Source organism: Pradoshia sp. Z5_111 (assembly GCF_058267535.1).
In genome coordinates this window covers 519,045-576,715 of the sequence record NZ_JBZCPQ010000001.1, presented here as the reverse complement: position 1 = coordinate 576,715, position 57,671 = coordinate 519,045, and the positions used below count along the sequence as shown (strand labels likewise).

Below are 57,671 nucleotides of genomic sequence, written 5' to 3'. Positions count from 1 at the left end.
CCTCTAATATACTGATAGGTTCATCAGGTACAGGCCTTTCTCTCCAGTCTTCATGTTGCTTGGATAGCTTCTTCTCCAATTTAGACTTCTGAGACATTTCAGCTTCTTTCTGTGCTTTTAATGTAAGTAATTCCTGTGCCTGTTCTTCCTTGGAGCGCTGCAAGAGTTTTAATTCATTCAATTGCCCCATGATTTTATCTAATATATGCAGGGACAAGCTTGGTACTTCATCGTTACCCTCCATTTTTTCTGCAGGTGGAAATGAAGCTGTATTTACAAATTGCGCGATTTCCTTAATACTCTGGTCGATAGCCAATTTCCATTCCAAATAAGTTTGATTCCATTGAGCACTTCTATCATTCAGCTCATCTAAATCCTTGGCAATCTCAGCCTGCTGTGCAATAAGAGTAGATTTATGCGTTTCTTTAGCTTCAAGTAATTGTTTATGTTCGTCATATTTTTCTTTTTCCAGAATAAATGCTTCCAATACATCTACGTGTTTTCCGCATTCCTCGATTCTCACTAGCTTTTGATTGATTTGTTCACGTAATTGAGCATGTAATTCTTTTTCTTTATCGAGGATTTGAACAGTTCGTTTTAATTCCGTATCAACCTTGGATATTTCCTTTTCTTCCTGTTCAATGAATTTGGCAATATCTACACAAAGATCTGTATCCGTCATTCTGTTTAATTCGTTATATAAACGGCGAAGAGATCGTTCTGATTTTCCAAGCTCATCTAAAACATCTTTTTTCTCTTCAATTTTCTTTGAAATTGATACCTTCCATTTCATAAATTCATTACGGTTTGTGATAAGTTCATGTTCTTCACCGTGCAAAACAACAAAAGAAGATACCGGATTACCATTCATCTCTTCTCTCAAATAAACAGGTACCGGGCTTTTGAATAGCCTTCCCTGTAATAGATGATGATTGATCTTTTCCCATTGAGTCTGGCTGACGACTAACCCGAACGGTAAAAGAGGATAGGCCTCCAGGTGATGAAGACGTTCATCTTCATCCAATGATTGCAGGTACTGTGTCCCATAGAACACATCTATGCCTGTTTTTTCATCAATCCACTCTTTAAACTCTTTTAGATCCTGATTAGCAATCCAAAAATTCTCATCGTTCAAATAATGGTCTAGCTGACTCTCCCATAGTTCTTTTTTAACCTGTTCACTCTCTTCCTGATTCTGCGTTAATTGACCTTCAATTCCGGCAGCGTATTTGGATAATAGAGCATGGGTCAAGGATGGTGAGACATCATCCAAAACTAATTTCATCCGTTCTAAAATAGAGGATTCTTTTAAATCCTGCTTTTGGTAAGCCTCTTTCCAATTATCTCGTTTGGTGTTCAGATGTTTCAGTGATTCACGCAATGTTCCTAAGGAACCGGACAGTTCATTTTGAAACTCCTGTGTTTGTTGATCCTTCTCCTGCAGTTGTTTTAACTCTTCCTGAAGCTGGATTAGATTTTGTTTAAAATGACTGATTAACCCAGATAAATCATATGTGACACGGTCACCAAATTGGGTGGACATTTCCTTTGATTTCACTTCAAAAGTTTGAAGCTCATCCTGAATAGAAAGAATTTCTGCACTTAATTTAGCGATCTCAATCGTCTTTTGTTTATCATGACCACTTGATTCTTTAATCCGTTTAGTCAGGTATTTTTTGTAAGCATGGTACTGGTTATTTGATTTGGCAATATCTAGATTCGCCTTTTCCCATTCCTCTGTAACCTCTGCTTTAATTTCTTCCATTCGTTGATTCACTTGTTCTAATCCACTATTTTGTTCAAGTTTACTCATTTGGTCAGTCAGATTAAGAATCGTATTTTCAAATTCACTCCATTCCTTTAATAACAAGGAGAAGGTGAATTCGTCCCTTATTGCTTGTTTTTCAGCGACAACTTCCTTCAGCTGTTCATGTTTCTCTTTGTTTTTCTGAAGCTGCTCTTCCCACTTACGTACATCCTGATGGGCCTTGGCATACTCCAAATTATCCTTTTCAAAGCGTAGGACAGACAGTTGCTTCGTTAATTGTTCAATCTCTGTTTCTAGTGAGATTAACTCTTCTTTTTCTTGCTTAATGACATGGTCCAAAGCACCGAGGAGCTGCTGGCCTTCCTTCGTACTTGCTTGTACAATTTCTTCATGCTCTACACCGATTCTGACATGATCTTCAAAAGGAACAATATCCTCTAAAAATTCCTTGTGGGCTTGTTCTCTTTTAAGTAAAACCGGCAAATCCTTTGCGATACTGGCCTGGCTTTTAAAGATTTCGATTAGGTCATTCTTTTGCGCTTCAGCTTTATTTAATACCTGGCTGACTGTTGGGATAATTCTCTTTTGAAAAAGGGAATGATCATCCTCTGCCCCTTCGAAATATTTACCAACTCCGCCTTCATCCCTGTTAATCTCTTTCATAATGTCCCAATCTTTTCGATTAATGCCATATGTATCAAGAATGCGGTAATGTTTTTTTATGTCTCGATATACATCGAATCCATTCCATTTAAAATAATCTTTCAGTTCTTCCGGATCAGCAACCTGTCCATTCTCGTATAGAGGAATATGCTCTAATGCTACATCCTCTTTACGATCAAATTCTCTGGCATAAAAAGTGATATTCGGAACAATCTTAGCTTCACGCTCATCTGAACCTGTTTCTTCATTGAGATCCTCATCCAACAATTTCTTTTGCTCAGCAGAGAACATACCACCGGTCACTAAATGCCGCCCATCGGAACCATCCAGTTCCCACTCGATTAATATATGGAAAGTATACGGTGCAAATTGTTCCTTTTTATTAAAGAAAAATTGCTGATAAAAACGATTATTTTGTTTGCCCCATGCTGTACCCGGTTTGAGCACCTGAAAGATGGATTGCAGAAAAACCCCTTTTCCGCCACCATTCATCATCGCGATTAATCCGTTTGTTGATGTTTGTTCATTGTGAAAATCAAAGGTTGTGTCCTTATATTGCTTTTGCATCCCGTCATACTTCAGTCCGACGATTCTAATGCGATGGATTTTCGGCATGCTCCTGTTCCTCCGTTCTCATAAGTTCCTTCATTTGTTCATAACGGTCATAATCATGGTAAAGGAATTCAATCCGTTCAAATAACTCCATTTTCGGAACAGCTTTTGGTATATCATCCTTGTCCAAAATCACAATCAGCCCTTCAGTTTCGAGCAGTCTCATAGCACTCGTAATCAGTCCGATACGAGTGCGCCTGTTCCCTTTCTTTGTGCCGAAATCATCCGTTTCTATGACCATATGGACCCATGTAGTCACGATATCCGGCATATCAATGGCTTGTTCCTCGCCAAAGGAAGGGTCCTCCTTTAACATTCGATTCCAGTTTGTAATCAATTCATTAACCTGGCGTTCCAATGCATAATAGGTTATCCCTTCACGCTTTGTCCGAATTCTGGCTGCCTGATTCTTATCCACCATAGCCAAAAAAGCCATTAGGATGACACTCATTAAATTAAAATACTTCTTATTTTCTATTTGTTTGTGCTTATCCTTCATATGGGTAAAATTAGTTGCAAAGACCGACCCTGCCGGCTGTACTACTAAATGGATACGCTTAGGCGATTCTATAATATAGGTTCCGGATTCATCTGCCAGTAATAGGACAGTTTGTCTGACTTCCGGCTCATAGTAGGTTTGAAAATGCTCGCTCGTTTCATCAATTACTTTTTCTTTTAGTAAAGTAAAGTACACTTGCGAAGCTTTTTTTATAATCTCATTATTCATTTATTCGAGTTCCTCCCGGACACAAATTTTAAATGGTGTCATTTTGGTCCTATACCAATAAATCGGATCTGATCGATGATCAAACTCCGTATAAATATGACGACCTTCCAATGATAAAAATTGTGGATATTCATTCATTAATCGATGAAGGAGGATTTCACGTTCATCCGTCAATGTTTCCAATTTCCTTGTCGGAGACATGATTTGGAGAGGTTTCTTATCAAACAACATCCATAAATCAATCGTTTCGCTTTCCTCAAACCATTGATCCTGTATTTCCATAGGCATATCTGCTAAATCCGCTAATGAAAATTCTCCATATTGCTGTATATACTCAAATACATATTTCCATGCTTTAATAACAGAGGACCAATCTGTTACTCGCTTGATTAATTCTTCTTCTTCATCCTCATCTTGATTCGTATCTTCTATTTGGAGTGTATGTGCCGATTCCTGCTCCATCCAAATCCAGTCCAGTGGGAGAATAAATTCATTTTTGGGTGAAAATAGCGGTCCAATAATTTGATCAATCAAACCGAAGTCTTTAATTCCCTCTTTCATTAACCAATTTTCATAAATATGCTCTCGGAATGAAACAAGGCTGTTTTCCCAAAATAGAGAAGGATTTTCTGCTTTTAATTTCATCTCATATGAAATATTTTGAATAACCAGCTTTGCAAACCGGTCATGAAGCTGTCTGGTATGTTCAATTTTTTCATGGAGAAGAATTAATTCCTTTTGAACCAACCCATTTTCTTCAGTACGTTTCGCTTTTTCAATCATAGACGAGATGGTACGAAAATGATTTTTCTCCTCCTCGAATTGCTCTTCAATCTCCCACCGGTTTTCCTCTCTTTGGTGTTCTTGCTCCAGGAGAAGAATTTTCGGGTTGTTCATCATCTCTTTCTGAAAGGAATATTCCTTTGTCATTAAACGATTCACTCTCGAAATGAGGTGATCTAAATTCCGTGTCGCTTTTTTGAAGTTGCCATTTTTAATCAGCTGCATACTATATAGCTGTTCAATCGTAATGGAGAACTCTTCCGCCATTTCCCGACTCATAAAAATCATTTCTTGTGCAACATCGGTTAATTTATAAACGATGGATCCACCCATCTCCAGGTTTGTATACAGTTCATCCATCATCACATAACGATAGGTTTGAGTATCCCATACCTGTTTCGTTTCATCAAAATATAAGGATTCAAATGGCTTGCTGTATTCTTCCTTCCCCTGAAATAAGAGACCATTCGTAATTCTTTCTATTTGCTTTTCATCAGCCGTCAGCTTCATTTGTTTAATGCTGTCCTCAACCATATGTAAAATGTCGGTTTTTCTACGGCCATCATCATCATTTAATTCACGATAAAACATGGTCAGTAGAACTTGCATTAATATAGTCTGTATATAAGGCTTGAGTTCACCGATTTCCATTCCTTTTCCCAATTCGAACAAAGGATTCAATCGTTTCATCCTTTGAGAAAAGCCTTCCCACGATTCGTTCACATCCATCTCCTCCACGTTTCAATCGTTAAAACCTCCTGCGGAATTCGGGTTTTGGCAGCCCATAATTCATTCAAGCTGTTTTGCTCCTCTTCCGTGAACCAGGAAAAGAATCGTTCCCTGTGTATTTCATTACGTACCTGTCCTGTCTCCGAATTTGCCTGAACCATGCAGTCAAGCATTTTGCGGTAGATTTTTAAAGCAGGCTGAATGGTGCATTCTTGATATTTATCTATCAATCTCATACAAATGCTGTAGCCCTCTGCATCTAAGTCACCTACATAATAAAATAAATAGGAGGAATCCTTCGGGAAAAGTTTAAAGAAGAAGGAGAAGCTCCTTTCAATCTTTTTACCTTCACCATAAATAATCAGTTCCGGTTCGTAATCTAATATTTCTTCTTCCAGCAATTGAACGCAAGTATGGAAGAATGATAGATTTTCTACTATTAAAACACGTTTAATGTCGGCTATCTGAGCACCTGGCTTCAACCAAAAAACAAATGGTTCTCCAAATTTCATACTTTTTAATTCTTCCATCGATACGCCGATTCTTTGTAGAAATCCCTTTCCCTCAGGGAATAAATCAGAGTCAGTTAGAAATTTTTCATGACCGAAAAGCTCAAGACTCCGCTCTTCCAGCGAAACAATTTGTCTATCCTGACTTGATTTTAGAAACGAATAAAGGTTTTTCACCCTGAACCATTCATCTTCCGTTTGCCATTCCGGATGGTTTTCATAATAAGAAAAATCAAATCGATCATTCAGCTTAAGCATCTCAAGACGATCCCATTTAGTGATTTCTTTTTTGATATTAACCCAATAAAATAATGGCAAGGCTGGATGCCGGCCATTTGTTTGTTTATTTAGTATCGGTATAAGAATATTCTCTTCAACGAGTCTTTCGATAACATCGTGAAACAATGTATACCCATCCATATCAAAATAGTCTTCTATATGTATTCTTAATTGGCTCTCCAATACATTTACATTTAATTTTTTCTTTTGCTGAGGATGCTGTATATCCTCTATAAACTGTCTAACTCTCACTTCAACCTTATTAATAACTGCCACCTTCTTCTTGCTTCAACTTACTTATAGGATTATATCAAAAAATAACCTATTTTCTCTTGGAGAATTTTGTCGATACGTATTATTATACACAAGATTTTCTGCTTTTCGGCTTATAAATAGGAAAAAAAACACTAAAAAAAGCATCTGTTTACTGACTTTAACAGTTAACAGATGCGTTTTCAGTTATAGTTAAACCATTACTTTACAAATTTTATTTGTAAACTCAACTGGGTCATTGATTGGCAGTCCTTCTATTAATAAGGCCTGGTTATACAATAGCTCAGTATATAAATCCAGTTTGGCTTTATCCTGTTCATAAGCTGCTTTTAAAGATTGGAAGACTTCATGATTTGTGTTGATTTCCAATACTTTATCTGCCTTCACATTTTGATTGTCAGGCATAGCATTCAAGATTTTTTCCATTTCAATCGTGATTTCTCCATCAGCGGATAAACAAACAGGGTGTGTTTTTAAACGTTTGGAAGCCCGGACATCCTTCACTTTGTTTGCAAGCAATTCCTTCATATAATTGAATATTTCAGTATTTTCATCTTCTTGTTCATCTGTTTGCTTGTCTGAGGAATCGCTATTAATACCAAGATCTCCACTGGAGACAGATTTAAATTCCTTCTCTTTATAGTTCATAATCATTTTAACGGCGAACTCATCAATATCTTCAGTGAAGTATAGGATTTCATACCCTTCATCAAGAACAAGCTCTGTTTGAGGAAGCTTTTCTATTCTTTCATATGAATCACCGGTTGCATAATAAATGTATTTTTGATCCTCTGGCATTCTTGATACATACTCATCAAGTGTGACCATTTTTTTCTCTTTAGATGAGTAGAACATAAGCAGATCCTGTAAGGCTTCTTTGTTTGCTCCAAAATCACTATACACACCAAATTTAATTTGACGGCCGAAGGATTTGTAGAATGAATCGTATTTCTCACGGTTATTTTTTAATAATGATTGAAGCTCACTCTTAATTTTTTTCGAAATATTTTTTGCAATAAGCTTTAATTGTCGGTCATGCTGCAGCATTTCCCTTGAAATATTCAATGAAAGATCCTCTGAATCGACCATCCCTTTCACAAAACTGAAATGGTCAGGAAGTAAATCAGCACATTTCTCCATGATCAGAACACCGTTTGAATACAGCTCCAGCCCTTTTTCAAACTCCTTGGAATAATAATCGAACGGAATATTTTCAGGGATATAAAGAATCGCATTATAGCGGATTGTTCCATCAACATTGATGTGCAAGTGTTTAAGCGGCTTATCAAAGCCATAATGCTTCTCATGATAGAAGCTTTCATAATCTTCATCTGTTAATTCACTTTTATTCTTTTTCCAAATTGGAACCATGCTATTGATGGTTTGTTCCTCAATAATATTTTCATATTCATCTTCGCTGCCTTCAATTAGCTGCTTCTCCACGGTATCCATTTTGATTGGATAGCGAATGAAATCTGAATATTTCTTGATAATGGATTTTAGTTTATATTCGTCTAAATACTGATCAAAATCTTCTTCCTCTGAATTTTCTTTAATCGTAAGAATGATTTCAGTACCGATTGTCTCCTTTTCAGTTGGGACAATCGTGTATCCTTCCGTACCTTCTGATTCCCATTTATACGCAGTATCAGAATCAAGCGCTTTACTGATTACGGTCACTTTATCAGCTACCATAAACGCTGCATAAAAACCGACGCCGAATTGTCCGATAATATCATGGCCATCTTTGGATTCATTTTCGCTTTTAAAAGCTAAAGATCCACTTTTAGCTATCGTTCCAAGATTATTTTCAAGCTCTTCCTTAGTCATCCCAATACCGGTATCCAAGATGGATAAGGTTCTCTTTTCTTTGTCTGCACTTACTTTTATGTAATAACTTTCTTTATTAAATGTTAAGGACTCATCTGTTAATGCCTTGTAGTAAAGTTTATCAATCGCATCACTGGCATTTGAAATGAGCTCACGCAAAAATACCTCGCGCTGAGAATAAATTGAGTTAATCATCATTTCCAATAATCTTTTGGATTCCGCTTTAAATTGTTGTTTTTCCATTTTCGTCTTTACCCCTCCATCGTGTTCTGTAAAGAAAAATTATTCGGCAATTAGCACTCATTGATAACGAGTGCTAATTGCTATCTATTTTTAATTATTCACAATTTTAATATGGTGTCAATATTTGTAGGATAACTTGTTCGTGTAAAAGTAAAGTGAAGTGATTCACTGATAAGATCAACAACCTTTTAGAAATGCATATTTTATGTGGTTTTAGCAGATAGTAGGAGTGTATTTTTATTTGAGGAGTGATAATATGCCAAACTTAAATGAATTAGAACTTCAGAACCTTCGTCATATGATCGGGTCGCATGGCACCCTGGCCACAAAGCTTGATTATTATGCACAGCAATGTACAGACCCAGAAATCATACAACAGCTAAAAAAAGATGCTCAAGACGCAAGAAATCATAAAGAAGACCTAATGAAATTTTTATAAAAGGAGGATTTGTCATGCAGGAAAAAGAAATGATTAATGATTATTTATCAGGATTAAACAGTAGTCTCACAGGTTATGCGTCTATTATTGCACAGACAGAAAATCAGGAATTAAGACAAAAGGTTCAAGATATGAGAAATCAAGATGAACAAAGACAATATGAAGTCTATTTATTAGCTAAGCAAAGAGGCTATTATAAACCAGCACAGCCTGCAACTGAAGATGAAATCATGACCGTTAAGAATGAATTATCGCAGGGATAATAGACAGGTCTTTATTTAGCCCTCTTCTTGACAGGGTGGGGGTCGCTGGTTCGAACCCAGTCGGGATCATACTTCTTATGAAGGCTTAAACCTAATGATATTAAGGGTTTGAGCCTTTTTCTATTTTTAGTAAAAGTAATGTTTCCTAAAGCGATTCGCCTCCTGATAAGAATCTTTGCATGAGTATGCCTAAGATTATGAAGTGGCATGGAACCTTCGCTCTTTTAATTAAGCGCTTCACGTTTTGTTTTAAAACCACTTCGATAAATCTGTTTCCTCTTGCCAGTAAGTGTATCTGCACCGGCATCTATCCTAAACGACCATCCTTTTCGAACATTTTAACTGTCAATAAAAAAACCTCCATCTTTGTTGATGGAGGTAGGGTTGATATTAGTATGGATTTATGAAATAGAAGCATAGTTTGTACTGTAAAAGTTATCTTTCTCTATAACTTCATATGCAGGATTGAGGATCCAACTTCACTACCACCACTGTTTAACCCGCTTGATTTCATTTTTCTCTTCTACCTATTAGTCCAATTTTAGTTAATTTATGTTGATTTTTTATTTAGGACTCTTGCATTCAAAAACGCACTCGATTATTTAAGTTTAATCATTCACTAAATTGGTTGGTTTTATTAAAGTTCAACAATCGTGTACTCATACCCGATTGTAGTTATAAATTTATACATATCTCCTGTAGACATAAATAGAGTTTTAGTATTGTCATTAGGGTGAAACGTTATTAATCTTTCTGAAAGCATCTCTTTATCTAAATAGACTTTTATGTCGTGTTCATCATTGTTTAGCAATCCAAAAATAGAAACAAAACCAGGAGATAACCCCATTTTTTCCATTAACCGTTCGGAAGAACCAAAGCTTATCCGTTTTTCATTGAGAATAGTAGCAAGATGATCCATATCAAGACGCTTTGCTCCATCCATTATAACTAAATAAAACGCATTCTTTTTTTTATTGGTGAGAAAGAGTGTTTTAGTGCGTACCCCTTCTTTCCCATCAATGTATTTATCTGCTTCAGCTGTTGTCCAAACGGGAGGGTGTTCAACTACTTCAAATGGAATATTCATTTTAGTTAAGGTATTATATACAATTTGATATTGTTCCATAAAGAATAGGCCTCCATCATTACAGTTCTGAATATTGTTATTATATTAAAATATTTTATCATAAAAATCCCGAAGTATTTGCCTTCGATAAATCAATCTTGAAAAATCTTATTAATCATTTTAAATAATGATCACTAAGCTAACCAATAGACCATAACAAAAGAAACTGCGATCTGATGTGAACCCAAGAAGTTAGATTGGACTCTAACTGGGGTTTCAGTACAGATCGCAGTTCCTTTAATTTTATCAAAGCTACGCTACTAGTAAATAATTAGAATCTATAACCATTAAGTTTGCTTCGCTTATTTTAGCTACCGATTAATCAGAAATAGAAAAGCTAGTACTACAATTAATAATGCAATAAAAACTGACATCCACCCGATCTTCACCCTTATTAATAAACGGTCAACAATAAAGAATGAGATGGCAGAAATAAGACCAAAAACTTGTAACATTGATCCGAAAACAACATGAAATAAAAAGGAAGCAATTTCACGAATTACCCCTTTTTTTGAAAGCTTCCTGCTAAACCAGTCACTAAATATGGATGTCATAACCCCGTAGGTAATAACAATCATAAAATTCATATAATATAAATTATAAAATAAATCCCCTTCAAAACCCGCTGGTATAGAAAAGATAAGGGAAAATATTAAACTACTAACAACGGCCGTTACTATTTTCCTCTTTAAAATAATCGATATTTCCCCTATTTTATCTTGTTTGCTCAAACATAGCACCCCTAAGAAAGATTAGTATTTAATATAAATATTCGATAATCCATCATCTATACCCTTTTTCATTAACGTGCCCCTTTATCTCCATAAGAGGTTTAACAAAAAAACATAAATCCTTCCTGGATCAACGGACTGATAGTAGTACAATAAAAAACTGGCTACAGGATTTTAAATCCTGTAGCGCCTCAGTAGAATATTATTTTATTCGCTTAATTTCTTAATTTGGCTTAACAGATCATTATAAACAGCGATTTCCTCCAATAAACCAATTTCCGAAAGTAATTCTGAACTTAATGTGCCTGCCTCTATATTTTCTAAATACAACTCAATACCACTTGCTAGTTCCATATTATGCTCTACCACTTGATTATGGATATCCTCTAACATAGCCGGTGCTTCAAGTATATTGAATTCTTCTAATTCAGTTTGCATTTCTGTTAATAACTCTTCTAATTGAATTTTTGAATTTAAATCGTTTATTGCTGCTTCTGCTACAGTTGGTAATTCATTTGCAAATTGATTTATATCATCAATATAGTCAGTAGCTTCCGTAACATAATTTAAAGAATTTGACACTTCCTCTATTGTCGAACAACTCGTCAGAAAAATAGTCATTGGTATAATAAGCAATGATAATAATTTTTTCATTTTTTTCCTCCATCCCTCAATATAAACAAATTATATTCCTAAAAGACTCACATAATGGACAACTATATTTCATCTCATTATCAGTCTTCCGAATTATTAATATAAAATGTGATCAATGTAAGAATAGCATTTATCTTTAACAGAAGCTCTCCCACAAACCTACTGATATCTTCTAGTTTAACACATTAACCAATTACTCCATTTATTCTCGAGCCAATCAAAAGCAAACATTCAACTATAACAAAACAATCTATTCCATGATTGTATATTTAATGTTAAAAAGAATTATTGCCCACACCCTTAATCAAACCAAATAATATACTGTCGTTAGCCTATAAAAAATTGAATTAGGAGTGTATATTAATGGAATATTATAATCGACAAATTCCCGGGCTTCCCAATCTTCCGTTTCCTGTTCCAGGATGGCCTGGAACATCAACAGGGTGGCCGAATACCAATACTGGAATGCCCGGTACACCGACAGGGATGCCAGGCACAGGTGGTTCACCAACTGGGGGCACACCCCCACCTTCACAGAATACGATTAATATGTATCAATATCTTCTACAAAACCCGTCAAAAGGCCAAGAGGTTCTAACATCAGGTACATGGGTTGGTTCAGGAACTGGAACAACTTTTGGGGTGGGCTGTGATAGACGCTGGACAATTATGCTTTTAAATAATGGTCGTTATGTATTAATGTGGGTCCTATCAGCAAGTCCATTTGGTAATACTACAGGCATCATTTTTCCCGCTTTTACTTTTGCCTCTTTCCCTACATCCAGTATATTAGCTTATAGTTGCTAATTATTAATGATCTAGACATATGCAAATACCACGAATCTCTTAATATGACGGCTAAAAGTCAACCATCTGTCCACCGATACGATAAGTAGATCACTAGCGGTGGATAGATATTTTCTCTCAAAGTAAATATCTATTATTCATAAACAGTGCCAATTAATTATAGACTTTCCTGATAGTTATTGGGACCTAAATTAAATTGTCACTGATGTTGAATAAAAAGCTAATTCATAGTATTTACATAGAAATTGTTATATATTTAACAGAATAACTTATATAGGAGGAAATATACATGCAAAAAATCCCTATTATTGTTTCTACCGAATGGTTATCAAGCCGACTTGATGACCCTAAATTAAGATTAATAGACGTAACTACCCTTATGAAACCCTTAGAAAATGGCAGTATCACACTCTCATCAGGTAAGGAATCATATGAACATGAACATATACCTGGGGCGGTGTATGCAGATTTAATATATGAACTATCTGATTCCACTTCTGATTTACCATTCACTGTTCCTGACAGAGATTATTTCATAGAAAAGATTTCAGAATTAGGAATCGGCGATCAGGATACTTATACGGTAATCTATGACCGAGGAGCGGTTGTTGGGGCTCCATTTTTTGCTCCATATTGGGCATCTCGGTTAAGATGGCAGCTTAAATATGAGGGCTTAGACAATATTTCCATTTTGGATGGTGGATTGCCAAAATGGATCGAAGAAGGTCGTCCTATCACTACTGATCGAACATCCTATCCAAAAGCTTCGTTTACAAGCTATAGAAAAGATCATTTATTAGTTACAATGGATGAGGTTTTAAAATCTTTAGATGATGATTCAGTTATTCTTATTAACAGTCTGTCTCCTGAGGATTTTCGCGGTGAAACTTACAATTATCCGAGAAAAGGCCATATACCAGGCAGTGCCAATGTATTCTTCGGATGCCACACTGATTCAACAACAAAAAATATTCTTTCCGATGAAGAATTGAAGGAAAACTTTGCAGATACCGGTGTATTTGATTCCAATAAAAAAGTAATTACCTATTGCGGCGGCGGAATCGCAGCTACCTGGAATGCTTTAATCCTAGAAAAATTAGGTGTGCAAAATGTCGCTGTTTATGATGGATCCATGAATGAATGGGCCTCCAAGCCTGACCTACCATTAGTAACTGGAAGTAAATGATAGATTAATTGATAAATAGAGAAGACCCTCAATTTTTTTTCAGTTTGGGGGTCTTTTATTCTAGGTTGCAAGGTTGTGTTGAGCATCGGCTGGATTTTGTATGGGTTTGGCTGGATTATTGGTCAGGGCGGCTGGATTATCGGTTAGATTAAACTGTTAGGAAGGATTCTTACTCAAAGATAAAGAAATATGTATGCAGAAAGATATTCCGAGAATGGAGTTGGGGATTTGAATAAAGATAAAACTTTAATGAATAATGGTTCTGCAACTTCAAAAGCTACTTCTGCATATTTAGATAGGCATGGAGTTATAAAAAGAGACCTTTATCATTTTTCAGTCTCTCCAATCGCCATTGGCACACATTTAGGCAATATGGATGAAACAGACTCAAGACTTTATCAAACTTCGATTGAATATGGATTGGAAAATGGAATCAATTTTGTAGATACAGCAATTAATTATAGAGGAATGCGATCAGAACGTGATATCGGCTTAGTTTTATCTCGTTTAATTGATAATGGAACAATAAATCGCGAGGAAATAGTGATTTCTACAAAAGCTGGAATTATCCCAGGAGATATTGATATAGGGCTTGTACCTATAGATTATTTACAGAAAATACTCCTAGATTCAGCAATAGTTGAAGAAGCCGATCTACATATCGTCGGAAATCAGCGACACGTTTTGGCTCCTTCCTATTACCAGTTCGCAATCGAACAAAGTAAGAAGCATCTCAGGATAAATACCATTGACATTCATTATATACATAACCCTGAACTCTCAATGATGGTACTAGGAGAGGAAGCTTTTTATAAACAACTCGAAGTACTATTTTTATTTTATGAGGAACAAGTATCCAAGGGGAATATTCGTTATTACGGGTTTGCAACCTGGAATGGATTATTATGTAATCCTAAAGAGAAAGGGTATATATCATTGGAGAAAGTTATGAAAACTCTAATAAAAGTTGTTGGAGTAAATCACCATTTCAAATTTCTACAATTCCCCTACAACAAAATCATTCACTATGCCAAAACAAGACGAAATCAACAAGTAAATCAAAAATATCATACTGTTTTAGAAGCCGCGAAGGAATTTGGCTTAACTACAGTGACCAGCGCTCCATTTAACTTGGGTAAATTAATTGATAGAGAAGCTACGCCAGACGATCATTTACTATCCATTTTGAGAGAGCAAAACATTAGCTCAGTAATGGTGGGGATGAAACATCTCAACCATGTGATTAACAATCTCAGATTAATACAGATAAAACATTAAAAATTGAAAAGGCATAAACCTGGTTTATGCCCCTTTTGCTCTTCTTATTTAAAGTAGTTTATTCTTCAATTCTTTCAATAATTGTAGCGTTCGCCATTCCTGCTCCCTCACAAATGGCCTGTAAACCATACCGTCCCTCTATCCGTTCTAATTCATGCATTAACGTAATCATGACGCGGGCGCCACTAGCTCCTAATGGATGGCCTAGTGCAATAGCTCCTCCGTTAACATTTAATTTTTCCAGGTCAGCTCCTAGCTCCTCCATCCAGCATAAAGGAACAGGTGCGAAAGCTTCATTTACCTCATATAAATCCATATCATTAATGGTCAAACCGCTCTTTTTTAATACCATTTTAGTAGCCTCAATCGGACCCGTAAGCATTAAAGTCGGATCAGAACCTATTACTGTTCTGGATATTATTTTAAAACGTGGTTTTAATTCCAATTCAATTGCTTTCTCTTTTGACATAATAAGGAGTGCAGCAGCCCCATCACTCATTTGACTCGCGTTACCCGCATGAATAACTCCGTTTTCTTTAAATACGGTTGGCAGTGTGGCCAGCTTCTCCATTGAAGACTCACGACGCGGTCCCTCATCCTGAGTAACCACAGTTTTAGTCCCGTCATCATTAACTACTTCTACTGGCATGATTTCTCGTTCAAAACGTCCTTCATCCTGTGCCCGGATAGCCTTTTGATGACTTTTAATTGAAAATTCATCTAGCTGATTTCGGCTGAATCCCCATTTTTCTGCTATTCTCTCTGCCGACAATCCCTGGTTAATTAATTCATAACGCGAGGAGAGTTCTTCACTCGGTTTTGCATGTAACCTATTTGAACCCATTGGTACGCGCGTCATACTTTCTACTCCGCCTGCAATTACAATATCCATATCACCGCTTAAAATAGCCTGTGCAGCAAAATGAACCGCCTGTTGACTCGAGCCGCATTGACGATCAATCGTTGTGGCAGGTACATGAATAGGGAAATCGGCCATCAGTACGGCTGATCTTGCAATGTTTATGGCTTGTTCTTCAACCTGAGAAACACAGCCAATAATAACATCTTCAACCAGACCACTTGAAATACCAGCTTTCTCGGTAAGCTTACGTAAAACTCCTGCAAGTAGATCGTCCGGACGAACTGAACTGAATACACCCTTTCTTTTCCCGACTGGAGTCCTGACTGCTTCCACTATAACCGCTTCTCTCATTAAAAGTCCCCCTTTGAATTCCTCTATGAAAATAAAAGTCAATTATTGATTACTAATGATTTCATGCTATACCTTTGATACATGTCCAGAGGATAATGTGTAGATCGCTTCCTCATATTCTTGTTGTAAATTTTTAATGATCAATTCTATTGGTTCACTATCTTTAATTGACCCCACTCCTTGGCCTGCAGACCAAATATCCTTCCAAGCTTTTGCATCATTTTCTTTACGAACCACATTCATTTCGCTTTTTCCAGGTAGATTGGCAGGATCCAATCCAGCTCTTTTAATGCTTGGGATAAGATAATTGGCATTCACACCACTAAAGGTATCTGTATAGATAATATCGCTGGCATTCGATTCAATTAACATTTCTTTATACCCTTCTTTAGTAACCGCTTCCAAAGAAGCGATAAACCGAGTACCCATATAAACAAAATCAGCTCCAAGCGCTTTTGCTGCTACGATTTCTTGTCCGTTTGATATACAGCCTGCCAAAATAATGATTCCATCCCAAAATTGCTTTACTTCAGCTATAAAAGCAAAAGGATTCAATGTACCTCCATGACCACCCGCGCCATTGCAAACAAGAATTAATCCATCCACTCCAGCCTCGGCTGCTTTTTTTGCATGCTTAATGCTTATAACATCAGAAAATACCAGCCCTCCGTATTCATGGACAATCTTAACCTCATTTACTGGTTTTCCAAGCGACGTAATTACGATAGGTGGTTGGTATTTCTTTATTAACGCTAAATCACTTTCATAACGATGATTAGTCGAATGAACAATTAAGTTTACTCCCCAAGGTGCTACTTTTTTGTTTGTATGTTCCTTTTGCAATTTCGCATGCCCTTCCTTTATTTCTTGAAACCATTCCTCCAATTGTTCCTCAGTTCGTGCATTTAAGGTTGGAAAAGTACCAATTACTCCAGATTTACAGCTTGCCAGTACCATTTCAGGAGTAGAAATAATAAACATTGGTGAAACAATAATCGGCAAAAAGGCTTGCTCCGTTAATTCTTTGACACTTTCTTTTCTCATTTGTTCTCCACCTCCAAGTATTTATCATTTTTTAAATTTACAAATAACATCTCAGTTTTGCAGTGAAATAAAATCATAATTTGAGAAAAGATTATGTAACACTTCAATAAAATACTGATAATAACAATCCTGCATCGGTATCAAAATTGGTCATTGAAGCAGACGCTATAACGTCATATAATACTTTTTCAACAACAGTTAGATATTTCCTTTAATTTAACCGTAAAATGCTTGCGCTTTCTGTTTAAATATCCATATACATAGTCCTGCCTTGATATTTGTCAAATACGTTATTCATAGGGGATAAAAAAAGAAGACTTCACCAGGAAGAAATATTCCTGATGAAGTCCTCTGAATAGGGTAACAGATAGCACTGGCTATAAATGATTAAAACCCAGGCCTAATGTTTCTTGTTCAATCCCTTTTTCCTCTGAATCTGATCGTCCATATATACAAACACCAATCCAATCATTGCCCGTGCTTATTTTTTTATTTTTGCCTCTTACTATGCCATAGGTCAAGTCAACTTTTTTAAGTAAGTCACCTACTTGAATGGTTCCTCTGCCGACCCCTTGTACTGCCTCTAGAATGGTATGATATAACGTATTTCGTTCATTGTATGATTCCGAATTTATAATTCCCTGTGTTTTTGCACTTGCTTCGATGACAGAGATAATTTTATTTAAGTCGATAGATCCTATACTTCCTACAGTATACTGGCAATTCTCCATGGTTAACTGCTTCTTTATCATTTCTCCCGCTTCATTGTTATGTAAGAGTACCAATAAAGAAGTTAACTTACCCATCGTGAAATCGTGATCCTGTATGATCATTCTTAGCACCCCCTCAGTTAATAAAGCAATTGCAATTGCCAAGTGAGAATAAAATGCTCTTACACCAGTTTAATAATCACAACTTAATATTTCGTTCATCAGTGCATTTTATACATGTAAACAAAGACATTCTTGAGAGCTAACTGTATTGAACACCTTTATCTCATTACTATATATGTATTTTAATTCGAATTGATTTATTTATTTTTTTCAATAAGGAAGGATCTTATTTAAAATGTTTTATTGAATCCCCTTTAAATTATAAATATGGAAACTTAAGGTGTTATTCATTCTGTATATGCAAAACAGACCAATTTGCTATGCAAATCAGTCTGCCTTTTCAAAATTTATTTTTTTACTGTTATTTTGAGTCCTGACCATTATATTTTCTTAATCGGGCCAAAATGATCTTCTAAAGCAACCTGCAGTATGCCGATTGAGCGTTCTAGCTCTTTTTTCATTAACTTCCGGTAAATTTCTAATTCTTCTTTCCCTTTGTCCGTTAAATAATAAATAAAAACTTCCTGAACATTCTCCTGCGGATCGCCGAGTATTTCGGTTCTCTTTTTTACGAATCCGGCTTTATACAATTCTTTATAGGTTTTATAAATTTCCGTATGGGTTGGCGAATAGCCAAATGGTTTAAATTTTTCTCTTAAATCATTTAACACCATGGAACCATAGTCCCTTGGATGAGAAGCAATCTCCAGTAGATAAAGCTTTAAAAATGCTTTTTGTTTTAATAAGAACCCTCTGTTCATTCCCCTCACCTCTTACATTAAACATCCCTTTTAATCTTATAGTATCAAATTTTTGCTTTCTTGGTTGGTTTTATGATTTTTTCTTGGTGGCTGGGTTTTTAGAGAAAACCATGAAGATTTGGAACATAGTTTATTTATTTCGTATCAATGAAAATATATGTTATTTTCTCTCATAAATAGTAATTATAAATGTTACCGGAGTTATTATACTTTTAGTGTTAATTCATTGAAGTTTATTATTTTAAAGTTAAATGAACCAATAAAAAAGCGGACCCGCATGCTTAAAGCATGTAGATCCGCGCGTTTCTTGTGGTTTGAATACAATTTTAATATAGCAATGACCGTTTATTACAGTCTTGTATCCCACTTATTGCACCAAACGTTTTCATTTGGTGTACCATGGAATTCAGATTCGCCCATGATTTTGTCAATCACGGCTTTGATTGTGATTTCAGTATCTTTGTATGCGTTAATATAGCATTTTACCATTGGTACATCAGTTAAATGCGTTGTGAAGTTCAATGAAACGAATACAGTTGGAACCTCATGTACATACCAAGGAATCTCGTTTGCCATTGCCGTTTTCCATCTGATGCGGTAGTTGTTTTCTGCACCATAACCAATGACATTGGCAAATACAAGTGCTGCATCTACTTCTTCACGGTATTTTAATGTAGGGCCTTTAACACGAGTGTCACCTTCGTTAACAGTTACTTCAAAGCCTCTGCTTTCAAGCTCTTTCACAATATAGTTAAGAGTTTTATCATCGCCTTCATAAATGCCGCCTTTTTCACCTTCTAAGAAATATAGGCGAATGCGTTTATGTGTTTCTGGGCGAATTGGCAGTTGATCCAATGTGTTTTTAACAAGCGTAATCCCTTTATCTGCAGCTTGTTTAGCACGCTCGATATGATCTTCACAGCCAATTACTTTTAAATCTTCTTCATTACGGAAAATAGAACCATCTTCTTTTGCTTTGTGCAAGCCAAGTGTCGCTTTGAATCCTAAGATTCTTTCTAATGCATCCTGAAGACGTTCTTCTGTAATGATACCGTTTTTGTATCCATTTAACATGAAATTGTAATCTTCATCAATATCGTTGAAGAACAAGAACATATCACAGCCTGCTGCAATGGATTGAGGTACATATTCTTCACGTCTCATTGCTGCTGTCATTCCAAGCATATGAGATGCATCAGTCAAAACTAGACCGTTGAAGCCTAATTTACCTTTTAGGAGACCATTAATTAATTCTGGCGCTAATGTAGCTGGCAGGATATCACGATCTTCCAATTCAGGTACCAATGCTTTTTGATATTCCGGCAAAGCAATATGACCAGCCATAATAGAGTGTACACCGTTCTCAATATGGTTACGGTATACTTCACCGAAGGATTTTTCCCATTCATCTACAGACAATTCATTTACGCCCATCACTAAGTGTTGGTCACGTTCTTCTGTTCCATCACCAGGCCAGTGCTTAATGCAAACACCAACATTGCTTTCTGTTAGCCCTTTAATGTATGAATTTGTGTGCTTGATAACCGGTTCAGCAGTTGTACCGTAAGCACGAGTATTTACGATTGTATTTCTCCAGTTTTTCAGGATATCCACACATGGGTCGAAGTTCCAGTTAACACCAACCGCATGCGCTTCACGACCGCTTACATAACCGGCATCAAAGGATACTTGTTCATCACCAGAAGCTTCACACATAGCAGCTGAGGCCACATATGTACCATCGTTTACCGCACCATTACCGCCGGCATCACAGTTCGCTGCTACTAGTAATGGAATTTTGGTATCCTTTTGAAGTTCATTGATAAGTGCTTGTACTTTATCGGAGGTAGCACCCATATAACGTGCTCCGCCAATATGGTATTTTTCAAGAAGCTCTTTGTTTGTGAAGCTGTTTCCGCTGAATTTATCATCACCAAAGAAGAATAGGTTAATGAATAACTGACCAATCTTCTCTTCAACCGTCATTCCGGCAATAGTATCCTGTACCCACTTGATATCTTCATCAGAAAGATTATAAGGCTTTGCCTTTAAATCAACTTTAGGCATCGGGATATTTTTAGCGATTTTTTGAATCATCTGTACTTCCTCCAAACCTTATTTTAAGTTATCGTTGAATTCCTTGATCAATTGTTCTTGGTATTCACCTGCGAAGCTGCCGTCCAAGAATTTAGCTAGAGCTTCATTTTGGAAACGATCCCATGAGAACTTTTCTTTACCAACAAGAATTGGGTAATATAGAACATCATTTACTTCTGCAGCAGATAAATCTCCAGGAGCATCACCGATCATTAATACACGAGTGTTCTCATAACCGAATTTTTTCAATTGCTCAATGCAGTACGCTTTTGTACCAGCTTCTTGGCCAAGCATAACATCAACATGTACGTTTAATTCATGTCTTGTCCATTCATCTAATACTGCTGCGCCATTTGCAGAAGAAACAATCGCTACATCAGCAACATTATTAGCTGCAGCTAAGCCTTCTTTAGCGCCTTCAACAGGTTTGTCGTTTCCAGCCAATTCATCTTCAATTGTACGGTTAACCGCATGGCTCCATTCTAAAGCTTTCTTTAATTGCTCATCATTTGTTTCAGCAATTGCTCTTTCAAGTGAAGGATTGGAAAGTTCATTCGTTGTTTCAGCCCATTTTTTGAAAGAAGTGATATCAGGCATTTCGATGCCTTCTTTTTCTAATGCTTCAAACGTAGCGACAACGCCTTTAAAGCGGTTGATTCCTCTTGTTCTTGTGTATAGGTTGATATCATTCCATACTTTAAGGAAATGATCTTTAATGTGGTGAAGATTCCATACGTCCACTGCACGCGGTCCAAACGCTTCTTCATGTTTTACACCCATTGTATCCATTGCGCAGCCATCGGAATCTACGCATACTAAAAAGTCTTTTGATTTAACAAATTCTTTGATGTTGTCCTTCATTCCTGACTCTCCTTCTATATTAATAAGCCGATACGAATTCTTAACGAAAAAGATCCGCATCGACTTATTTTAATCATTAGCGATTATTTTTATTTACTGCTTCCCATAAACCAATCAGGTAAGTAGCACCTAATGCACGGTCATATAAACCGTAACCAGGCTTACCAGTTTCGCCCCAGATCATACGACCATGGTCAGGACGGATTGGTCCTTCATAGTTGAAGTCTTTCATTGCTTTAATTACTTCATACATATCAACAGAACCATACTCAGATGGGTGAGCACTTTCTTCGAATGACATTCCGCCTGTTAATTTAACGTTGCGGGCATGTACAAAGTTTACGCGGTCTTTCTTACCAAAGTAACGAAGCATTTCTGGGAAATCGTTATCTGGGTGAGAACCAAGTGAACCGCTGCACATTGTTAAACCGTTATATGGGCTGTCATATAGGTTAACGAATCTTTCTAGGTTTTCTTTGTTTGTTATGATACGTGGTAATCCAAAGATATCAAATGGAGGATCATCTGGGTGGATTGCCATTTTTACGCCAGCTTCTTCTGCAACCGGAATGATTTCTTTAATGAAATACTCAAGGTTTTCCCAAAGTTTTTCATGATCAACATTTTTGTAGTGATCAAATAATTGTTGCAGGTCTTCTTTTTTATAGCTGGAATCCCAACCTGGTAAAGAAAGTTCACCTGTTAATGGATCCATTTTCTTAGCTACTTCTTCTTCGAAGATAAGAGCTGTAGAACCATCTGGAAGACGGTATTCTAAATCTGTACGTGTCCAGTCAAAGATTGGCATGAAGTTGTAGCACACAACAGGGATGCCAGCTTTACCAAGGTTACGTAAAGTTGTTTTGTAGTTCTCGATATATTTATCACGAGTTGGCAAACCAATTTTGATATCTTCATGAACCGGTACACTCTCGATAACAGAGATGTGCATACCAGCATCTTCTACAGTCTTTTTCAATTCTTCGATTTTATCCATCGGCCAAGCTTCACCAACCGGGATATCATAAATAGCTGTTACAATTCCTTTCATACCTGGAATTTGACGGATGTACTCCAAAGGAATACTATCAGTTTTTCCATACCAACGGAATGACATTTCCATAGTAAGTTTCCTCCTAAAAATTATTGAAGATCTATATTAAAATAGTTCTTAGCGTTATTAAAGCAGATGTTTTCAATTAAGTTTTGCAGCAATGCCGGATCATTTGGAATCTCGCCAGATTCTACCCAAGTACCAATTAAGTTACATAGAATGCGGCGGAAGTATTCATGTCTGCTATAGGAGATAAAGCTGCGTGAATCTGTCAGCATCCCTACAAAATGACTTAATAATCCTTGATCAGCCAGAGCTGTCATTTGGCGAATCATGCCTGGTTTAGTGTCATTGAACCACCAGCCAGAACCAAATTGGATTTTACCTGCGATTCCTTCTTCGTTTGTTTGGAAGTTTTGAATCGTTGTACCAATCAGTTCGTTGTAAACAGGATTCAAATTATACACAATTGTTCTAGGCAGGGAATCCCTGATTTCTAACGCGTCTAGCAGCGCATTTAATGGTGCGGCTACTTCGCCTTGATCACTAATGGAGTCAAAGCCTGCATCAGGTCCTAATCTTTTGAACATTTTTGTGTTGTTATTGCGGATTGCACCAAAGTGAAGCTGCATTGCCCAGCCTCTTTCTGTGTAGGCTTTTGCAAGAGCAATCAAGATGGCTGTCTTGAATTTATTTTCATCCTCCAGGCTTACAGCTTTACCACTGCGTCCAGATTGATAAATTCCATCTAATTCGCTTTCATCGAATTCAGCAAATGGAACCTCAGATAAACCATGGTCAGAAATTCTGCAGCCTTTTTCGTGGAAATATTGAACTCGATCTAATAGAGCCGCAATATAATCCGCATAAGTTGCTAATGATTTGTCAGCAACCTTTTCAAGAGTCTCCACGAATGGAACGAATGTAGCTTTATTGATTTCCAATCCTTTGTCAGGTCGGAATGAAGGAAGAACCTTCACTGGGAAATCAGGCAATTCAGCGATTTGTGCATGATACTGAAGATCATCCGTCGGCTCATCTGTCGTGCCAATTACTTTTACATTTGAGCGTTTAATGAGTTCGCGAACAGAAAAATCATCTTGCTGCAACAATTCATTGCAACGGTTCCAAATGCTTTCCCATGTATGTTCGTTTAATAATTCTTCAATACCGAAGTAGTTTTTTAACTCGATATGAGTCCAGTGATACAAAGCGTTTCCAACTGTATATGGAACCGTTTTAGCCCAGGCTTCAAACTTCTCCTTCGGATCTGCATCACCAGTAATATACTTTTCAGCAATACCATGCGCTCTCATGGCTCTCCATTTATAATGGTCACCTTCGAGCCATAGTTCAGTAATATTTTTAAATTTACGATTCTCTGCAATATCCTTTGGGGATAAATGGCAGTGGTAGTCGTAAATTGGCATATTCTTAGCGTATTCATGATACAACTTCACAGCTGTTTCATTTTGCAATATAAAGTTCTCATGTATAAATGAACTCATCAGCTTTACCCTCCTTTATGTAGCAGGTCTTGATTATTTATTTTGAAGTGTTGCTAAATGGTCCATAAACTCTCTTGCAACTGCTTGGACAGAGCTGTAATCTCCATCTTTCACATTCTTCGTTAAGGCACTTCCGATACCTACTGCAAATGCACCTACTTCGATCCAATCAGCAAGATTATCCTTGCTTACACCGCCAGAAGGCATCATTTGAACATGTGGAAGTGGTCCGTGTACATCCTTAATGAAGGATTTGCCAAGAAGGCTTCCAGGGAACATTTTGATAACATCAGAACCGTATGTAACAGCCTCCATTACTTCCGTTACAGAACCGCAGCCTGGTAAGTAAGGAACACAGTAACGATTACACATTAAAGAAATATTTTTGTCGAAGTGTGGGCTTACGATATAGCGTGCACCCTTCATAATAGCCAGACGAGCTGTAGCTTCATCTAATACTGTTCCTGCACCGATGATCATGTTGTCATCATTCATGCTTGCAAGTTCAGCAATAACATCTCCAGCATCAGGTGTTGTAAACGTAATCTCTAAAGAACGAATACCGCCTGCATATGCTTGTTTAGCGATTTCAACAGCTTCTTCTTTTGTTTTCCCACGAACAACCGCTACAACATAGCCTTTGCGCATTTCATTTAATACTTCAAATTTTGGTAACATATCATTCACTCTCCAGTTCTCGAGTCGATATCAACATAACAAATAGCGATAGTTAATCGCTATTTGTTTGCTATTTTTTGAACAGATTAAACACCGGAATATGCAGAGAATGCACCATCAACCGGGATAATTACACCATTTACAAAGCTGGATGCTTCATGGCTTGCAAGATATAACATTGTTCCAACAAGCTCTTCCGCTTCACCAAAACGATCCATTGGAGTATTGCGAAGGATTTTCTCAGAACGCTCAGTGTAAGAACCATCTTCGTTTTTCAATAATTTTTCATTTTGTGCTGTAACAAAGAATCCAGGAGCAATTGCATTAACGCGGATTCCCACTTTGGACATATGTACAGCCAACCATTGTGTAAAGTTACTTACTGCAGCTTTCGCACCGCTGTAAGCTGGAATTTTTGTTAATGGTGTGTATGCATTCATAGAAGATACATTGATGATTGTTGCACCTTTACGATTTACCATATCACTTGCAAATTCTTGAGAAGGTAATAGAGTACCCAAGAAATTCAAGTTGAATACGAATTGAACTCCTTCTGGATCTAAATCGAAGAAAGTGATTGTATCTTTCAATTGACCATTCAAATCTTCTGGGAATAAATATTCTTTAGTAGTAGTTCCAAGTGGATGGTTACCACCAGCACCATTGATTAAGATATCGCAAAGACCTAGTTTTTCTTTTACAACTGCATGAGCAGCTTTCAAGCTTTCTTTGTCTAATACGTTAGCCTCAACACCAATTGCATTTCCACCTTTTTGGCGAACTTCTTCAGCTTTTTTTTCAGCCGCTTCTAAAGCACGGTCAAGAATGGCAACTTTCGCTCCACATGCAGCCAAAGCATCAACAAATGCTCCGCAAAGGATTCCAGCGCCGCCTGTAACAACTGCAACTTTATCTGTTAAATCAACTTTAAAAGGTAAAGTAGTCATTTCGTCATACCTCCATATATTTGCATTGAATTTTGAAAAACACTATGTATACGTGTTATTGCATGCTTGTATACTAGCATACTTGAAGAGTTATATCAATAATTTATTTTTCTAAATTTGAACATAACTCATACTTAAATGCTCATTACTTATGATGCTCCATCCAAAGCAAAGTATGTATTTTCCGTGTTTCTTTTTCAGTTTCTAACAAAAAAAGATAGCTCCCGTTTCGGAGCTATCTCTTTACTAATTATTTTTTACGTCTTTCAGCAATATCAATTGCAAGTTGCTCTGTACGTTTCTTGTTTAATGGGTACAAGAACATTAGGATTAAGAAAATAACTGCATAGAACAATGCTGGTGCTAATGTACCAAGTGCATGAATTCCATTTAACGTACCTTCTGTTTGTGTCTCAAGTGCTGCATTGTAACCAACTGCCGCGATCAAGAAACCGCCAAGTCCACCAGCAACCGCTTGACCTACTTTACGAGCGAAAGAGTAAACGGAATAGATTGTTGCATCTTCACGTAGACCTGTTAAGAACTCATGGTAATCAATAACATCCGTTACAAACGCCCAAATTACAACGTTTAAGAATGCTGTACCAAACATACCAAGTGCTGCAATCCATACAAATGTCATTGCATCAATATCTTTCAGCATGAATAGTACGAAGTAAATGATAGCCGCAAATCCCATACCAATAGAAGCAATTTCTTTTTTACCGAAACGAGCAACTAATGGTTTAACCATTGGCATTGCAATGAAAGAAGTAACTGTTGTCATAACACCAACAAGGCTTAGTGCTGCAGTGCTAGTGAAATAATCTTTAAATAGGTAAACGTTTACTGCCCCCATAAGCATGCTGTTTGTCATGAATAATAAGGATGCAGTTAAAATCCAAATAAGTGGTTTGTTTTGACCAATCGCTTTAAGAGTTTTACGAAGATCCATTTTTTCTGCGTCATTTGTTTCAGGAACGATACGTTCAGTTGTTAATTTGTAGCAACCGATGTAGCAAGAAATTGCCAACACACCAAATATACAAGCAGCCATGAACATACGGTTTGCATCGATTTTGTTATCAACAAAGACAATCATTGGTCCGACTGCATTGATGATCAAGCTCGCAAGCATCATACCAGCTGTTCTGTAAGTAGATAAAGAAGTACGTTCAACAGGTTTATCTGTCATAACAGAAGCCATAGATCCGTAAGGAATATTAACTGTACTGTACAAAGTACCCCAAACGATATATGTTACGAACGCCCATGCCAGATAGAATCCGTCGCCCATACCAGGAATTGTAACGAACATTAAAACTCCTGAGAAAACTAACGGGAATGACATTCTTAAAACCCATGGTCTAAATTTACCATTTTTAGTAGGTTTTCTTGTGTCAATAAAACGTCCCCAAGTTACGTCTGCTACTGCGTCCCATAAACGAGCAGCCATGAAGAGCGCACCAACTGTCGCTGCATTGATGCCAAAAATATCGGTATAGAATACCATTAAGTAAGCACTTACCAATAAGAAGAAGAAATCGTTTCCAAAGTCACCTAATAGGTAACCAATTTTATCCCTCATGCCGAATGGACGAACATTAGGATTAGAATTTCCTTCTGGTGAGCCTTGTTTTTTCAAAGCTTCTGCACTCATTTAAATACCTCCAAATACATTATGTTATAAATGACGAAAATACCGCCAAGCAGGTTCAAACACTTACACTCCATACTTCCATCAATCTCCTGAAAACTGTAAAGGCTACTCTAACAGGTAGTATATACTTACTCCCAAATTTTATTTACATTTCTTTTGCTCATCATTTCACAAAATGAAGTAAAATAAAATGTTGGATTTAATTTGTTCTAAAACTGATTATTAATATTTCGTGTAAAAATAGATTATAATTACTATTGCTCATCATTTCACAAACAAGAGTAAAATAAATGTTTGAAACTCCTTCTTGGTTCAAACTGTGTTTCGTTCATTTACACTAGTATACTAGCATGCGCATGATGAGATTAAAAGACCTTTTTTAAATTTTTTTGGAGGTAAAATAAACCAAACCTAATTTGTCTGTTTCCGTTTCATTCTGGAAGCTTTAAAAAGGTACAACCCGAGGAGAAACGGACTTACGTTTTTCTAGATTGTAAAGTGTCAAATTACTTTTCACCCTCATTTCTCCCGCTTATCTTCGCTTAACTAAATGAGAAGCAATAAGAAATACTTTTAGAAAAGCTCACAACAGAGCCTCTGATTTAACAGGATGCAAAATGTTAATAAGAAGTACTAGCTGAAATCCAAGTGTAATTTCCATAAAGTGCAAATTGTTTGACTTGTCAGAATGGAGGCGTAATATCAAATTATCATTTAAATTTGGAGGTGAAGGTTACTGTCACTCTATAGTAGCCGATAGTTATCATGAAATATCTAGTCTTATGCTCGCAAATCCTTGTTCTTTTTCTTTTTTATTATATCGGTGTATTCATACAAGAGCTGCTTAGCATTCCAATCCCCGCAAGTATTATTGGGTTATTATTACTATTAGTCTGCTTGAAATTCAAAGTAATCCCGGTTGAATACATTAATCGTGGAGCTGGTTTTTTAATTGCTTTCTTGCCTTTGTTATTTGTTCCTATCTGTATCGGTATTATAAAGTATCCCGAGCTGTTCTCCTCTAAAGGGATCATCATTATGTGTGTCGTATTTATTAGTACAATCATTACCCTGCTGATATCAGGAGGAACAAGCCAGATACTCGAAAATTCTGTGAACAAGCGAAAGGATCAAAATAAATGGAGAAATTACTGATTGCAATTTCGATTATTATTATAACTGTCATCATATTTCTTTTATTAAATAAACTGTATATCCGATTTTCCTTTCCATTTCTTTTACCAATCTTAACAACAACCATTTTAATTGTTTGCATCCTTTCATTTTTTAATATTTCTTATGATACATATATGATTGGCGGAGATTGGATTAATCAATTACTTGGTCCCGCAGTAGTTGCATTGGCTTTTCCGCTTTATAAACAACGGAAAATGCTAAAGGATCATATATTCGTCATTTTGGGAGGTGTCTTCCTTGGGGTATTGGCAGGAATGGTCAGCGGGCTTCTATTTAGTAAACTTGCTGGTGTTGCCGAAAAGATGGCCGTTTCTATATTGCCAAAATCATTAACTTCACCGGTTGCTATACAAATATCAGAGGAATTAGGAGGGGTTCCAACATTAACAGCTATTTTTGTCATGATAGCAGGTCTAACTGGGGCTATTTTAGGACCGCTTATTTTAAATCTGTTCCACATCACAAATCCCGTAAGTAAGGGGATTGCTTTGGGCAGCGCATCCCATGCAATCGGTACCTCAAAGGCTTTTGAATTCGGTGAATTAACCTTTTCCATGAGTTCTATCTCCATGACATTAAGTGCAATTTTTGGTTCCATTTTAGGCCCAATTATCATGAACCTATTTATTAATTAGGAATAAAAAGTCCGTTTTTGCTGTAACGGACTTTTTATATACTTTGCGCTACCTCTTTAATCCCGTAATTTTCGTTCTCGATTTGCTTTACCCTTTCGCTGCATTCCTGTAATTGTTGATTCAGTTTGATAAGCTCCTTCTCATATTTATTTTTAATCCTATTCTCCGTTTCAATCATGAGATCTATATCCGACAGTTCCTTCTGTATTTGTTTAATTACAATTCGATCAGTCCGTTTAAAGTCACTGTCCGAATCTAAAATGTCTTTGACTAAGCTCTCCAGAAGCTCGTCCACTTTTTTCTCTTTACCAAACTGATCAAGTGTCACTGACATATTCAGCAATTTATTAGTAAATTGTTTTATTAAACTGGTTTCCAGTATCTCATTGCTTTTTGATGCGGCTAATTGGTTTAATGTTTTTTGGATTTTAAAGTACTCAGTACGATGTCTTTCAAAGCTTTCGTTTATCGTCAACTCATTTATATCTATAAAAAGGAGGGTAGATTTAAGCTTATATATTTCAATATTCAAACGTTCCTGAATATGATTTTTTTGATATGAAAATTCGTTTATTCTTTGCCGTGATTTTTGGACATGTGTACTCATTTCGATATGTTTCATTTCTAATAAGTCAGAATGATACTCCAATTGACGGTATTCCTCTACTCTTCTCTTCCATTCATCCAGGAATAAAACAGGACTGGATACAGATTTTTCATCACATAAATACGTTAAGGTAATCTGCATAAGGATATAAGGCAGTAGCCTTTTTTTTATAGCCTGTTGCTGATAGTTTATTTGAAGGACTCTGCCGCCAAAGACATAGGGTGTAATAAAATATGGAGAAGTTAATAATTTTATCGTAGGGGAAATATTTTCTTGATTGATTAATGGGATATTCATTGGAAGTTTTTCATTGTAGTTCATTAATAGCTTTGTGAACATATCAAAAAATGAAGGAAGACTAATATTTGATACCTGAATTAATAAAGTGGATAATTCAATTTCCTTAAAAACCTCAATTGATAAATAATTTACAGGCAATTGTTGAAGCAGGATCCATTTTTCATCCTCTGAGAGTTTAAATATAAATTCATATATAGTGTTTAAAAAATCCTGCTGATCCTCAGCGGAAAGATTTTGAAAGCGATATTCCACCTCATAAAACAACTGTCTGAGCTGATAGTGAATAATGTGGTGAATCCTGGTAAACTCAATTTGCTCCTTCGTATTTTGGAGGAATGATTTCTCCTGATTTATATATATTTGATATATTTTGTTAACAATTTCTTCACATTGATTATCCACATGGGAAGCCTCGCTATAATCCATGCCTTCAAGTGCTAGTGTTTTATTCATTTCCTGAAACAAACTGACCTGTAATGCTTCATCTGAGAGATGATTATATTCGTTGGTTTTTTCAAGAAGGTAGTTTACATAATCTACATTATGTTTCCTTGAAACGATTTTGTTGAAATTAAATGGGATTAGTTTTTTTAGATTTATATTTGTTAATAAACTATAAATGATTCGTAAATCGGTTCCTTTCAACGAATAGATACTGTTGGATAATAAAGTTCCATCCATAATACTCACTCTCCCGACCTTAACGGATAGAAACATTTTAACATGGAAATAGTTGTTAATATACGTGTGAATGTAAATCTTTTCAATTTAATTAAGATTGATAAAAGTGTATTTCATAAATAGAGGGACAGAAAATGGTTTAATTTCGAGATTTGTTGAAGCATGACTAATCACTGCATAAAAAAAGCATCCTATCCCTAACTGATCTGACCCAAGAAAGTTAGACATATGTATTTAGGCTACTTCAAGGACCTGAGTTCGGTATTCCACCGGGCTTAGGTCTTTTAATTTTGATTTCATTCGTTTGTTATTATAATAGTAAACATATTCTGCCAGCTCTTTCTCAAAATGCTCCATACTGTCGAATTCTTGTAGATAAAGTAGCTCGGATTTTAATAAGCCAAAGAAATTTTCTATGACTGCATTATCTAAACAGTTGCCCTTACGGGACATACTCTGTGTGATCTTATGTTGCTTTAATATTCGTTGATATTGTTTCATTTGATAGTGCCACCCTTGGTCCGAATGAAGAATGACTTCATCACCAGGTTGAAGACGAGCTATTGCTTGTTTTAACATATCGTCAACTAATTTATACACCGGTCGGCTCATCACCGAATAGGCAATAATTTCACCGTTACACAAATCTAGTACTGGCGATAAATAACGTTTCTCACCAAACAGATGAAATTCTGTCACGTCTGTTACCCATTTCTCATTCATGTTTTCTGCTTTAAAATCCCGTTGTAAAATGTTTGGTGCAATTTTCCCGACGTTCCCCTTATAAGATCGGTATTTTTTCATTCGAACTTCGCATTTAATGCCCATTGCATTCATCAATCTATTAATTGTTTTTGGATCATGATGGAAACCATATTTCTTTAATTCTTATGCATTCTCCATTTCCAGTTGCTTTATACGTGCTTCAAGTTCTTCTACAGATCCTTCAGCCGGTACAGGCTTCATTGTTTTTTTCGTGTTCTTTTTCATGGATGATTGCCCCTTTTTCTTAGAAACAAGGGCTTCATAACCGCCAATTTCAAACTTCTTCTTCCAATTTCGAATCATGCCTGGAGATGAAATGTTAAATATCGCAGCTGTGTCAATTGAAGATGTACCTGTTTCGTTCATATAATTTAGTACACTCATTTTATACTCAGCAGAATAGTTTGTATAGGGTTTTAAGAATGCCTCTATACCGTTCGCTTGATAAAGGCGAACCCAGTCACCGATAACCCGTGTTGTAACACCAATATCTTTCGCAATTGCATTCATGGTTTCATATCCATTTACATAACGTTGAACTGCTTGGATCCTTTGTTCAACAGTTAATTTTGCCATAAAAAAAACCCCCCGTAAAAATTAGATTAGTGTCTAACTTTTACGGGGCAGTTCAAACGGTTACATGGATGCTTCATTATTTCGCTTCTAGTAAACTTAAACATCATCATTCATTTTCTTTGAATGTTCAGCACAAACCTCCATCGCTTTAATGACAGAATTTCTGAATCCATGTGCCTCCAGTTCTGTGATCGCAGCAATCGTTGCACCACCCGGGGAGCAGACTTGATCCTTCAGTTCTGCTGGATGAATCCCTGTTTCCAAAGCGAGCTGTGCCGAACCCATAATGGTCTGTTCAGCCATTCGATAGGCTTTTTTTCGATCTATACCTAATTTTACAGCTGCATCTGCCATAGCTTCAATTAACACAAAAATATAGGCTGGAGAAGAACCGCATAAAGCAATAAACGCTTCGAAATCATCCTCCTTAAGAATTTCATATTCTCCAAACACACTAAATAAACGGCAAATTTCCTCTAACTCTTCACCTGTGACATGTTCATTTGGACAAATAGCTGTCATTCCTGCATTCACCAGGACAGGAGTATTAGGCATAGACAATATAAATTTCGACTCTGCTCCAATCCACTCGCCCATTTGCTTTATTTTAATTCCAGCAGCAATCGAAATAAGAATCTTCTTATCAGTAACATATTCTCGTATCTCTTTAATGACCTCTTCATATTGGTTCGGATTAACTGCTAAAAAGATTATATCTGAATTTTGGACAACTTCTTTATTGTCCAGGATTGTATGAATCGGCCACTTTTTAGAAATAGCAACCTTTGATTCTTCTGAGCGCACAGATACCAACAATTGATCAGCGAGTTTTGGATTACTGTTGATCAAAGAACCAACCATCGCTTTCCCCATATTTCCACAGCCAATAAAACCTATTCTTTTATTCATGCTTCAACACCTATTCTTCCTCATTTGACACTATTCTAACATAAAACAAGTAAAAAATAGAAAATTAGGATTAACATGCTTATTCATAAGCAGCTATGTATTTTCCGCAATAAGTTTCTTTTCATAATGACCTAGTGCTAGCAGAGGAAAAATATAATTATAGCTTTCATAAATGATATAAAAACCACCCCGTAAACCAAGACCTGTTGGATACCTGTTTGCATTTGGATGGTATAACTCTTCGTTTATTAAAAAGTTAACCCCTTTCTGTATACTTGGTGAAGTTGCCCGTTTAACTGCTAAGAGGGCGTCCAATGCCCAGGCTGTTTGGGACGGAGTACTGTAGGACAATGGTATAAAACGTTCTTTATCTGCACTCATACAGGATTCTCCCCACCCTCCATCTTTAAGCTGGATAGACTCCAGCCATCTGATTGCTTTTTGGATAGAAGGGTGCTCAGGCTTGATTCCGATTGCACATAATCCTGTCACTGCTGCCCACGTACCATATATATAACAAACACCCCATTTTCCATACCAGCTGCCATCAGACAATTGCTCTTTCAGAAGCCAGGCAGCCGCTCGTTTAATGAAGGAATGATCATGGGTTAATCCAGTATAATTACCCATGAATTCTAAAACACGACCTGTCAAGTCTGCAGTAGAATCGTCAATGATGGCATCCTTTGCATTTTCAATTGGCAGATACGCAAATAAGGAATTATAGGCATCTTTTTCAAAGGCACCCCATCCTCCATCCTTATTTTGCATACCCTTCAAATACGAGAAACCTTTTTTCCAAGCAAGATTTGCTTGTTGGTTCACTTTACTTTGCATTGTTAATGCTCGTAAACCAGCACTTGTATCATCATTATCCGGTATATAATGATTGCTATCGGAAAATCCCCATCCCCCAGCAATCACGTCTGGAGCATGTACTATCCAATCCCCTCTCGTGTTTTGTTGTTTTTTCAGCAAATACGCATTTGCTCGTTCGATAACAGGATGAGTTGTCTTTAACCCAGCTTCTTGTAAGGAATAGCTCAATAAAGCTGTATCCCACACCATGGACGGAGAATTTTGCAAATGAAGGCCATATGGTGTATCTGTTAAATAGCTCTTCATCCCTTCCACCGCCTTAAGAATAATCGGTGAGTTTCGTTTATACCCCAAAGCAAGTAAAGCATAGATCATATAACAGGTAGCTGAACTATAACTATACAATGTCCCATTCTTTTCAATCCGGTCAATCATCAGTTTTTCTGCAGATTGATAGCCAGCTTTTTGCCAAGAGGATGGAGAAAAATCAAGGGACTTTAGGTGTTTAATCAATTGATCGGTCTGAAAAAAGCGTTCCTCTCTAAACCAACCTCCTTCCTGCCCATTAAAGAAACTCGTATCAATTCCCTTGTGTTTATGCATAAAGCGTTTATTCATGCAGATGGTCATAGGAGTTAAATGCACTCTGGCGTAGTTACTGCATTGATACATGTTAAAAGGTACATGGGGCGGAAGCATAAAATAACTCATCGGAAAATGAAAAAAGCTTGGATACTTATACATTCCGTTGACTGCGAGCATCATTTTAGTCATAAAGTGAAATTTTGACACTCCACCATGCTTATTTATAAACTGTTCAGCTCGCTTCATCTCCTCATCCATCCGAGTAAAATTGCCTGTAACCAGCAGAGCTGTATAAGATTGAACGGTGGCAGATAAATTACCATCCTTCTCATCCGGATAGATACTCCAAGACCCATTGTCATTTTGAGTGCGCAGCAGCCTTTTCACTAATTGATGCATTAATTCTTCTTCCTCTATTCCTAAGGTCCGTATAAGTAAGATCATAAAACAATCCGTTAATGAAGAACCTTCAAAATTGAATGTCCAAGATCCTGACTGATTTTGTGTTTTTTCTAACCATTTTATCTTTGAGTCTATATATTTTCCAACTATGGATTTTGTCATTTCTTATCACCCCAACAAACTATTTAGATTCGCATATTGCACTAAAATTACTAAGGGGGATCACAATCGATTCATTTTTTATTGAAAAATCGCGATAATATCTCATACAACCCGCATAGGCTGCTGCACTTTGTTCATCTGTCTGATAACCTCTCATAAAAAGCGCTTTATTGGCCTGAATGACTTCAGCTTCCGTCATGGTTTGTAAGTGCCCATCTGTCTCTTTAATTATTTTTATCAATTCTTTATATAGGGTTTGAGGGATAGAAGCAGCTTTCCTTTTTACAGGCAGAGAAGTTGATTGAATGTCGACAATGATAAATCTGGGGAGTTTTTCTATTAAATGATTGTTTGTAAGATCCTTAAATCCATAATAAGCACCTATTGCTAACAAGCTGCTTTCAACCGAAAACGTAACGATGTCAGGTTGTTGTCCTAACTGCTCCCATATCTCATATGCATATGTTTTTGCTCCCTCAATCATATAGGGGTGAAAATCGGGTAAAATAAAATTAGTTGCAGCAGATTCTTGATCAGAAGCAAAATCGCTTACTCTGACTCCTTCATTTCTATGTGCATCCACCAGCTGACATGATGTATTTTCAGGTAAAGCTAACTCACAGGCAATTTGAGCATGTTTTGCATATTTAGCAACCGATAGACTCATACAAGTCGCCTCCGTTATAAGGATGTTTTGTATCGTATTCTCTAGTAACTTAGTCACTAATAATGCTGAGCATCTATCTATATAAGACTGGCTTGGTAAAGTATTTTCTAATTTTAAATAGATTTGCTGATTGTCCGAGTCCAATTTATCGAGGACGGTATTCCCCTCACCTAATGATACCTTCTCCCATGCACGTTTTTTTGCTTGTACTGATACTCCTCGATAGTACTTCCACATCGTCTGGTTCTCACCATTAATCCAATTATCCTTAAAAATACTATTACTTGTTTTGATGATTAACAGCCCACCGCATGTACAACAATTTTTATCCGGTTCCTCCATGAATAGCTCCTGGCAATCTACGCAAATAAATCGAATTTCACTCATTCCTGCTCCTCTCGTTAATCAGTTAATCAACATATTAAGATGGAAAAGTTTGCTTTTTTCATTTATGATGATGGTAAGAGAATATGGAGGCGATTAGATGATTGATGTATTTCATGGCACCTCTACTACCAATTATGAAAAAATTCTAGATAAAGGCCTTACACTTGGAACCTCGTTCAGTCATGGCAAAAAGCATGGTGATGCTATTTATGCCACAACTCGTAAACATTGGGCTAAGAAGTTTGGACCAAACATTATAGAGTTTCACGTCAATACAGATCACTTCTTATTTATTGAAGATGAGGACTATGCTAAATTATATGATTCATTTACCAATGAATTCGTACAACCTTACGAAACGATAAGTGCATATATATACCATAAACAATTCGATAGAATTCGTAATTTATCTAAAGTTAATAACAGAACAAACATTAAATTATTTATTAGAGATACTGAATTTAAAATAGGCAGCTTGCTTCGCGAAATGCTCACTTCTAACGGCTACAAAGGTATTGTTATCTCATCAGAAGATAGTAAAGGTCCATTTTTTGATCTGACAATTTATGACCTTAGCTGTATTAGCATGTAAACCACCTCCATCTACCTATTCGAGAAACCTCACCAATTTCCTTATGGCGTTTTTTTAAAAACTGTTCCCTGGTTCCAGGCTGAATGATAAGTTTTTAGATACTAAATGTTTAAATAAGGTTAATTTCAAGAATATGTATATATTCTGCAAATTAAAGTTGTTATAATATTAACCAGAATACATAAACTTTCGAAAAAGATCGGAGGAGATTTGTTGGCTAAACAGCATTCATTAACTGAATACCTTATTCCAGGCAGTCTGTTAACCGGCCTTGGAATTGGACTATCCATTGGATCTCCAGGTGTAGGGTGTCTTGTTGGTTTGGGCGGTGGCTTCCTGTTAACGTCGATATTCAATATTTTTCTGGATGGACAATCCAAACTATTAGGGATGGAAGAACTCGAACAAAGAATCAGTAAACTAGAAGAGAACGCAAAAAAGAACGGATGAATGGTGAATAGTCGCACCATCTTCGTTCTTTTTGTTTGTGACTATTTAAGTATGGTTTTAGCAAATCACTCAATTTCCTTGAACCTTGGTTAAATTAAAACTTATTTCGAGAATGGATTTATAACGGTCCAGCCATATCCTTCAAACAACTTCGTAAGCATCCAAAGATGATCATTTCCAATTAAAAGGAAAACGCGTATGTCAGAATGAAGGGGTATGGTTTCAACAATATTCTTAAATATCATCAATTCTCTTTCAAACCATTTGTTTATAAAATTAAAACCAATCATCTTACCATTTTCATCGTTCACCTCTACAAAAGATAAATATAGTTTCTCTAATTCTTCGATATACTCTCTATTGTTCAGTCTTTCATAGGAATTTATTAATTTAACCTCATTATTAATCTTTGGGGTTATTTCGTTTAATAAATTTATTTTATCTTGAATACCCGGATAACAAAGCTGGATGGTTTTATGAAAATACATCATATCCTTATGAGTCAGTTGACCGCCCCAATTCACCGCATACACTCGTTTGTGCTGCAGTTTTTTCCCTAACCGAAAACCGATTTGTTGAATTTCATTCATTAAATAATGGCCATTTAAATTTATGTAATCCTCATTCAGTTCTTCATTTTGAAACTTATCCCACTCTAAAGCTATTGTTGAAGGCTTAAATTCAGCTAAGTAATCAACCAATTCAACGATTTCATGCTCTTTATTTGTTACTATTTCTACATCTTGCTCTAGATGAAAAGTCCCTAAAAGAATGAGTTCTTTCTTCAATAAGATCCTCCCCCTCTCTTATTTTCTATATTTATTGCTGGCAATAACCCTTGATTTAAAGAAAGATTCCCCTAATTATGTGATTTTTGTTCAAAAAGCAATCTATTCGAAACTTTACTTACTCAACTCTCGGTTATACACTTCGAACAATTTTTCCACCGAAATACCATTGATTTTCATACCTGTTATCTCACTTTCCGTAATTTCCAGATTACTGAGGTCACAGTTCCTAATCTTTGATCCTTGAAGGTCACATCTTTCAAAGGATATCGGATTTTTGTCATCTCCAAGATTTGTATCCATAAATTTGGTTCCTGCCAGGGTAACTAATCTCATTTTAGTAAAGGAAAAGTTTAAATCTGCAAAATAGGATTGCTTTAAATTTATGTTTTGGAATTTTGACTGACTAAGATTACAGTTACTGAATTGAGTACTTCTCAAGTTACTATTACTAAAAGAACTCTCTTCTAAGTTAACTTGGTAACATTCTGTATATGCCATACCGCAATTTTCATATTGTTTATTTGAAATATCATGATGTTCTACCAAATTCTTAGATTTTGTCAAACTCTCTTTCCTCTTTATATAGCAAAACTCATCTTCCGACTTAAAGGTCGATTTATAGCCCAATTTCTCGTAAAAATGGTGATTATTAAGCTGCCTGCTGGATGTCTCAAGGTCCCATATTCTTACGCTTGGAAATATCTCCTCAATTAATTCCATTACTCTGGAACCGATTTTAAGATTCTGAAAATCCGGATCAACGTATATGCGGTCTATCCTTCCATATGATTTACCGGTAATCGTAACGATAACTCCACCAACTATAGCCTCGTTATAGATAATTTTGTAATAGTCTAATTCTTCGATCATGTATTTAGTCATTTCAACTGAAGTATAGCCAGGGGGCTGAATATTGTAATCCACAATTTCTTGATTTATTAGCCATCTTGTTGCTTCTTCATCAAATGTTTTCTTCATTAGTTCTGTTAATTTTTCAGCGTCACATAAGATTGCTTTTTCAATTGTTATCAAATTGTAATCTCCTTTTTCAAAATTCGATTGGATAATCTAAAGAAAATTCCCTAAATTTTGAAAGTATTAAAGAAATTCTACCATAATTTACAAGTTATACTTCATTTATTTAGTTATTTGTTTAAGAATTCAAGCAATATAAACTGGAGTATTTATAGTCGGGTATAATCATCTCTATAATGCACAAAATATAAAATAGAATATAACAAGGAGTCTAATATATGCAGAAAATTTTGTATCGTATGATATGGGTATCGATTTTATTAAGCATAAATCTTTGTGCCCTTGCCATTTCGATCTATTCGATTTTCGCGTTTGAAAAAGGGACAAACATTACCACAATGGACTATACTTTGGCAATTACCATTATGGTTATCAGTAATTTCATTACACTCCAGCTCTTCATTGCCATAAAAAAGAATCAAAAACAGAACACAATTTATGGAATAATCATTGCTGTCACTCAAATAATTGCCTTCCTTTTATTCATGCATTTGTATGAGACCACCGGCATAATAATCTTTTCACTTTCAGTCATTGCATCTGTTACCATGATCATAAAAACCTGGAAAAACAAAAACCCAGCCTTGATGTAAGGCTGGGTTAATTGTTTAAGCTTGCTGTAGCACTTCTACAATTTCATTAATTTTTTTAGCACCAAAGACTACTTGTTCATCATTAATAATCATGGCTGGAACACTCATTACTTTATATTTCTTTTTAATATCCTGGAAGTTGCTGATATCAATCATTTCTGCTTCGACATTTGGGTTTTCAATTGCAATTCTTTGAGCACCAACAACAACATCTGGGCAGTAGTGGCATGATAAAGATACCATAACCTTAATATTTGCTTTTTTATCGATTGCTTTAATTGACTGTTGGATAGAGGAATCTAAAGCTTGTCCAGGACCTGCCAGGTTATAAATGGCGAGGATGAAGGAATTAAGCTCGTGTCCTCCCGGTACACCATGGAATTTTACACCGCTGTAATTTCCTTTATGATCAAGCAACGAAACAACCGGGAATTTATCAGCATTGATTTTTGTTTCCATTTCAGCATTTTCGCCTTTTGGATAAACTTCCAAATGTAGTTTATCGCCAAGTTCAGCAACATCGATCAAGAAATCACGTAATTCTACAGATTTAGGAATACTTTCATCCACAATGCTTACTAATGTTACATCATTCTCCATTTTGGCGAAAATACCTTTTAGTTGTCCTTTGATGGCATCGCTTAGTAGGCTGCTCTTACCACTTTTAGCTGTTTCTTTTGGTGCAGATTCTTTTTTCTCTGCCGGTTTTTCTTCTTTTGGCTCATCAACAATTCCAAGACGCTCTTTTTCTTCAGCAACATATTTTTGTACGTCTGTTCCAGCAATCGCCCCATCGGCAACAGCTGTAATAACTTGACGTAAAGATTTCGGACGAAGATCTCCAACAGCATATACACCTTTAATATTTGTTCTCATTTCTTCATCCGTAATAATATAGCCACGTTCATCCATGTCTACATGACCTTTAAAGATCTCTGTCTTAGGCTGATATCCCACGAAAACAAATACACCGAATGCGCCATCCTCTTCCTTCGCTGTGTATTCCCATTCTTCCTTAGTTACGTTATTAATAAATCGGGCATGCTGAACCATCTCCACCCCTGAAACCTCAAGCAATTCCGTATTAAATTTAACTTCTATATTTTCATTGGCAAAAACCTTATCTGCGATAGAAGGAGCACATGTAAACTCAGGTTCACGAGCAATAATGGTAACCTTGCTGGCAAAACGGGTTAAATACATCGCTTCTTCAGCTGCGGCAAATCCTGCTCCAATGACAAACACTTCTAATCCTTCGAAGAATTCACCATCGCATGTTGAACAGTAGGCAACACCACGGCCCGTGAATTCTGCTTCTCCAGGGAATCCAAGTTTACGAGGACCTGCACCTGCTGCAATGATTACAGATCTTGCCTGATACTCACCATTGATCGTTTTGATTATTTTAACTTCTCCGGATAGGTCAACATCCGTAACATCTGTTTTGGTAAATTTAACACCAAAATCTTCACATTGTTTTTTCATTTCTTCTATTAATAAAGGTCCAGTCGTTTTGCGAACACCAGGGTAGTTAACAATTTCATTTGTCGTAGCAGCTTGGCCACCCATATTTCCTTTTTCAATAATAAGAGTGTTTAATTTTCCACGTCCGGCATATATACCAGCTGACAATCCAGCAGGACCTCCGCCAATGATAATTAAATCTAAAATTCCTTTTGTCAAAATACTCACCTAATTTACGTAAACTTTTAATAAAAAAGGTACTTATCATGTTAAGTACCTCATTTGATCTTCTGATAGAAAAACATTTAAAAACTGGACAAGTAGCTGTCAGTCTGTGTCTTTAGATAAAATTTGCATTCATCCTTCATTGAAAAGATGAATGCAAATGATTAAAAAATTATATTTTACCTACTAGGTCAAGGCTTGGCTCAATTGTTTCTTCACCAGGAGTCCATTTTGCCGGGCATACTTTATCACCGTGTTCTGCAACAAACTGAGCAGCTTGTACTTTACGTACTACTTCTTCAGCATTACGGCCAATACCTAGGTCGTGAATTTCATAAGCTTTAATTTCACCCTCAGGATTCACAATGAATGTTCCGCGAAGTGCTTGACCAGCTTCTTCAATTAATACTCCAAATTGACGGGAAAGAACATGCGCTGGATCTGCAAGCATAGGATATTTAATTTTGCCGATTGTATCCGTAGCATCTGCCCAAGCTTTATGTACAAAATGAGAGTCCGTAGATACGGAGTACACTTCGCAGTTAATTTCTTTAAGGGCATCATAATTATCTTGCAGGTCAGCTAATTCAGTTGGGCACACAAAAGTGAAATCAGCTGGATAGAAGAAAAAGATTGACCATTTACCTTGAACATCCGAAAGACTTACTTCTTTAAACTCTCCATCATGGTAAGCCTGTACTGTAAAATCCTCTATTTTTTTATTAATAAGTGACATATCGTATATCCTCCTAAACAATATCATCAACTAAGTGATGTTTAATACTATATTATAATAATTATTAAAAAGAAATTTGTCAATTGCTTATTTATAATTATTATCATATTTCTTTAATTTTTTTCGTTCTTTCCATTAGATAAACTTAATAAAACCTTTAAATATCAACCTTAATCAGGTTCAACATACTTACTGTCGATACAGTAATTTTATCAATTAAAATATATTCTAATGATAAAACTTAAGGGGAAACACCAAATTATATTATATAGATATAATTTATTTTGTTTTTTACTTTCACTGCTAGCATGCCCAAAAACGTTCATTTTTTTCATCTGTTCATGTTTCAATACAATCTATTTTCAACGTTCTCTTTATCTCCATTTTAAGTTTCTGTTTTATATCAAGTAAGATGAAGCACTAGCCGTAATGGTCTTTACAGCAATTATTCATCAACAAAAAAGACGTGTGATGTGTCACACGTCTTTTCGTTGATGATTATAAAATTTTCTCCATATATAACCGGTCCTCACCATCTCCGAATTCACCATATCTCCATTCATTTACAGTAAAACCGATGTTTTTATATAATTTAACAGCAGCCGTGTTGGCTTCGCTTACCGTTAAACTGACTTTATGAAAGCCATCAGCCTTCAGAATGTTCAAGACCTCATGTAAAAATTGTGTCCCCAAGCCTTTACCATGCTGGTCTGATCGTACATAGTAGCCAAATATATAAGCTTTATTTGGCTGATTATAATCTCTCATACATTCACAAACCGCAACTGGTCTCTCATCTCCCTGCTGTCTATAAAGGATTAGTTTTCCGTATCTCGCTAATGGAACCAGTGTTTGTTCATCTACCGCTCCCAACCCGGGAAAGGCATCCTTTTCGAGCTCCATCATCATGTTCTGCTGTGCAGGCGTTAGGGATTCGGGTATTTCAATGTAATACATCGAATTCGTTTGTGTCATGATTCTTCCTCTCTTCTACCTTTAGATATTCTATATTTCTTAAGGGCCATGTTTGTTCCGGTATATTTTTATAGGGCAGCTGTGCAATATTATTCGTGGCTGCGCCTGGTGCATCAACATAAATGACTTCACTTATCAGCGGATCAAACGCTGCTCTGAAATGATTTTTAGCTTTCAATATCAAATACCTATACGTACTTGGTTCAATCCCAATATGACGGAAAAGCTCAGGATCATTGGCAGACATAGGTCTTCCAATTAGGAGAATATCTATTTTGCCTACTTGAATCAAACAAGCCCCCTTAACATCTACTCTCAAATTTCTATTAAATGGACCACTATTATAAAATACACCATCAGTTAACCTGATTACAGTCGCTAGCACATCAACCGGTAAGCCAAACTCAGGATAAGTTTTCCCGCCAAGTGACAGACGTACAGTTGCACCAGCTCCCACGCTCCTGCATATTTCAATTGCCTTAGAAGCAGTTAGGGCTCCAAAAAGTGTTTTCTCTCTATTAATGTCTATACATTCTCTCAAAAGCCTCGTTGTATCTCCACTGCCTCCGCTCAACGGATTATCAGAAATATCGACTAATGCGATTGGTTTGTTTTTCTTCATTGCAAACGCAAGTTGAAATGCTTCTGCAACATCGGGCAAATTGACGATAAAATCTTCCCTTAGATTCCAAAAAATTTTGGCCAAGTTACTGGCCGTTCGATCGGCCAATAACTGATTCTCAGCAATCACTATCACACTTGCACCTGCGCTCGGTACATCTGAATACGGAAATCCTCCAAATACAGAGATGTTTAAAATACCATCTTCCTCTTCATGGCGTTGAGCAAGCTCCACCATTTTAGCCATAGGACCTTCCTTTGTTCTCATATTGATCGAGGGAAGCAGCATGGGAATTTTCACACATCTTGCTACATAATTAACTCCAAGTGAAAGATGATTCATCAAAGCATTCGCGGCATTAACCCCTTGCTCATACATATCAATATGCGGATAGGTTTTAAATCCAAAATGATAGGGTGTAATCTCAACAATGGCCGGACTAATATTGGCATGTAGATCAAGGGTCGTTGCAATCGGGATATCTACTCCAAGTTTTTCTCTAATCTTTAAAAGCAAATATTCCTCTGCATCATGAATACCCTCAATGACCATTGCACCATGCAGGGCGATCAATAATCCATCAAGCCTTCCTGACGCTTCCATCAAACCCATTAGCTCTTTTTCAATTTCTACGTATGTTTCATAGGTTACCGGACCTGAAGGAACAGCTGCTGCACAAAGGAGGGGGACGATTTCTACGTCTTTTAGGTTCCTCAGAACATCAATAAACCCGCCAACCTCCGTCTTTGTATTTGTATAAACGTCTAAAATTTGGTTCCCTTTAAAATAACCTTCATTTTTAAAATCTTGAATGGTTGTCTTCGTCCTGGAGAAACTATGGGATTCATGATAAAAAAAAGCTATACCAATTCTCAAATGTTTCACAAGGGAAACCCTCCTATAGATAAGTCATATATATTGATTTCCATTCCGTCATACTATCCAAAGCATGATGGGATACTTCCCGATGACCATTCCCTGAATATTTAGTCCCGCCAAACGCAACACCAATTTCAGCATTTGCAGATCCGTTATTTACATAAACCAATCCACTTTCAATTTCAGCGGCAGCTCGGTTGGCACTAGACAAACTGCTTGTGAAAATGGCGGTCGAGAGTCCATATTTCGTACCATTATTCACCTCAATCGCCTCTTCATAGCTATCCACTTCAATAAAGGCAAGAACAGGGCCGAATATTTCTTCCTTTGCAATCGTATGTTCCTTTTTCACCTCACTGAAAATAGTTGGTTCAAAAAAATACCCTTCTTTGTTCGCTAATTTCTTACCTCCACACTCCAATAAGGCTCCTTCTTCTGTAGCTATCTTTACGTATTTCTCAACCACATTCATTTGCTGCTCATTTACCAAAGGACCGATGTCTATATTTTCACTAAGGCCATTACCTATTTTCAATTCCTTCGTTAACTTTACGACCCTTTTCAATAAGTCCTCTTTAATCGATTGTTCGACAATAACCCGGCTTGTCGCCGTACATTTTTGCCCTGTTGTTCCAAATGCACCTTTAACAATACACTCTGCTGCATAATCTAGATCTGCGTCCTGTAGAACAATTGCGGCATTTTTCCCACCTAGCTCAAGGGAAACCCTTTTTAATTGTTTGGCACCTACCTGTGAAAGCAGCATGCCTACTTCAGTAGAGCCTGTAAAAGAAATCACTTTTACATCTTCATGTTCAGCAAGCTGCATTCCCACCTGACTGCCTCTCCCTGTAATGAGATTTAAAACCCCATTTGGGAGACCAACCTCATGAAAGACTTGCATAAATATACCTGCTGAGAGTGCAACCTCAGAAGCTGGTTTCCACACAATCGTATTCCCGCTGATTAAAGCTGCACAAATTTTATAAGCGGCAAGCGCTATCGGAAAATTCCATGGAGTAATGCACGCAACTACACCAAGCGGCTCCCGATTCATCGTAATCGTTCGATTGTTATTGCCGGAAGCGATGGTTTCACCATACATTCTGCGGCCTTCTCCAGCCATATAGCGGCATGTTTCGATGACGACATTCACTTCACCGCGGGTTTCTGCCAGAACTTTTCCCATCTCTTTGGTCATAACTTCGGCTAATTGATCTCTCTTTCGTTCAAATAAATCTGCCGCCTTCCATAAAAAAACAGCACGATCCGGTGCAGGTGTTCTTCTCCAGCTTTTAAAGGCAAGGTGAGCATGCTGCACAGCCTGGTCAACCTGGCTTGGCGTTGCGATTGCGTACTTACCCACCACTTCATTCGTTGCCGGATTCTTGCTTTCCCGATAATTCTGATTAATGTCTTGAGTCCAATGACCATTCATGTAAAGCAGCTGTTTCGTGACTCCTTTGGACATTTACTAAATACCCTCCTTTACCACGTCTCCAATAACGCTTTCTAGAATGGTTAACCCGGCATCCAATTCTTCTGTTGATATATTTAATGGCAGCATGAGCCTGATGGTTTGCCCGTTAACTCCGCAGTTCATGATTAGTAAATGCTTATCCAGGCATCGCGCTTTGATAAGCGGCACTATGGACTTTTCATCATTTTCATTGAATTCAATGCCAATCATCATACCGACTCCGCGGACTTCCTTTATTGACTCATATCCCAGCAAATTAGTTTGCAGTCTATTAACAATTTGCTCACCAAGTTCTTTACTTCTCTTTACCAGATTCTCTTCTTCAATCACCTGAATACTTGCAAGGGCAGCTGCACATGAAATGGGGTTGCCGCCAAATGTGGAGCCATGTCCCCCTACAGGCCATTTATTATGTAGATCCCTATTTGCCACAATCGCACCAAGTGGCAGGCCGCCTGATAAAGCCTTTGCTAAAACGAGGATATCTGGAGTTACTCCTGAGTGCTCCGAAGCAAACATCCGGCCAGTTCTGCCAAATCCAGTTTGAACTTCATCAAATATCAATAAAATCCCATGCTCATCAGCAATACTCCTTAATTCCTGCAAAAACAACGGAGGTGCGGGATAGTATCCGCCTTCCCCCAAAACAGGTTCAACAAGTATAGCGGCCACTCTCGATGGGTCAATATGTAAATCAAATAACGAATGTAATTGGTTGATACAATAATTTGTCAAATCGGTATGATTGATATTTTTTACTAAACCGGGATATGGATAAGGTGTATGGTAAACCTCTCCTACCAGCGGTTCGTAGTACTTTTTATATTTACTGCTGGATCCTGTTACAGTAGTAGCACCTAATGTGCGTCCATGAAAGGATCCATTGAAAGCGATAATTCCTGGGCGGTCAGTAGCCGCACGTGCCAGCTTCAGTGCTCCATCAATTGCTTCACCGCCTGAATTGGAGAAGAATACCGTATCCAAATTACCCGGCGTGATTTGTGCCAGCTTTTCAGCCAAGCCAATCACCGTCTCGTAATAGCCATAATTTAAACCAAAATGGACGAGTCGTTCCGCTTGTGTTTTTATAGCGTTAACGATTCTTTCATGAGAATGGCCAAGTGCATTTACAGCTACCCCTGAAACAAAGTCTATATACTCCTCTCCATCCTTCGTCCAAAAACGCGCTCCCTTGCCTCGGTCTATAATTAATTCCGTCACTCTTGTGCTAACTGGAGATATATGTTTTCTCGCTTTCTCTGTTAATTCAGTAACTTTTTCAGAATGACTCATGAATTACTTCCCCCCTTGAATACATAAAATGTTGCAGAGCAAGTTCTAAAATATTTATGATTGAATCAATTTCATCCCTGGAGACTGTTAACGGCGGAGCAATTAACAAATGATCTCCTTCATAGCCGTTAATTGATCCACTTCCTGGATAAAAGACAGCTCCAATTTGCATGGCAATCCGATTAATCACTTCAGACGCAGAGATAGAGGGAGGGAAAGGGTCTCCTTTCGGATTGGCAGCAAATTCAATGCCTATTAAAAGGCCCTCACCCCTTACATCCCAAATGACAGGGTAACGATTCTGAAGCAATTTAAGTTGTGTGATTAAATATTCACCCTGCACAACTGCGTTGGAAAGGATTTTATAGTCAGCTAATTTTTTCAGAACTGCCAATCCGGCAGCAACAGAGACCGGGTGGCCACTGTATGTATATCCATGTGCAAATTTCCCATTGCTGTTTTGAATAATCCCTTCAATTAATCGATCGTGAACAATCATACCGCCAAGAGGGGAATAACCGGCTGATACTCCCTTGCCAAATGTAATAATATCCGGTATAAAACCAAAATGCTCTACAGCAAAATAGGTCCCTGTTCTCCCAAACCCCGTCATCACTTCGTCTGCAATCAAAAGAATATTGTAATCGTCACATAATTTTCTGACCTCTTTAAAATACGATTCTGGCGGACTCACACTTCCCAATTGGCTCCCGACAATTGGTTCAGCTATGAAGCAGGATATTTGTTCCGGACCTATCTCAATAATCAACTTCTCTATATCCTTAATGCATGACCAATTATGTTGTTGATTGCAATCATCAAGATTCCTTTGGTATGGGCATCGTTTACAATGGGGAGAATAAACATGTTTAAAATCAAGTAGATTTTGCGTATATACCTGCCTCCTTTTAATATCACCTCCGGCAGATAAGGACCCTAAAGTATTTCCATGATAAGATTGCCATCTGCCAATCACAATATGTTTTTCCGGATTTCCTGCACCTTTATGGTATTGCCTTGCAAGTTTAATAGCACTTTCATTCGCCTCCGATCCACCGCAGGTGAAATAAACCTTGTTTAATGGAACGGGAGCGATCTCGGCAATTCTCTCTGCCAGAAGATGCAATACCTCGGTTTCAAAACGCATCGAATGTACAAAGGCTGCTTTTTTTGCCTGTTCAGCCATCGCTTCAGCAATCGTTACATCCCCGTGACCTAAATTTGCGGCAACAGCACCCGAGCATGCATCAATATATTGCTTGCCATCCTGATCGTATAAATAAATCCCTTGCCCATGTGTAATAATAGGGTATTTATTCATAAAATCACGATGAAAGACATGGTCAGCCATTTGCTTCTCTCCATTTCATAGAGATGTTCTATCATTTTTCTACAAACAAGATATGCTTAAAAAGCGAATTCAAGACTTTTTTACGCTACATATTAAAGCCAACAAATCCATTGTTTAACTGAATTCTGAAATTAGCTTCCGTTTTCTCTTTAACCATTTCTACTGTTATTCCTGGAGCAGTTTCCACTAAAATAAGCCCCTCATCATCGACTGCAAAAACGGCTAATTCAGTTATAATAAAATCCACTTTCCGCTCAGATGTTAGTGGATAATTAAGATGTTTAACGAGCTTCGGCTTCCCTGCTTTTGTTGTATGCAAGGTTGTCACGATAATTTTTTTAGAGCCCTCTAATAAATCCATCGCCCCTCCTACACCTAAAACTGCTTTTCCCGGAACCGCCCAATTCGCAATCCTGCCAATCTCATCAATTTGTAAAACACCTAAAATCGAGATATCAATATGTCCCCCTCGTATCATCGCAAAAGATGATGCACTATCAAAATAAGAGGCGCCGGTCAATACAGTTACGGGTAGCTTTCCTGCATTCACCAAATTGGGATCTGGTTCATTTAATGGGGTAGGTCCCACCCCAAGAATCCCGTTCTCTGTATGTAGAAATACGGATAGATGAGGCTCGATAAAATCTGCTACCAATGTTGGAATCCCAATTCCTAAGTTGACAATATTACCATTTTCAAGGAATCGTGCAGCACGTTTGGCAATCGTCTCTTTTGAACTCACAACGACTCCTCCTTTAAAACTAAGAAATCAACATACAAATGCTGTGTGATAATATCCTCAGAATCAAGTTCTCCCGCTTCTACTATTTCATCCACTTCAGCAATCACGATATTCCCGGCCGTCGCCATAGTAGGATTAAAATTCCGGGCAGACTTTATATAAATTAAATTACCGAGTTTGTCTGCTTTATAGGCCTTGATCAGTGAAAAATCAGCCTTTAAAGAATGTTGCAATATATATTTTTTATCATTGAAAATCTTTTCTTCTTTCCCCTTTGCTAAGTCAGTACCCGCTCCTACGGGTGTATAGAATGCCGGTATTCCAGCTCCACCAGCACGAATCGCTTCTGCCAATGTTCCCTGCGGCATAAGTTCAATCTCAAGCTCTCCCCGAAGATAAGCCTCCACTACATCAGGGTTGGATGTGAAATAAGAACCAATGCCCTTTCTTACCTTCTTTTTCTGTACAAGAACTCCAAGCCCCCTGCCTGGCTCACCGAGATTATTACTGATAATTTCAAGATTATTTATCCCCCTTCGGTCTAGAGCGTGTACCAATGTTATTGGACATCCTACCAGTCCAAAGCCCCCAACCATAATACGGGCTCCATTCTTTAGCAAGGAAGCAGCTGCATCAGGTGTAAGTACTGGTTTCACCCCATTCACCTCTGTCCATTTCAATTTAATAAAAACGCCAAAGAATATAGCTTTTCTTTGACGTCCAGATTCGAAACCGCTTACAACTATTTTGTCTATTTAAAATAGTTTCGCTTTAAAAACCTTGGTATTTTCATCAATTCTCCAAATTGTACAGTGCCTGTTAATTGTTTTGTATTAATGAGCAATAAATGGTCCTCAATCTCCTCAGTAAGTTCATCCGTTAAATACTCCATTTGGCAATTAGCACAATGGATGGCTGGTGTTTCCTTTATTTCTAGTGATTGCGTACCATCTGGCAGCTCCCAAAATACAGTGGTATTGGTCTCAATTGCACCATCTTGTTCACACCATTGGCATTTCATACTTTTGAATCCTCTTGATCAGTTTTAGTTGTTTTTGTTTGTTGGGCCTTGAATTTCTTTTCTTTTAGAACGTCCCGTTTATCTCGTTGATCTTTAAGTGACGAATGCTCCGGATTTTGTTGATAGGCGTTTCGCTTGTTGTATCTTTCTAGTCCATCCGGTGTAATATTAAACTTTTTATCATCCATAATGGAGAGGATACCTGTGCTGTTGTAATCCTCATAAACATTTGGGTATGTTTGTTTGAAATATTCATCTGCACGACCGGACACATAATTCTCCGGTTCTGGATATGATGTAATCACACCTTCAAAATTACGTAAGATCACTTTATTTGAACTTTGAGAAATGATGTAGTTCGGCTGAAGCGGTATTTTCCCACCCCCGCCTGGTGCATCAACCACAAAAGTCGGTACAGCATATCCGCTTGTATGGCCGCGCAGTCCCTCCATAATTTCTAAGCCTTTACTAATAGGAGCTCTGAAATGTCCAATCCCTTCTGATAAATCACATTGGTAAATATAATAAGGACGAACTCTTATTTTGACTAAATCATGCATTAATTTTCTCATGATCGGGACACTGTCATTAATCCCAGCCAAAATAACCGCCTGATTGCCCACAGGTACTCCAGAATCAATAAGCAGCTCGCAGGCACGCTTTGATTCTTCTGTAATTTCGATTGATGTATTAAAATGTGTATTTAGCCAAACAGGATGGTACTTTTTAAGGATAGTACATAATTCTTTTGTGATTCTTTGCGGAAATACTACCGGGGCTCTAGTTCCAATACGAATAATTTCTACATGAGGAATGGCGCGTAAGTTTTTTAATATATATTCCAGTATACTGTCATTAATGAGAAGGCCATCACCACCAGAGATTAAAACATCCCGGACTGCCGGTGTTTGGCTGATGTAATTGATTGCGTTATCTAACTGTTTCTTTGGAACTCCCATACCAATCTGACCGGAAAACCTTCTTCTCGTACAATAACGGCAGTACATGGAGCATTGATTTGTTACTAAAAATAGGACACGGTCTGGATAACGGTGAGTTAACCCTGGGACTGGGGAATCCTCATCTTCATGTAAGGGATCCTCTAAATCATACACCGTTTTGTGGAGCTCTTTTCCTATAGGAACGGATTGCATACGGATTGGACAGCGTTCATCATCAGGATCCATTAAAGATGCGTAATAGGGTGTTATGTTCAAGGGAATCGTTTTAGTAGAGATCCGTACACCTTCTTCCTCTTCGGGTGTAAGGTGAATCACTTTTTTTAAATCATCCAATGTTTTGATGGTGTGTGTTAATTGCCAAATCCAGTCATTCCACTGATCGTCCGCTACGTCCTTCCATAACTCGATTTCACTCCAATGGCGTTTGGGTTTGTATAAGTTATAGTCCACTATTCTCCCTCCCATGGTACATATTCAATAACACTTCGTATGTGAATGGATAATTGTTCGAGCCTGCTCAAAAGACATTATCACTTTCTCACCATCTCCCGGAGGCTTTATCGCCATTCGAATTATGGTGAATTGTACTATATCTGAATGGTAAGCTCATTTTAAATCATTCCGTTCCTATGCTGAGAGCCGAAGAGGAGTCTCCTATGGAATGACGATTAACAGTTAATTTGGATTTACAGATACAAAATCTAATATATGAACGAATGGAAATTTTGTGTATTTAACCCAACCTATCACCTCTAACCTTACACTGTCAATGATCAAAAATTTTGATAATTCGAGTCGAAAGATACTCATATTTTTTATGACAAACAAATAAAGCAGTTCAGCTAAAAACTGAACTGCTTCGACAAATTTTATAATTGGTTGAGAGCTTCCTCAATCAGGGTATCGCCTGATATTAGATCAAAAGAACGATTATAGCTTGCCTCATTTTCGAGGGAAGCCAAAATAGTTCGGGCCACATCCTCACGCGGAATCGTTCCAGCCTTTATTGTATCCCCCGTACGAATTTTCCCGTTTCCTGGTTCATTCAACAATCCACCAGGCCTTATGATTGTATACGTTAATGGGCTGTTTTCGAGAATTCGATCAGCATAATGCTTGGCAACATAATAAGGTTTAATTTCATTGCTCCAGTTTTCGCGGTTGTTAGCCTGAAGAGCACTGACCAAAATAAATCGTTTGATTCCAACCTTTTCAGCTGCTTCCATCATTTTCACTGCACCATCCAGATCAATTAAAAGCGTTTTGTCATGACCTGTGCTTCCTCCTGACCCGGCTGTAAAACAAATCGCATCTGATCCTTCAATTGCCCTCGCCAAGTTTTCTACACTATCTTCTAAATTAGCAAGAACAGTCTGTATTCCAATCTTTTCAAATGATTTTGCCTGTTCTTCTTTTCTGATCATCGCTTTTACATTGTGTTGTCCATCTTCCTTAAGGAGGTGAACCAATTGATTGCCAATTTGTCCATTTGCACCCACTACTACTATATTCATAGAAACAATCACCTTCCTATTTAAACATCAGCCTTCATTTAATGCAAAATCATGATTTTGATCCAGACAATAATCAAGCATCCACTGCCATTTTCCAAAACCGGAGTCGATATTTATATGTCCTTTATTTACAACCAAAAGTTGTCTAATATCCAAGTCTTTATAAAATTGACTGTCTTCAACAGTACAATAAGGATCGTTTGTGGATTGAATTTGCAGTGTATGATGAAAAGACTGTATTAATTCTTTACCCTTAACTGGAAGGGGGAAAAACCTTTTGATCTTTTCATACTTTAAACAGGGAGAGGGCGGTGCCACTAAAATAACACGGTTAACCGATTTTTTTATCTTATGAGCATTTTTGAGAGCAAAATGAAGCCATAGGACACACCCTAAACTGTGAGCAACAACGGTTATATGGTCTGAGGTAATAGTTTGAAAGGTATCTTCCAATTTTTTTATCCACTTATCTTTATAAGGATCATTATATTCAGGAAGGGTCGGATAATAAACTGTTTCACCTGCATCCACCAGCTCATTATACAGCCAGGATTGCAAATGTTCAGGTCCGCTTCCTCCAAGCCCATGCAATATGAGAAAATTGCGCTCCATATTAACCCCTCCTATTTTACCGATTTAATTTCATACTAAGTTTATCAGATTAATATATTTTATGTCTACTTTTACAGTAAACAAACTTTCTTCAAAAAAATAAACCGGTACAGAGTGAATATACTCTGGTACCGGCTTTCATTATCACTTGGTTATCCACTTGGTCACTTCATCAATAGATTTTCTTGAACCTTCTTTAGGACTCATATCTGGATATCCTATATAGATAAACCCAGTTACAGCACCATCCTCAGAAAGATTAAAAGCCTTGCTCATTCGTTTATCATGGCATTGTTTTCCGGTTCTCCATACGGCACCCAGTCCAAGAGCATGAGCTGCCAGCAGGATATTTTGCGTAGCTGCATGTACAGCAGCGTATTCTTCTTCAATCAGAACCTTATCATTCTTCACTGGTTCAACGGCAGTCACTATGATGACAGGAGCACGATAGGGATTCTTGCTCACTTTTTCTAATCTGTTTTTACTTTCTTCTGACTCAAAATCATCTAATTCAGATTTCAGGATATCCACTAACACATCACTGAGGATTTTTCTGCCATCCTCTTTCAAAACAAAAAACTTCCATGGTTCTGTACGATGATGACAGGGTGCCCATGTTCCCGCTTCAATAATTTTATGTATGAGCTCATCAGGTATTGGTTCATTTTTAACCTTGCCAATACTTCTTCTTCCTTTAATGGCTTCAAATAGTTCCATAAACATTACCTCCCTATCTAGTTATCTCTATATTTTGTAAAATTTAGTTACTACTATACTATATATCCCTATGTTGGAAAGTACAAAAATTTCTTCTTCTTAAATATAAAAGAGCATGGGACATAACTTATAAACGATCCTGTAAAGACGAACGATAGCTAATTTATCGACTTTGTTACTTAAAAAGTTCGTTCCATTGCGCTAAGTTTAATAATGGTATACAGAAGGAAACAATCTATTGAAAACAAATAAAAATCCGACCTATTAGGCGATATTTATTAAAATATCACCTAATAGGTCGGATTTATTATTGACTGAAATACTTATGTCACTTCTTCTTGATATTTGAACATTATTATTCAAATTTATTTTTAATTTTATAATCTTTCTTTAAGTCTTCTAGCCATGTGTTGTACTCAGAAGAAATCTTTTCGCTTAGAGCGGCTTCTTTAGCATCCGCTTTTGATTCTTCATAAGTGGATTCTTTCGCTTCTTTATAGCCTGTAGATTTAATAATGTGGTATCCATATTCTGATTTAACCACATCACTAACTTCATCAACCTCTAAAGCGAAAGCTGCTTTTTCAAACTCTTCTACCATTTCTCCTTTAGAAATATAACCGAGCTCTCCACCACTTTCAGCAGATGCTGTATCAGTAGAGTTTTCTTTGGCTAGTTTAGCAAAATCTTCGCCGTCTTTGATTTTTTTCATTAGTTCATTTGCTTTGTCTTCGTCTTCAACAAGGATGTGGCTAACTTCAACCTGTTCAGGTTGGTCAAAGTTTGCTTTATTCTCTTCATAATAAGTTTTTACTTCATCCTCTGTGATCTCAACATCTTCCTGCATTAACTTTTCAATTTTAATGTTTATTGCGATATCTTCTTTCAAATCCTCTATAGATAAACCACTGGATTCAAGTGCTGATTTTAAGCCTTCTTCTCCGCCATAATTCTCTTTATAAACATCTACTTGTTCATTTATTTCACTATCTGAAACTTTTACTTTGCGATCATCGGCTTCCTTTTCAATGACCTTCATCGTAATTAAGCTATCTACAGCAGATGCTCCGTACACATTGGCCATTGTGTCATATAATTCATTTTTAGTAATGCGGTCGCCATTGACGCTGCCTACTGTTTGAGATTTTGTATATGCATATGCCCCACCAGCTATTGCTCCTGTTAATACGACAGCTGCTGCAATACCGGCAATCCATTTCTTATTTTTAGGTTTTTTTGTTTGATCTGCTTTAATTTCAGTAGCTTTCTCTTCTGTATCTGAAGTATTCTTTATCTCGTTGGTCATAATATAACTCCTATCAAAATAAAATTTATGAATTGCGTTAACATTACTATAATCATATAATGTGTCAGGAATATGTCAAATATAAAATACCCTATGTTAAATATTGTTTAGTTAATGAAAATATGGATACAATCAATATGACTATATGTAATATTACCTATTATAGTATATGAAAACATCATAAAGTGAAAATATAATCCTTGTTTGAAACTACATTAGATGATATTTGCTCCCTGTAAACAACTAGTCACAATTTGGTATTCATCAATCATTAATTTCCTAAGATAATAAATAAAATATTCTATGCTTCAATATTGCTCTAAAGTATGATTAGACAATTAACAAGAAAACCCCCTTTTTAACTATTTTTAAGCACTTTATGTGAATTAGATTCATTTACACATTAAAATGAAGAATAATAGGTAAATAAAGGGGATTTTATAATGGCAGAGCATCAGTTTATTTTAGAGGCTGTTTGGCCTGGATTACGTAATGATATAGGTGAAATACATACTAAAAATCTTCATACGAAAATTTCGATACCGGAGGAAATGGATGGACCCGGAATCGGGACAAATCCAGATGAGATGTTACTTGGTGCTGCAGCAACCTGTTATATTATTACGCTGGCAGCTATGATGGAACGCAGTCATATAGATAAAGAAGGGTTAACTTTACAGTCAGAGGGAATTGTCGATGTAACAAACGGTGTGTTTACCTATAAAAAGATTATTCATCGGCCATCGATTATACTAAAGGACTCTGCAACTGCAAATGATATCGCACTCGTCCAAAAACTAGCCCAAAAAGCAGAAACTTCCTGTATGATCAGCCGTGCTCTCAAAGACAATGTAGAGATAGAATTAGAAATCACAGTTAAGCGCATTTCTGAATAATGGTTATAAACTCTAGAAGGTGCTTCTAGTTTATTCAATCCTAATATCCGTACTAAACAAGAAAAAACCTGAGCTCATATGAACTCAGGTTTGTTTATTGTTTATTTAGAGTTGATCTGGAGTACGATCAAGTCCCTTAACAATAGGAATCTCAGTTTTAGCCAACTCTTCTTCAAGGTTTATTCTAGGACTGACGCCTGAATTTTTACCTGCAAAGCTTTCAATTAACTCTTTCATGTCGATTCCGGAGGATGCTTTTAATGATTCTTGTAAAGTTGCCATTAAATTCGTCGCATATCCGGTCACTTTATTGGCACCGCCGCCTGCACCGCCGCTCCCTGTATCAACAATCGTTATTTTATCAATACTGCTCAACGGTTTAGCAACTTCCCTTGCATATTCAGGAAGCATTTTTAACATCATATCCATCACAGCAGCCTGACCAAATTGCTCGAAGGCTTCTGCGATTTTTTGCTTTGCTTCAGCTTCCGCCAAGCCTTTTAAACGAATGATTTCCGCTTCAGAAACCCCTTGTGCTCTTTGGGCTTCCGCTTTTGCAAGACCATCTAAACGTACCCTCTCTGCTTCAGCTCTGGCCATTGATTCAATACGATATTGATTAGCATCGGCTTCGGTTAATTGCTTTGTCTTTTCGGCAGAAGCTGCTTGTTCAACTGCGTAACGATCTGCATCTGCCTTTTTCTTCACTTCTGAATCATATTGTTTTTCACGGCGTAAAATTTCTTTTTCTTCTAATTCAATCAGCTTCTGCCGCTCAATGATTTTAATTTGCATCTCTTGTTCCGTAACATCTTGCTTAGAACGTGCAGTTTCTAAATCATATGCCTGATCGGCTTTTGCTTTAGCAATATCCTGTTCACGTCTGAATTCAGCAATTTTCAATTGATTTAATTTTTCTGCCTCTGCGATTTCAGTTGCACGTTCAAGTTCAGCTTTTTGCGCTTCCTTGGATGCTTCAGCCCGTTTGATTCGTGTTTCTTTATCGGCTTCGGCTGTTGCGATATCCGCATCCCTTTTTACCTGAGCTATTCTCGGTTTACCAAGCGATTCCAAATAACCATTTTTATCACGCACATCTTTAATTGTAAAAGAAACGATAACCAATCCCATTTTCGCTAAATCCTGCGAGGCAACCCTTTGTACTTC

Annotated in this window: 51 protein-coding genes and 3 pseudogenes (2 of these 54 cut by a window edge); 11 read left to right on the top strand and 43 right to left on the bottom strand. The window is 37.0% G+C overall.

Going from position 1 to position 57,671, the window contains the following annotated elements; genetic code table 11:
* The 5 genes from AC4D4A_RS02815 to htpG all read right to left on the bottom strand — a co-directional run.
* On the bottom strand, positions 1 to 3,046 hold the 5' portion of the coding sequence (locus AC4D4A_RS02815; RefSeq protein WP_490994492.1) for a coiled-coil domain-containing protein. The gene continues 1,415 nt to the left of window position 1, outside the view; the window shows 3,046 of its 4,461 coding nt (coding positions 1-3,046); its start codon is at positions 3,044 to 3,046; the stop codon falls past the left edge of the window.
* Complete coding sequence (locus tag AC4D4A_RS02810) at positions 3,024 to 3,770, bottom strand: DUF6063 family protein (RefSeq protein ID WP_490994491.1); 747 nt, start codon at positions 3,768 to 3,770, stop codon at positions 3,024 to 3,026. The genes AC4D4A_RS02815 and AC4D4A_RS02810 overlap by 23 nt, the downstream gene beginning before the upstream one ends.
* A complete protein-coding gene (locus tag AC4D4A_RS02805; protein WP_490994490.1) occupies positions 3,771 to 5,282 on the bottom strand; it encodes a hypothetical protein in 1,512 nt (503 codons plus the stop codon).
* Positions 5,273 to 6,346: a Wadjet anti-phage system protein JetD domain-containing protein gene (locus AC4D4A_RS02800; RefSeq protein WP_490994489.1), complete on the bottom strand. Its 1,074-nt coding sequence runs from the start codon at positions 6,344 to 6,346 to the stop codon at positions 5,273 to 5,275. The genes AC4D4A_RS02805 and AC4D4A_RS02800 overlap by 10 nt, the downstream gene beginning before the upstream one ends.
* A 189-nt stretch (positions 6,347 to 6,535) precedes the next feature.
* Positions 6,536 to 8,416 (bottom strand): molecular chaperone HtpG, encoded by a 1,881-nt coding sequence (gene htpG / locus AC4D4A_RS02795; RefSeq protein WP_490994488.1) that lies wholly within the window; start codon positions 8,414 to 8,416, stop codon positions 6,536 to 6,538.
* 241 nt (positions 8,417 to 8,657) lie between these two features.
* On the opposite strand from htpG, the gene AC4D4A_RS02790 reads away from it, so the two are divergent.
* Both AC4D4A_RS02790 and AC4D4A_RS02785 read left to right on the top strand, forming a co-directional pair.
* Complete coding sequence (locus tag AC4D4A_RS02790; protein ID WP_490994487.1) at positions 8,658 to 8,855, top strand: hypothetical protein; 198 nt, start codon at positions 8,658 to 8,660, stop codon at positions 8,853 to 8,855.
* A 14-nt stretch (positions 8,856 to 8,869) separates the two neighbouring features.
* The gene (locus tag AC4D4A_RS02785; RefSeq protein WP_490994486.1) at positions 8,870 to 9,118 is read left to right on the top strand and encodes a spore coat protein; all 249 of its coding nucleotides are present in this window, start codon (positions 8,870 to 8,872) and stop codon (positions 9,116 to 9,118) included.
* Between the two features lie 233 nt (positions 9,119 to 9,351).
* Here AC4D4A_RS02785 and AC4D4A_RS02780 read toward each other — a convergent pair.
* From AC4D4A_RS02780 to AC4D4A_RS02765, 4 genes and pseudogenes are all read right to left on the bottom strand, one after another.
* A pseudogene (locus AC4D4A_RS02780) lies at positions 9,352 to 9,441 on the bottom strand (Arm DNA-binding domain-containing protein); the annotation flags it as partial.
* A 314-nt stretch (positions 9,442 to 9,755) separates the two neighbouring features.
* Positions 9,756 to 10,244: a prolyl-tRNA synthetase associated domain-containing protein gene (locus tag AC4D4A_RS02775; RefSeq protein WP_490994485.1), complete on the bottom strand. Its 489-nt coding sequence runs from the start codon at positions 10,242 to 10,244 to the stop codon at positions 9,756 to 9,758.
* 311 nt (positions 10,245 to 10,555) lie between these two features.
* Positions 10,556 to 10,975: a hypothetical protein gene (locus AC4D4A_RS02770; protein WP_066103690.1), complete on the bottom strand. Its 420-nt coding sequence runs from the start codon at positions 10,973 to 10,975 to the stop codon at positions 10,556 to 10,558.
* 207 nt (positions 10,976 to 11,182) lie between these two features.
* On the bottom strand, positions 11,183 to 11,629 hold the full coding sequence (locus tag AC4D4A_RS02765) for a DUF6376 family protein (RefSeq protein WP_490994484.1): 447 nt from the start codon (positions 11,627 to 11,629) through the stop codon (positions 11,183 to 11,185).
* A gap of 363 nt (positions 11,630 to 11,992) precedes the next feature.
* Between AC4D4A_RS02765 and AC4D4A_RS02760 the strand changes: the two genes are divergently transcribed.
* The 3 genes from AC4D4A_RS02760 (at position 11,993) to AC4D4A_RS02750 (ending at position 14,900) form a co-directional block, all read left to right on the top strand.
* The gene (locus tag AC4D4A_RS02760) at positions 11,993 to 12,436 is read left to right on the top strand and encodes a hypothetical protein (protein ID WP_490994483.1); all 444 of its coding nucleotides are present in this window, start codon (positions 11,993 to 11,995) and stop codon (positions 12,434 to 12,436) included.
* 289 nt (positions 12,437 to 12,725) lie between these two features.
* The gene (locus tag AC4D4A_RS02755; protein ID WP_490994482.1) at positions 12,726 to 13,622 is read left to right on the top strand and encodes a sulfurtransferase; all 897 of its coding nucleotides are present in this window, start codon (positions 12,726 to 12,728) and stop codon (positions 13,620 to 13,622) included.
* Between the two features lie 228 nt (positions 13,623 to 13,850).
* Complete coding sequence (locus tag AC4D4A_RS02750; RefSeq protein ID WP_490994481.1) at positions 13,851 to 14,900, top strand: aldo/keto reductase; 1,050 nt, start codon at positions 13,851 to 13,853, stop codon at positions 14,898 to 14,900.
* Between the two features lie 58 nt (positions 14,901 to 14,958).
* Here AC4D4A_RS02750 and AC4D4A_RS02745 read toward each other — a convergent pair whose 3' ends face one another.
* From AC4D4A_RS02745 to AC4D4A_RS02695, 11 genes are all read right to left on the bottom strand, one after another.
* Entirely contained in the window at positions 14,959 to 16,113 is a 1,155-nt protein-coding gene (locus AC4D4A_RS02745) for a thiolase family protein (RefSeq protein WP_490994480.1), read from the bottom strand.
* Between the two features lie 66 nt (positions 16,114 to 16,179).
* Positions 16,180 to 17,157 (bottom strand): NAD(P)H-dependent flavin oxidoreductase, encoded by a 978-nt coding sequence (locus AC4D4A_RS02740; protein WP_490994479.1) that lies wholly within the window; start codon positions 17,155 to 17,157, stop codon positions 16,180 to 16,182.
* Between the two features lie 377 nt (positions 17,158 to 17,534).
* Positions 17,535 to 17,990 carry a HutP family protein gene (locus AC4D4A_RS02735; protein WP_490994478.1) on the bottom strand — a complete coding sequence of 152 codons (456 nt, stop codon included), beginning with the start codon at positions 17,988 to 17,990 and terminating at the stop codon, positions 17,535 to 17,537.
* A gap of 380 nt (positions 17,991 to 18,370) precedes the next feature.
* Positions 18,371 to 18,751, bottom strand: coding sequence for a Replication termination protein (locus tag AC4D4A_RS02730; protein ID WP_490994477.1), 381 nt, complete (start codon positions 18,749 to 18,751; stop codon positions 18,371 to 18,373).
* Between the two features lie 348 nt (positions 18,752 to 19,099).
* On the bottom strand, positions 19,100 to 20,848 hold the full coding sequence (locus AC4D4A_RS02725; RefSeq protein WP_490994476.1) for a glycoside hydrolase family 3 protein: 1,749 nt from the start codon (positions 20,846 to 20,848) through the stop codon (positions 19,100 to 19,102).
* 18 nt (positions 20,849 to 20,866) lie between these two features.
* The gene (locus AC4D4A_RS02720) at positions 20,867 to 21,709 is read right to left on the bottom strand and encodes an HAD family hydrolase (protein ID WP_490994475.1); all 843 of its coding nucleotides are present in this window, start codon (positions 21,707 to 21,709) and stop codon (positions 20,867 to 20,869) included.
* Between the two features lie 76 nt (positions 21,710 to 21,785).
* Entirely contained in the window at positions 21,786 to 22,832 is a 1,047-nt protein-coding gene (uxuA, locus tag AC4D4A_RS02715; protein ID WP_490994474.1) for a mannonate dehydratase, read from the bottom strand.
* 20 nt (positions 22,833 to 22,852) lie between these two features.
* Positions 22,853 to 24,271: a glucuronate isomerase gene (gene uxaC / locus AC4D4A_RS02710; protein WP_490994473.1), complete on the bottom strand. Its 1,419-nt coding sequence runs from the start codon at positions 24,269 to 24,271 to the stop codon at positions 22,853 to 22,855.
* 33 nt (positions 24,272 to 24,304) lie between these two features.
* The gene (locus tag AC4D4A_RS02705) at positions 24,305 to 24,949 is read right to left on the bottom strand and encodes a bifunctional 2-keto-4-hydroxyglutarate aldolase/2-keto-3-deoxy-6-phosphogluconate aldolase (RefSeq protein WP_066103666.1); all 645 of its coding nucleotides are present in this window, start codon (positions 24,947 to 24,949) and stop codon (positions 24,305 to 24,307) included.
* An 86-nt stretch (positions 24,950 to 25,035) separates the two neighbouring features.
* Complete coding sequence (locus tag AC4D4A_RS02700) at positions 25,036 to 25,896, bottom strand: SDR family oxidoreductase (protein ID WP_490994472.1); 861 nt, start codon at positions 25,894 to 25,896, stop codon at positions 25,036 to 25,038.
* Positions 25,897 to 26,146: 250 nt separating this feature from the next.
* The gene (locus AC4D4A_RS02695) at positions 26,147 to 27,556 is read right to left on the bottom strand and encodes an MFS transporter (protein ID WP_490994471.1); all 1,410 of its coding nucleotides are present in this window, start codon (positions 27,554 to 27,556) and stop codon (positions 26,147 to 26,149) included.
* A 765-nt stretch (positions 27,557 to 28,321) separates the two neighbouring features.
* On the opposite strand from AC4D4A_RS02695, the gene AC4D4A_RS02690 reads away from it, so the two are divergent.
* Complete coding sequence (locus tag AC4D4A_RS02690; protein WP_490994470.1) at positions 28,322 to 28,711, top strand: CidA/LrgA family protein; 390 nt, start codon at positions 28,322 to 28,324, stop codon at positions 28,709 to 28,711.
* Positions 28,696 to 29,388 (top strand): LrgB family protein, encoded by a 693-nt coding sequence (locus tag AC4D4A_RS02685; RefSeq protein ID WP_490994469.1) that lies wholly within the window; start codon positions 28,696 to 28,698, stop codon positions 29,386 to 29,388. The genes AC4D4A_RS02690 and AC4D4A_RS02685 overlap by 16 nt, the downstream gene beginning before the upstream one ends.
* A 34-nt stretch (positions 29,389 to 29,422) precedes the next feature.
* Here the strand turns inward: AC4D4A_RS02685 and AC4D4A_RS02680 are convergent, their stop codons facing one another.
* From AC4D4A_RS02680 to AC4D4A_RS02660, 5 genes and pseudogenes are all read right to left on the bottom strand, one after another.
* Positions 29,423 to 30,976, bottom strand: coding sequence for a hypothetical protein (locus tag AC4D4A_RS02680; RefSeq protein ID WP_490994468.1), 1,554 nt, complete (start codon positions 30,974 to 30,976; stop codon positions 29,423 to 29,425).
* Positions 30,977 to 31,210: 234 nt separating this feature from the next.
* Positions 31,211 to 32,317: pseudogene (locus AC4D4A_RS02675) on the bottom strand (IS3 family transposase).
* Positions 32,318 to 32,413: 96 nt separating this feature from the next.
* The gene (proC, locus tag AC4D4A_RS02670) at positions 32,414 to 33,226 is read right to left on the bottom strand and encodes a pyrroline-5-carboxylate reductase (RefSeq protein ID WP_490994467.1); all 813 of its coding nucleotides are present in this window, start codon (positions 33,224 to 33,226) and stop codon (positions 32,414 to 32,416) included.
* Between the two features lie 93 nt (positions 33,227 to 33,319).
* A complete protein-coding gene (locus AC4D4A_RS02665; RefSeq protein WP_490994466.1) occupies positions 33,320 to 35,194 on the bottom strand; it encodes a terpene cyclase/mutase family protein in 1,875 nt (624 codons plus the stop codon).
* 19 nt (positions 35,195 to 35,213) lie between these two features.
* Positions 35,214 to 36,248 (bottom strand): threonine synthase, encoded by a 1,035-nt coding sequence (locus AC4D4A_RS02660; protein ID WP_490994465.1) that lies wholly within the window; start codon positions 36,246 to 36,248, stop codon positions 35,214 to 35,216.
* A 97-nt stretch (positions 36,249 to 36,345) separates the two neighbouring features.
* Between AC4D4A_RS02660 and AC4D4A_RS02655 the strand changes: the two genes are divergently transcribed.
* Both AC4D4A_RS02655 and AC4D4A_RS02650 read left to right on the top strand, forming a co-directional pair.
* Positions 36,346 to 36,840 (top strand): hypothetical protein, encoded by a 495-nt coding sequence (locus AC4D4A_RS02655; RefSeq protein ID WP_490994464.1) that lies wholly within the window; start codon positions 36,346 to 36,348, stop codon positions 36,838 to 36,840.
* A 213-nt stretch (positions 36,841 to 37,053) separates the two neighbouring features.
* A complete protein-coding gene (locus tag AC4D4A_RS02650) occupies positions 37,054 to 37,290 on the top strand; it encodes a hypothetical protein (protein WP_490994463.1) in 237 nt (78 codons plus the stop codon).
* 101 nt (positions 37,291 to 37,391) lie between these two features.
* Here AC4D4A_RS02650 and AC4D4A_RS02645 read toward each other — a convergent pair whose 3' ends face one another.
* Positions 37,392 to 38,078 carry a DUF5694 domain-containing protein gene (locus tag AC4D4A_RS02645; protein WP_490994462.1) on the bottom strand — a complete coding sequence of 229 codons (687 nt, stop codon included), beginning with the start codon at positions 38,076 to 38,078 and terminating at the stop codon, positions 37,392 to 37,394.
* 114 nt (positions 38,079 to 38,192) lie between these two features.
* Positions 38,193 to 39,059, bottom strand: coding sequence for a GNAT family N-acetyltransferase (locus AC4D4A_RS02640; RefSeq protein WP_490994755.1), 867 nt, complete (start codon positions 39,057 to 39,059; stop codon positions 38,193 to 38,195).
* Positions 39,060 to 39,334: 275 nt separating this feature from the next.
* Here AC4D4A_RS02640 and AC4D4A_RS02635 point away from each other — a divergent pair, with 275 nt between their 5' ends.
* Entirely contained in the window at positions 39,335 to 39,709 is a 375-nt protein-coding gene (locus tag AC4D4A_RS02635; RefSeq protein WP_490994461.1) for a hypothetical protein, read from the top strand.
* Positions 39,710 to 39,724: 15 nt separating this feature from the next.
* On the opposite strand, the gene AC4D4A_RS02630 is transcribed toward AC4D4A_RS02635, so the two are convergent.
* From AC4D4A_RS02630 to AC4D4A_RS02560, 15 genes are all read right to left on the bottom strand, one after another.
* Positions 39,725 to 41,392: an FAD-dependent oxidoreductase gene (locus tag AC4D4A_RS02630; RefSeq protein ID WP_490994460.1), complete on the bottom strand. Its 1,668-nt coding sequence runs from the start codon at positions 41,390 to 41,392 to the stop codon at positions 39,725 to 39,727.
* A gap of 178 nt (positions 41,393 to 41,570) precedes the next feature.
* On the bottom strand, positions 41,571 to 42,134 hold the full coding sequence (gene ahpC / locus AC4D4A_RS02625; protein WP_490994459.1) for an alkyl hydroperoxide reductase subunit C: 564 nt from the start codon (positions 42,132 to 42,134) through the stop codon (positions 41,571 to 41,573).
* A gap of 498 nt (positions 42,135 to 42,632) precedes the next feature.
* On the bottom strand, positions 42,633 to 43,109 hold the full coding sequence (locus AC4D4A_RS02620) for a GNAT family N-acetyltransferase (RefSeq protein WP_490994458.1): 477 nt from the start codon (positions 43,107 to 43,109) through the stop codon (positions 42,633 to 42,635).
* The gene (locus tag AC4D4A_RS02615) at positions 43,078 to 44,616 is read right to left on the bottom strand and encodes a M81 family metallopeptidase (protein WP_490994457.1); all 1,539 of its coding nucleotides are present in this window, start codon (positions 44,614 to 44,616) and stop codon (positions 43,078 to 43,080) included. Before AC4D4A_RS02615 ends, AC4D4A_RS02620 begins: the two co-directional genes overlap by 32 nt.
* A 13-nt stretch (positions 44,617 to 44,629) precedes the next feature.
* Positions 44,630 to 46,081 (bottom strand): aldehyde dehydrogenase family protein, encoded by a 1,452-nt coding sequence (locus AC4D4A_RS02610; RefSeq protein ID WP_490994456.1) that lies wholly within the window; start codon positions 46,079 to 46,081, stop codon positions 44,630 to 44,632.
* A gap of 3 nt (positions 46,082 to 46,084) precedes the next feature.
* Positions 46,085 to 47,383 carry an aminotransferase class III-fold pyridoxal phosphate-dependent enzyme gene (locus AC4D4A_RS02605; RefSeq protein WP_490994455.1) on the bottom strand — a complete coding sequence of 433 codons (1,299 nt, stop codon included), beginning with the start codon at positions 47,381 to 47,383 and terminating at the stop codon, positions 46,085 to 46,087.
* Positions 47,370 to 48,734, bottom strand: coding sequence for an aminotransferase family protein (locus AC4D4A_RS02600; RefSeq protein WP_490994454.1), 1,365 nt, complete (start codon positions 48,732 to 48,734; stop codon positions 47,370 to 47,372). Before AC4D4A_RS02600 ends, AC4D4A_RS02605 begins: the two co-directional genes overlap by 14 nt.
* 85 nt (positions 48,735 to 48,819) lie before the next feature.
* Positions 48,820 to 49,476, bottom strand: coding sequence for a 3-oxoacid CoA-transferase subunit B (locus AC4D4A_RS02595; protein WP_490994453.1), 657 nt, complete (start codon positions 49,474 to 49,476; stop codon positions 48,820 to 48,822).
* On the bottom strand, positions 49,473 to 50,132 hold the full coding sequence (locus AC4D4A_RS02590; RefSeq protein WP_490994452.1) for a CoA transferase subunit A: 660 nt from the start codon (positions 50,130 to 50,132) through the stop codon (positions 49,473 to 49,475). Before AC4D4A_RS02590 ends, AC4D4A_RS02595 begins: the two co-directional genes overlap by 4 nt.
* A 95-nt stretch (positions 50,133 to 50,227) precedes the next feature.
* Positions 50,228 to 50,497: a YokU family protein gene (locus AC4D4A_RS02585; RefSeq protein WP_490994451.1), complete on the bottom strand. Its 270-nt coding sequence runs from the start codon at positions 50,495 to 50,497 to the stop codon at positions 50,228 to 50,230.
* Complete coding sequence (gene kamA, locus AC4D4A_RS02580) at positions 50,494 to 51,924, bottom strand: lysine 2,3-aminomutase (protein ID WP_490994450.1); 1,431 nt, start codon at positions 51,922 to 51,924, stop codon at positions 50,494 to 50,496. Before kamA ends, AC4D4A_RS02585 begins: the two co-directional genes overlap by 4 nt.
* A 404-nt stretch (positions 51,925 to 52,328) precedes the next feature.
* Positions 52,329 to 52,973, bottom strand: a complete 645-nt coding sequence (locus tag AC4D4A_RS02575; RefSeq protein ID WP_490994449.1) for an SDR family oxidoreductase — start codon at positions 52,971 to 52,973, stop codon at positions 52,329 to 52,331.
* A gap of 27 nt (positions 52,974 to 53,000) precedes the next feature.
* Positions 53,001 to 53,585: an RBBP9/YdeN family alpha/beta hydrolase gene (locus AC4D4A_RS02570; RefSeq protein WP_490994448.1), complete on the bottom strand. Its 585-nt coding sequence runs from the start codon at positions 53,583 to 53,585 to the stop codon at positions 53,001 to 53,003.
* Between the two features lie 144 nt (positions 53,586 to 53,729).
* Positions 53,730 to 54,302 (bottom strand): nitroreductase family protein, encoded by a 573-nt coding sequence (locus AC4D4A_RS02565; RefSeq protein WP_490994447.1) that lies wholly within the window; start codon positions 54,300 to 54,302, stop codon positions 53,730 to 53,732.
* Between the two features lie 355 nt (positions 54,303 to 54,657).
* A complete protein-coding gene (locus AC4D4A_RS02560) occupies positions 54,658 to 55,608 on the bottom strand; it encodes a peptidylprolyl isomerase (protein WP_490994446.1) in 951 nt (316 codons plus the stop codon).
* A gap of 443 nt (positions 55,609 to 56,051) precedes the next feature.
* On the opposite strand from AC4D4A_RS02560, the gene AC4D4A_RS02555 reads away from it, so the two are divergent.
* Positions 56,052 to 56,504, top strand: a complete 453-nt coding sequence (locus tag AC4D4A_RS02555; protein ID WP_490994445.1) for an OsmC family protein — start codon at positions 56,052 to 56,054, stop codon at positions 56,502 to 56,504.
* A gap of 105 nt (positions 56,505 to 56,609) precedes the next feature.
* Here AC4D4A_RS02555 and AC4D4A_RS02550 read toward each other — a convergent pair.
* A pseudogene (locus tag AC4D4A_RS02550) lies at positions 56,610 to 57,671 on the bottom strand (flotillin family protein) (its annotated part continues 219 nt past the right edge of the window); the annotation flags it as partial.

Coding starts and splice junctions, on each gene's coding strand:
- AC4D4A_RS02690 (WP_490994470.1), top strand. CDS start 28,322: ATGAAATATCTAGTCTTATGCTCGCAAATCCTTGTTCTTTTTCTTTTT.
- proC (WP_490994467.1), bottom strand. CDS start 33,226: ATGAATAAAAGAATAGGTTTTATTGGCTGTGGAAATATGGGGAAAGCG.
- AC4D4A_RS02585 (WP_490994451.1), bottom strand. CDS start 50,497: ATGAAATGCCAATGGTGTGAACAAGATGGTGCAATTGAGACCAATACC.
- htpG (WP_490994488.1), bottom strand. CDS start 8,416: ATGGAAAAACAACAATTTAAAGCGGAATCCAAAAGATTATTGGAAATG.
- AC4D4A_RS02680 (WP_490994468.1), bottom strand. CDS start 30,976: ATGGATGGAACTTTATTATCCAACAGTATCTATTCGTTGAAAGGAACC.
- AC4D4A_RS02720 (WP_490994475.1), bottom strand. CDS start 21,709: ATGAAGGACAACATCAAAGAATTTGTTAAATCAAAAGACTTTTTAGTA.
- AC4D4A_RS02640 (WP_490994755.1), bottom strand. CDS start 39,059: ATGAAGAAAACATTTGATGAAGAAGCAACAAGATGGCTAATAAATCAA.
- AC4D4A_RS02555 (WP_490994445.1), top strand. CDS start 56,052: ATGGCAGAGCATCAGTTTATTTTAGAGGCTGTTTGGCCTGGATTACGT.
- kamA (WP_490994450.1), bottom strand. CDS start 51,924: ATGGGAGGGAGAATAGTGGACTATAACTTATACAAACCCAAACGCCAT.
- AC4D4A_RS02705 (WP_066103666.1), bottom strand. CDS start 24,949: ATGTTACCAAAATTTGAAGTATTAAATGAAATGCGCAAAGGCTATGTT.
- AC4D4A_RS02655 (WP_490994464.1), top strand. CDS start 36,346: ATGATTGATGTATTTCATGGCACCTCTACTACCAATTATGAAAAAATT.
- AC4D4A_RS02695 (WP_490994471.1), bottom strand. CDS start 27,556: ATGAGTGCAGAAGCTTTGAAAAAACAAGGCTCACCAGAAGGAAATTCT.
- AC4D4A_RS02785 (WP_490994486.1), top strand. CDS start 8,870: ATGCAGGAAAAAGAAATGATTAATGATTATTTATCAGGATTAAACAGT.
- AC4D4A_RS02605 (WP_490994455.1), bottom strand. CDS start 47,383: ATGAGTCATTCTGAAAAAGTTACTGAATTAACAGAGAAAGCGAGAAAA.
- AC4D4A_RS02775 (WP_490994485.1), bottom strand. CDS start 10,244: ATGGAACAATATCAAATTGTATATAATACCTTAACTAAAATGAATATT.
- AC4D4A_RS02755 (WP_490994482.1), top strand. CDS start 12,726: ATGCAAAAAATCCCTATTATTGTTTCTACCGAATGGTTATCAAGCCGA.
- AC4D4A_RS02685 (WP_490994469.1), top strand. CDS start 28,696: ATGGAGAAATTACTGATTGCAATTTCGATTATTATTATAACTGTCATC.
- uxaC (WP_490994473.1), bottom strand. CDS start 24,271: ATGAGTTCATTTATACATGAGAACTTTATATTGCAAAATGAAACAGCT.
- AC4D4A_RS02660 (WP_490994465.1), bottom strand. CDS start 36,248: ATGAGTGAAATTCGATTTATTTGCGTAGATTGCCAGGAGCTATTCATG.
- AC4D4A_RS02600 (WP_490994454.1), bottom strand. CDS start 48,734: ATGGCTGACCATGTCTTTCATCGTGATTTTATGAATAAATACCCTATT.
- AC4D4A_RS02560 (WP_490994446.1), bottom strand. CDS start 55,608: ATGACCAACGAGATAAAGAATACTTCAGATACAGAAGAGAAAGCTACT.
- AC4D4A_RS02730 (WP_490994477.1), bottom strand. CDS start 18,751: ATGAACAGAGGGTTCTTATTAAAACAAAAAGCATTTTTAAAGCTTTAT.
- AC4D4A_RS02735 (WP_490994478.1), bottom strand. CDS start 17,990: ATGATCATACAGGATCACGATTTCACGATGGGTAAGTTAACTTCTTTA.
- AC4D4A_RS02765 (WP_490994484.1), bottom strand. CDS start 11,629: ATGAAAAAATTATTATCATTGCTTATTATACCAATGACTATTTTTCTG.
- AC4D4A_RS02620 (WP_490994458.1), bottom strand. CDS start 43,109: ATGACACAAACGAATTCGATGTATTACATTGAAATACCCGAATCCCTA.
- AC4D4A_RS02745 (WP_490994480.1), bottom strand. CDS start 16,113: ATGAGAGAAGCGGTTATAGTGGAAGCAGTCAGGACTCCAGTCGGGAAA.
- AC4D4A_RS02575 (WP_490994449.1), bottom strand. CDS start 52,973: ATGAATATAGTAGTAGTGGGTGCAAATGGACAAATTGGCAATCAATTG.
- AC4D4A_RS02635 (WP_490994461.1), top strand. CDS start 39,335: ATGCAGAAAATTTTGTATCGTATGATATGGGTATCGATTTTATTAAGC.
- uxuA (WP_490994474.1), bottom strand. CDS start 22,832: ATGGAAATGTCATTCCGTTGGTATGGAAAAACTGATAGTATTCCTTTG.
- AC4D4A_RS02805 (WP_490994490.1), bottom strand. CDS start 5,282: ATGGATGTGAACGAATCGTGGGAAGGCTTTTCTCAAAGGATGAAACGA.
- AC4D4A_RS02725 (WP_490994476.1), bottom strand. CDS start 20,848: ATGATTCAAAAAATCGCTAAAAATATCCCGATGCCTAAAGTTGATTTA.
- AC4D4A_RS02570 (WP_490994448.1), bottom strand. CDS start 53,585: ATGGAGCGCAATTTTCTCATATTGCATGGGCTTGGAGGAAGCGGACCT.
- AC4D4A_RS02760 (WP_490994483.1), top strand. CDS start 11,993: ATGGAATATTATAATCGACAAATTCCCGGGCTTCCCAATCTTCCGTTT.
- AC4D4A_RS02700 (WP_490994472.1), bottom strand. CDS start 25,896: ATGACTACTTTACCTTTTAAAGTTGATTTAACAGATAAAGTTGCAGTT.
- AC4D4A_RS02740 (WP_490994479.1), bottom strand. CDS start 17,157: ATGAGAAAAGAAAGTGTCAAAGAATTAACGGAGCAAGCCTTTTTGCCG.
- AC4D4A_RS02610 (WP_490994456.1), bottom strand. CDS start 46,081: ATGTCCAAAGGAGTCACGAAACAGCTGCTTTACATGAATGGTCATTGG.
- AC4D4A_RS02810 (WP_490994491.1), bottom strand. CDS start 3,770: ATGAATAATGAGATTATAAAAAAAGCTTCGCAAGTGTACTTTACTTTA.
- ahpC (WP_490994459.1), bottom strand. CDS start 42,134: ATGTCACTTATTAATAAAAAAATAGAGGATTTTACAGTACAGGCTTAC.
- AC4D4A_RS02565 (WP_490994447.1), bottom strand. CDS start 54,302: ATGGAACTATTTGAAGCCATTAAAGGAAGAAGAAGTATTGGCAAGGTT.
- AC4D4A_RS02665 (WP_490994466.1), bottom strand. CDS start 35,194: ATGACAAAATCCATAGTTGGAAAATATATAGACTCAAAGATAAAATGG.